48 protein-coding genes and 1 tRNA gene (2 of these 49 running past the window's edge) are annotated in these 57,671 nt (G+C 36.8%); 6 read left to right on the top strand and 43 right to left on the bottom strand.

Annotated features, from left to right (window positions below; all coding sequences use genetic code 11):
• On the bottom strand, positions 1-2,015 hold the 5' portion of the coding sequence (gene dnaE / locus LACPOB_RS0107055; RefSeq protein ID WP_017868129.1) for a DNA polymerase III subunit alpha. The gene continues 1,324 nt to the left of window position 1, outside the view; the window shows 2,015 of its 3,339 coding nt (coding positions 1-2,015); the start codon lies at positions 2,013-2,015; its stop codon lies beyond the left edge, outside the window.
• 174 nt (positions 2,016-2,189) lie between these two features.
• Between dnaE and LACPOB_RS0107050 the strand changes: the two genes are divergently transcribed.
• Positions 2,190-2,378 (top strand): YjzD family protein, encoded by a 189-nt coding sequence (locus LACPOB_RS0107050; RefSeq protein ID WP_017868128.1) that lies wholly within the window; start codon positions 2,190-2,192, stop codon positions 2,376-2,378.
• Between the two features lie 36 nt (positions 2,379-2,414).
• Here LACPOB_RS0107050 and clpB read toward each other — a convergent pair whose 3' ends face one another.
• The 15 genes from clpB to rpsU form a co-directional block, all read right to left on the bottom strand.
• Positions 2,415-5,024 (bottom strand): ATP-dependent chaperone ClpB, encoded by a 2,610-nt coding sequence (gene clpB / locus LACPOB_RS0107045; protein ID WP_017868127.1) that lies wholly within the window; start codon positions 5,022-5,024, stop codon positions 2,415-2,417.
• A 548-nt stretch (positions 5,025-5,572) separates the two neighbouring features.
• On the bottom strand, positions 5,573-6,814 hold the full coding sequence (gene pepT, locus LACPOB_RS0107040; protein ID WP_017868126.1) for a peptidase T: 1,242 nt from the start codon (positions 6,812-6,814) through the stop codon (positions 5,573-5,575).
• Between the two features lie 33 nt (positions 6,815-6,847).
• Complete coding sequence (locus LACPOB_RS0107035; RefSeq protein WP_017868125.1) at positions 6,848-7,963, bottom strand: Nif3-like dinuclear metal center hexameric protein; 1,116 nt, start codon at positions 7,961-7,963, stop codon at positions 6,848-6,850.
• Between the two features lies 1 nt (position 7,964).
• Positions 7,965-8,657, bottom strand: a complete 693-nt coding sequence (locus tag LACPOB_RS0107030; RefSeq protein WP_017868124.1) for a tRNA (adenine(22)-N(1))-methyltransferase — start codon at positions 8,655-8,657, stop codon at positions 7,965-7,967.
• Positions 8,658-8,821: 164 nt separating this feature from the next.
• Entirely contained in the window at positions 8,822-9,922 is a 1,101-nt protein-coding gene (gene rpoD / locus LACPOB_RS0107025; RefSeq protein ID WP_146983651.1) for an RNA polymerase sigma factor RpoD, read from the bottom strand.
• A gap of 34 nt (positions 9,923-9,956) precedes the next feature.
• The gene (dnaG, locus tag LACPOB_RS0107020; RefSeq protein ID WP_017868122.1) at positions 9,957-11,825 is read right to left on the bottom strand and encodes a DNA primase; all 1,869 of its coding nucleotides are present in this window, start codon (positions 11,823-11,825) and stop codon (positions 9,957-9,959) included.
• Positions 11,826-12,155: 330 nt separating this feature from the next.
• A complete protein-coding gene (glyS, locus tag LACPOB_RS0107015; protein WP_017868121.1) occupies positions 12,156-14,234 on the bottom strand; it encodes a glycine--tRNA ligase subunit beta in 2,079 nt (692 codons plus the stop codon).
• 1 nt (position 14,235) lies between these two features.
• Entirely contained in the window at positions 14,236-15,153 is a 918-nt protein-coding gene (gene glyQ, locus LACPOB_RS0107010) for a glycine--tRNA ligase subunit alpha (protein WP_017868120.1), read from the bottom strand.
• A 428-nt stretch (positions 15,154-15,581) separates the two neighbouring features.
• Positions 15,582-16,370 carry a DNA repair protein RecO gene (gene recO / locus LACPOB_RS0107005; RefSeq protein ID WP_017868119.1) on the bottom strand — a complete coding sequence of 263 codons (789 nt, stop codon included), beginning with the start codon at positions 16,368-16,370 and terminating at the stop codon, positions 15,582-15,584.
• A gap of 242 nt (positions 16,371-16,612) precedes the next feature.
• Positions 16,613-17,515, bottom strand: a complete 903-nt coding sequence (gene era, locus LACPOB_RS0107000; protein WP_017868118.1) for a GTPase Era — start codon at positions 17,513-17,515, stop codon at positions 16,613-16,615.
• 40 nt (positions 17,516-17,555) lie between these two features.
• Complete coding sequence (locus tag LACPOB_RS0106995) at positions 17,556-17,993, bottom strand: diacylglycerol kinase family protein (RefSeq protein WP_307724312.1); 438 nt, start codon at positions 17,991-17,993, stop codon at positions 17,556-17,558.
• A complete protein-coding gene (ybeY, locus tag LACPOB_RS0106990) occupies positions 17,947-18,426 on the bottom strand; it encodes an rRNA maturation RNase YbeY (RefSeq protein ID WP_017868116.1) in 480 nt (159 codons plus the stop codon). The genes LACPOB_RS0106995 and ybeY overlap by 47 nt, the downstream gene beginning before the upstream one ends.
• Before the next feature lie 38 nt (positions 18,427-18,464).
• Positions 18,465-19,436: a PhoH family protein gene (locus LACPOB_RS0106985; protein WP_017868115.1), complete on the bottom strand. Its 972-nt coding sequence runs from the start codon at positions 19,434-19,436 to the stop codon at positions 18,465-18,467.
• Positions 19,437-19,578: 142 nt separating this feature from the next.
• Entirely contained in the window at positions 19,579-20,025 is a 447-nt protein-coding gene (locus tag LACPOB_RS0106980; RefSeq protein ID WP_017868114.1) for a GatB/YqeY domain-containing protein, read from the bottom strand.
• A 21-nt stretch (positions 20,026-20,046) separates the two neighbouring features.
• Positions 20,047-20,232 carry a 30S ribosomal protein S21 gene (gene rpsU / locus LACPOB_RS0106975; RefSeq protein WP_003690207.1) on the bottom strand — a complete coding sequence of 62 codons (186 nt, stop codon included), beginning with the start codon at positions 20,230-20,232 and terminating at the stop codon, positions 20,047-20,049.
• A 356-nt stretch (positions 20,233-20,588) separates the two neighbouring features.
• On the opposite strand from rpsU, the gene LACPOB_RS0106970 reads away from it, so the two are divergent.
• Entirely contained in the window at positions 20,589-21,416 is an 828-nt protein-coding gene (locus tag LACPOB_RS0106970) for a pyruvate, water dikinase regulatory protein (RefSeq protein ID WP_017868113.1), read from the top strand.
• Between the two features lie 60 nt (positions 21,417-21,476).
• On the opposite strand, the gene LACPOB_RS0106965 is transcribed toward LACPOB_RS0106970, so the two are convergent.
• From LACPOB_RS0106965 to hisS, 5 genes are all read right to left on the bottom strand, one after another.
• The gene (locus tag LACPOB_RS0106965; protein WP_026142782.1) at positions 21,477-22,379 is read right to left on the bottom strand and encodes a deoxyribonuclease IV; all 903 of its coding nucleotides are present in this window, start codon (positions 22,377-22,379) and stop codon (positions 21,477-21,479) included.
• Between the two features lie 44 nt (positions 22,380-22,423).
• Positions 22,424-23,512, bottom strand: coding sequence for a CDP-glycerol glycerophosphotransferase family protein (locus LACPOB_RS0106960; protein WP_017868111.1), 1,089 nt, complete (start codon positions 23,510-23,512; stop codon positions 22,424-22,426).
• Positions 23,513-23,620: 108 nt separating this feature from the next.
• A complete protein-coding gene (locus LACPOB_RS0106955) occupies positions 23,621-24,493 on the bottom strand; it encodes a YitT family protein (RefSeq protein ID WP_017868110.1) in 873 nt (290 codons plus the stop codon).
• Between the two features lie 174 nt (positions 24,494-24,667).
• Positions 24,668-26,458 carry an aspartate--tRNA ligase gene (gene aspS, locus LACPOB_RS0106950; RefSeq protein ID WP_017868109.1) on the bottom strand — a complete coding sequence of 597 codons (1,791 nt, stop codon included), beginning with the start codon at positions 26,456-26,458 and terminating at the stop codon, positions 24,668-24,670.
• A 6-nt stretch (positions 26,459-26,464) separates the two neighbouring features.
• Entirely contained in the window at positions 26,465-27,763 is a 1,299-nt protein-coding gene (gene hisS / locus LACPOB_RS0106945) for a histidine--tRNA ligase (protein WP_017868108.1), read from the bottom strand.
• A gap of 561 nt (positions 27,764-28,324) precedes the next feature.
• Between hisS and LACPOB_RS0106940 the strand changes: the two genes are divergently transcribed.
• Positions 28,325-29,188, top strand: coding sequence for an N-acetylmuramoyl-L-alanine amidase (locus LACPOB_RS0106940; RefSeq protein ID WP_017868107.1), 864 nt, complete (start codon positions 28,325-28,327; stop codon positions 29,186-29,188).
• 226 nt (positions 29,189-29,414) lie between these two features.
• Here the strand turns inward: LACPOB_RS0106940 and LACPOB_RS0106935 are convergent, their stop codons facing one another.
• The 7 genes from LACPOB_RS0106935 to prmA form a co-directional block, all read right to left on the bottom strand.
• Entirely contained in the window at positions 29,415-30,056 is a 642-nt protein-coding gene (locus LACPOB_RS0106935; protein ID WP_017868106.1) for an HAD-IA family hydrolase, read from the bottom strand.
• Positions 30,057-30,085: 29 nt separating this feature from the next.
• Positions 30,086-31,033 (bottom strand): alpha/beta hydrolase fold domain-containing protein, encoded by a 948-nt coding sequence (locus LACPOB_RS0106930; RefSeq protein ID WP_017868105.1) that lies wholly within the window; start codon positions 31,031-31,033, stop codon positions 30,086-30,088.
• Between the two features lie 62 nt (positions 31,034-31,095).
• Positions 31,096-31,542, bottom strand: coding sequence for a D-aminoacyl-tRNA deacylase (gene dtd / locus LACPOB_RS0106925; RefSeq protein WP_017868104.1), 447 nt, complete (start codon positions 31,540-31,542; stop codon positions 31,096-31,098).
• 26 nt (positions 31,543-31,568) lie between these two features.
• Positions 31,569-33,803 (bottom strand): RelA/SpoT family protein, encoded by a 2,235-nt coding sequence (locus LACPOB_RS0106920; protein ID WP_017868103.1) that lies wholly within the window; start codon positions 33,801-33,803, stop codon positions 31,569-31,571.
• Between the two features lie 180 nt (positions 33,804-33,983).
• A complete protein-coding gene (locus LACPOB_RS0106915) occupies positions 33,984-34,310 on the bottom strand; it encodes a hypothetical protein (protein ID WP_017868102.1) in 327 nt (108 codons plus the stop codon).
• Between the two features lie 35 nt (positions 34,311-34,345).
• Positions 34,346-35,113, bottom strand: coding sequence for a 16S rRNA (uracil(1498)-N(3))-methyltransferase (locus LACPOB_RS0106910; protein WP_017868101.1), 768 nt, complete (start codon positions 35,111-35,113; stop codon positions 34,346-34,348).
• A gap of 19 nt (positions 35,114-35,132) precedes the next feature.
• The gene (prmA, locus tag LACPOB_RS0106905; protein WP_017868100.1) at positions 35,133-36,014 is read right to left on the bottom strand and encodes a 50S ribosomal protein L11 methyltransferase; all 882 of its coding nucleotides are present in this window, start codon (positions 36,012-36,014) and stop codon (positions 35,133-35,135) included.
• Between the two features lie 240 nt (positions 36,015-36,254).
• Between prmA and LACPOB_RS0106900 the strand changes: the two genes are divergently transcribed.
• Positions 36,255-37,214 carry a nucleoside hydrolase gene (locus LACPOB_RS0106900; RefSeq protein ID WP_017868099.1) on the top strand — a complete coding sequence of 320 codons (960 nt, stop codon included), beginning with the start codon at positions 36,255-36,257 and terminating at the stop codon, positions 37,212-37,214.
• Positions 37,215-37,827: 613 nt separating this feature from the next.
• Here LACPOB_RS0106900 and LACPOB_RS0106890 read toward each other — a convergent pair.
• The 13 genes from LACPOB_RS0106890 to LACPOB_RS12280 form a co-directional block, all read right to left on the bottom strand.
• A complete protein-coding gene (locus LACPOB_RS0106890) occupies positions 37,828-38,586 on the bottom strand; it encodes an NADPH-dependent oxidoreductase (protein WP_017868097.1) in 759 nt (252 codons plus the stop codon).
• Positions 38,587-38,681: 95 nt separating this feature from the next.
• A complete protein-coding gene (gene greA, locus LACPOB_RS0106885; protein WP_017868096.1) occupies positions 38,682-39,155 on the bottom strand; it encodes a transcription elongation factor GreA in 474 nt (157 codons plus the stop codon).
• 250 nt (positions 39,156-39,405) lie between these two features.
• The gene (gene udk, locus LACPOB_RS0106880) at positions 39,406-40,053 is read right to left on the bottom strand and encodes a uridine kinase (RefSeq protein ID WP_017868095.1); all 648 of its coding nucleotides are present in this window, start codon (positions 40,051-40,053) and stop codon (positions 39,406-39,408) included.
• A gap of 18 nt (positions 40,054-40,071) precedes the next feature.
• Positions 40,072-41,172, bottom strand: coding sequence for an endolytic transglycosylase MltG (mltG, locus tag LACPOB_RS0106875; RefSeq protein ID WP_026142779.1), 1,101 nt, complete (start codon positions 41,170-41,172; stop codon positions 40,072-40,074).
• A 228-nt stretch (positions 41,173-41,400) separates the two neighbouring features.
• Positions 41,401-43,815 carry a phenylalanine--tRNA ligase subunit beta gene (gene pheT / locus LACPOB_RS0106870; protein ID WP_017868093.1) on the bottom strand — a complete coding sequence of 805 codons (2,415 nt, stop codon included), beginning with the start codon at positions 43,813-43,815 and terminating at the stop codon, positions 41,401-41,403.
• A gap of 11 nt (positions 43,816-43,826) precedes the next feature.
• Complete coding sequence (pheS, locus tag LACPOB_RS0106865; protein WP_017868092.1) at positions 43,827-44,873, bottom strand: phenylalanine--tRNA ligase subunit alpha; 1,047 nt, start codon at positions 44,871-44,873, stop codon at positions 43,827-43,829.
• 391 nt (positions 44,874-45,264) lie between these two features.
• Positions 45,265-45,615: a winged helix-turn-helix transcriptional regulator gene (locus LACPOB_RS0106860; protein ID WP_017868091.1), complete on the bottom strand. Its 351-nt coding sequence runs from the start codon at positions 45,613-45,615 to the stop codon at positions 45,265-45,267.
• A gap of 102 nt (positions 45,616-45,717) precedes the next feature.
• A complete protein-coding gene (locus LACPOB_RS0106855; protein ID WP_017868090.1) occupies positions 45,718-46,230 on the bottom strand; it encodes an HD domain-containing protein in 513 nt (170 codons plus the stop codon).
• A gap of 121 nt (positions 46,231-46,351) precedes the next feature.
• Positions 46,352-47,125: a TrmH family RNA methyltransferase gene (locus tag LACPOB_RS0106850; RefSeq protein WP_017868089.1), complete on the bottom strand. Its 774-nt coding sequence runs from the start codon at positions 47,123-47,125 to the stop codon at positions 46,352-46,354.
• Positions 47,126-47,154: 29 nt separating this feature from the next.
• The gene (locus LACPOB_RS0106845; protein WP_017868088.1) at positions 47,155-47,802 is read right to left on the bottom strand and encodes a hypothetical protein; all 648 of its coding nucleotides are present in this window, start codon (positions 47,800-47,802) and stop codon (positions 47,155-47,157) included.
• Positions 47,803-48,293: 491 nt separating this feature from the next.
• Positions 48,294-49,592 (bottom strand): Y-family DNA polymerase, encoded by a 1,299-nt coding sequence (locus LACPOB_RS0106840; RefSeq protein ID WP_017868087.1) that lies wholly within the window; start codon positions 49,590-49,592, stop codon positions 48,294-48,296.
• A gap of 151 nt (positions 49,593-49,743) precedes the next feature.
• The gene (locus tag LACPOB_RS12285) at positions 49,744-50,922 is read right to left on the bottom strand and encodes a DNA/RNA non-specific endonuclease (RefSeq protein WP_017868086.1); all 1,179 of its coding nucleotides are present in this window, start codon (positions 50,920-50,922) and stop codon (positions 49,744-49,746) included.
• 459 nt (positions 50,923-51,381) lie between these two features.
• Positions 51,382-52,323, bottom strand: coding sequence for a hypothetical protein (locus LACPOB_RS12280; protein WP_017868084.1), 942 nt, complete (start codon positions 52,321-52,323; stop codon positions 51,382-51,384).
• 460 nt (positions 52,324-52,783) lie between these two features.
• On the opposite strand from LACPOB_RS12280, the gene LACPOB_RS0106815 reads away from it, so the two are divergent.
• Positions 52,784-52,871 (top strand) — tRNA-Ser (locus LACPOB_RS0106815).
• A 1,236-nt stretch (positions 52,872-54,107) separates the two neighbouring features.
• Here LACPOB_RS0106815 and LACPOB_RS0106810 read toward each other — a convergent pair.
• Both LACPOB_RS0106810 and lepA read right to left on the bottom strand, forming a co-directional pair.
• Positions 54,108-54,557, bottom strand: coding sequence for a hypothetical protein (locus LACPOB_RS0106810; RefSeq protein WP_017868082.1), 450 nt, complete (start codon positions 54,555-54,557; stop codon positions 54,108-54,110).
• 257 nt (positions 54,558-54,814) lie between these two features.
• Positions 54,815-56,644 carry a translation elongation factor 4 gene (gene lepA / locus LACPOB_RS0106805; RefSeq protein WP_017868081.1) on the bottom strand — a complete coding sequence of 610 codons (1,830 nt, stop codon included), beginning with the start codon at positions 56,642-56,644 and terminating at the stop codon, positions 54,815-54,817.
• A gap of 393 nt (positions 56,645-57,037) precedes the next feature.
• Here lepA and spxB point away from each other — a divergent pair, with 393 nt between their 5' ends.
• Positions 57,038-57,671, top strand: partial view of a pyruvate oxidase gene (gene spxB / locus LACPOB_RS0106800; protein WP_040532959.1) — the start only. It continues 1,142 nt past the right edge of the window; the window shows 634 of its 1,776 coding nt (coding positions 1-634); its start codon is at positions 57,038-57,040; its stop codon lies beyond the right edge, outside the window.

The raw sequence follows: 57,671 nt of genomic DNA, 5'->3' as shown, positions 1-57,671 counted from the left end.
TGCATAACTTGTTCTTGGTAAACCATAATACCATATGTCGATGCTAAGATATTTTTCAATGAAGGTTCAGGATAAGTTATGCGACTCTTGCCATGTTTACGTGCGATAAACTCATCAATGTTGTGCATTGGTCCTGGCCGATATAAGGCATTAACAGCTGCCACATCCTCAAAAGAAGTTGGCTGTAACTTTCTTAAAACATTTTTGATACCGTCTGATTCAAATTGAAACACACCATTAGTATCAGCAACTTGAAATAACTTCAATGTCTTTTGATCTGAGAGGTCTATTTGATGTACATCTAACTTTTCATGATAACCAAATGAAATAAAGCGCGCCGCATTTTCCAAAATAGTCAGATTACGTAACCCTAGAAAATCCATCTTTAAAAGCCCAACTTCTTCAACTTGATCTTTAGCGAATTGAGTCACTAACATTTCATCAGGTCCTAACTGGACTGGTACCAAATCAGATAATCTTTCCTCACTTAAAATAACTCCGGCGGCATGAAGTGAATAATGACGTGGCAAACCTTCTAAATGTAATGCCGTTTGAAAAATCAGTGAATTTTTCTGGCTATCAGCGACTAAATTTTGTAATAGTTGAGACTGTTGGTAAGCTTCCTGCAAAGTAATGTGCAAAACTGACGGTATCGCCTTACTCCACTGATCCATTTCATAAGTAGTTGCTCCCATCACACGTCCTACATCCCGTAACGCTTGTTTAGCTGCTAATGTACCAAAAGTAATGATCTGTGCCATTTGCTCATGGCCATATTTTTGATGAACATATTTGATCACTTGATCACGTTTTAAATCAGGAATATCTAGGTCAATATCCGGCATTTGTGCACGTTCCTCATTCAAAAAACGTTCAAACAATAGATTATATCGTATGGGATCCACGTCAGTGATCATCAACGTATAGGCAACTAATGAACCTGCAGCAGATCCTCTACCAGGGCCGATCATGATCTGATGTTCATGGGCAAAATGGGTCACATCCCAAACAATCAAAAAATAATCATTGAATCCCATTCTTCCGATAACTTTAAGTTCATGATCTAACCGTGCTTGATATGGCTGTGCATTGCTGATTTGATTCATTTGTAGCCTTTTTTTTAACCCCGTTTCACATAAACTGCGCAGATATTCTTCTGATGAGGTCCCGTCGGGTGCTTTAAACCGTGGCAAACGTGTTGGCGGAAAGCTCAATTCAATTTCGATCTTGTCAATAATTTGAGTTACATTTTGAAAGGCGTCCTCTAAACCAGATCTTCCATATTCTGCAGCAGATTCTGATGGAGAACGCAAAAAATAATGCCCATCTCGTTGTTTTGTCAATTCCTTACTCGTCAACTTATTACCTGATCGAATCGAGTTTAAAACGGTCACCTCAAAATTTTGTTCCGGTGTTAAATATTTAAGTGGCGCAGCTGCAACAATTTTTAAATCTAAAGCAGCCCCAAGTTGACGTAAATCAACTATAGTTTGATCTTGCATATATGGGCTGACTCCCAAAAACAAACTCTGATCATCTATTACATCAACTAATCTTGCCAACTGTTTTTGTGCATCCGCTAGTTTATGAGTAGCCAACGCATCTAATATAAAAGAATTCTGTGTTGGTGTAATAACAAACATTTCATGTAAAAAAGGGGAAACTTCACTCAAAGATAGCCGATCTCCACTAGAATCTTCAGTACTCTTAGTCATTTTTAAACTCGAGATTTTGATTAAATTGTGATACCCGTTATTATTTTTAGCCAATAAAATTAGTTCATTTTTAGCTGTATCTTGATTCGTATCTTGTAACTCAAGTGTTAAACCTAATAACGGCTTGATATGGTACTTTTGACAAGCCTTATAAAAGTCCAAAATACCATACATAACATTAATATCAGTTAAAGCTAACGCCTGATAGCCTAACTCACTCGCTTTTTTAACTAGGTCGTTAATTTTTAATGGACTCTGTAATAAACTGTAACAACTGATAACTTGTAATGGACTGAACATTTACTTCCCCCCTTTTTTGCTAGTCATTTATTTTAATTATACTCAAATTTCAAAATTCCTTCAAAAATAATTCTGTTCTTTTTCTAAATACTGATCACCTTAATAAGGATTTAAAAAATTATGTTTATTTTTTTGTTTTTGTGCTAAACTACTAATTAATAAGAGGTGAATGGAATGCTAAAACAGCTTACTTTGCTTTTTTGGAGTGCAATTTATGGACTCGTATTAGGCTATATCGTTTCCGCTTTAACTGGTGGAGCATTTGATGTCGCTACGAGTGCTGTAGTTGCCATGATCGGTGGCTTTATCGCTATCAATCTAATTGCACCTATGGTAAAAACACCAAAAACCCAGACTAAATAAAAAGCGTTGTTAAACAACGCTTTTTATTATGCACTTTTAGTCAACTTGCTCAGTTTTTTCTTTGGCTGTGAAAATTAAATTATCTTGTTCTCCCAAACGAATTTCAACAACTGATTTAGGCATGATCTTACCCGCAATAATTTGCTTAGCTAAAGGAGTTTCAACTTGATTGGTGATGAACCTTTGCAATGGGCGTGCACCATATGCAGGCTCATAGCCTTTTTGAGCTAGCCATTCTTTAGCCGGATCATCGATCGTTAAAGTGATTTCCTGATCAGACAAACGGTCAGACAATAACCCAATGAATTTATCCACGATTTGCTTAATAGCATTCATCGATAATGGAGTAAACATAATGATATCATCGATCCGGTTTAAGAATTCCGGTTTAAAATGTGACTGAGCTAATTTCATAACTGCTGAGTGTGTCTCATCAGAAATCTTACCATCGTCAGATACCTGATCTAACAAAAGGTCTGATCCAAGGTTAGAAGTCATGATCATGATCGTGTTTTTAAAATCAACGGTCCGACCCTGACTATCAGTTAAACGCCCGTCGTCTAAAACTTGGAGTAAAATGTTAAAGACGTCAGGATGTGCCTTTTCCACCTCATCAAGTAAAATGATCGTGTAAGGGTTACGTCGCACGGCTTCAGTCAATTGACCGCCTTCTTCATAACCAACATAACCAGGAGCAGCCCCGACTAAACGACTAACAGAGATCTTATCCATATATTCACTCATGTCTAAACGCACCATGTGTTTTTCAGAATCAAACAAGTTTTCGGCTAATGCCTTAGCTAACTCTGTTTTCCCCACACCCGTTGGACCTAAAAACATAAACGACCCTAATGGTTTTGATGGATCTTGCAGTCCAGCACGTGAACGTAAAACGGCATCCGAAACAGCATCAACTGCTTCATCTTGTCCAATGACCCTCTGGTGTAAACTGTCAGATAAGTGTAATAATTTTTGCCGTTCACCTTCAACTAATTTAGAAACTGGAACACCAGTTGAACGGCTAACAACTTCCGCTATTTCATTTTCTGTCACTGACTCCTCAACTAACCAGTCATCAGGACGATCACTTTTTTCAAGGTCAGCCAATTCTTTTTCCAATTTCGGGATCGTACCATGTTGTAATTTGGCAGCTTTTTCCAAATTATACTGGCTTTCAGCGTCTTCAAGCTGGTGTTTAGCCTGATCGATCTCTGATTTCTTGTCACTCACACGCTGGATATCTTCTTTTTCACTTTCCCAACGCATTTTTAACTGATTGTTTTTTTCATGTTCATTTGCGAGTTCTTGTTGTACATCTGCTAAACGTTTCTTTGACGCATCATCAGTTTCTTTTTTCAGAGCAGCCTCTTCAATTTCTAAACGCATCACCGAACGGTTAACTTGGTCTAATTCAGTTGGTACAGAATTCATTTCCACCCTGATCTCAGCACAAGCTTCGTCTACTAAATCTATTGCTTTATCTGGTAAGAAACGGTCAGTAATATACCGGTCCGATAGTGTGGCGGCTGCAACTAACGCATTATCATGAATTCTTACACCATGGTGAATTTCATACCTTTCGCGTAGGCCCCGCAAAATGGCGATCGTATCTTCAACAGTAGGTTCTTGAACCAAAACCTTTTGAAAACGTCGCTCTAAAGCTTTATCTTTTTCCAAATTTTCACGATATTCATCTAGAGTAGTGGCACCGATCAAATGCAGCTCGCCACGAGCCAACATTGGTTTTAATAAATTACCAGCATCCATACTACCTTCAGTTTTACCTGCACCGACAATATTATGGATCTCATCGATGAATAAAATGATCTGACCTTCACTTTTCTTAACTTCTTTTAAGACAGACTTTAAGCGTTCTTCAAATTCGCCCCGATACTTAGCGCCTGCGATCAATGAACCCATGTCCAATGAAAAAATAGTTTTATCTTGTAAATTAGCCGGCACATCATTTTTAACGATACGCTGGGCTAATCCTTCGATGATCGCTGTTTTACCAACACCGGGTTCGCCGATCAAGACCGGATTATTCTTAGTTTTACGCGACAAGATCCGAATGACGTCCCTAACTTCTTCGTCTCGTCCAATGATTGGATCTTGTTTGCCAGAACGAGCTTCCTTCACCAGGTCTGTCCCATACTTTTCTAAAGCCTTGTATTGTGCTTCTTGGTCTTTAGATGTCACATGTTCTCCTCCTCTTAAATCTTCTACTACACCCTGTAATTTTTTTTCTGTTATACCATTCTGTTTTAAATATTCAGTTAAAGGATGATATTTTAATTTCATTAAAGCAAGTGTGATCGTATCTAATGCAATATACTCATCACCCATTTTTTGCTTTAATTGATCAGCGTTTTGTAATAACTGGGATAAATTTTGACTGATTGCTTGCCCGTAAGCAACATTTCCGGAAACAACTGAAATTTTGTCTAGCTGTCGGTCGATTTCTTTTTCAAATCCCTTAACATTCACTCCAGCTCGCTGATATAAATCAACTACAAATTCCCCCGGCTGAATCAAAAATTTGAATAAATGCGCAACATCTATTTCTTGGTGTTTACGTGTCATTGCGATTTGTTGTGCTTGGCCAATTGCCTCTTGCACAGCATTTGTTAAACTATCATTATTCATACATGCTCCCCTTTCAGTTGTTCTATGAAAATTTATTTTATTATTTTTGAAATTTGCAATTTAGTTTGCTATTTATATTATACAGGATATATTTCCAGATGCTAACAAAAAGTCTTACCTTCTTTGACCAAACTGTTATATCAAGGCTTAAAGAAAACAATGAACAATAAATCAAAAACTAAAATAATTAATTTATCCATCACAATTTCCCGACCATTGCCTTCAAACGGCTCAACTTCTTAAATATTTATAGCAGTCATAAACATTATTTGAGCTATCTTACTGACTTCCTTACACCAGCTAGCTATCTTTTCAATGTTGATAGAATACACAAAGTTTTGTAGTAACTATCTTTTTATATCGTAGACTATTCATTTTTATATTTCATTTTATTGATCAACTTAGTTACTTTCTTTAATTAGCGCACCAAAAAAGACCTCGATCATTTAGATCGAAGTCCCTTAGAATATACCCCAGTATAAATTTAGAAATTGGTTTTTGTTTTCCATTTCATTTCGAGAACAAATCCCAAAAATATATCTTCCAACTTATTTATCACTAACTAATTTCACGATCTGCAAAATAACATCCGTTGCTTTTTCCATCGTTTGTTCTGACACATATTCAAAACGTGCATGCATATTTTCTGGACCTGCAAACAAGTTCGGTGTGGGTAAACCCATGAATGAAATTTTAGAACCATCAGTACCGCCACGTACAGGTGCGATCAGTGGTTCAATGTTGAGATCTTCCATTGCTTTTTTTGCCAAGTCAACAACCGTCATATCTTTTTCAATGATCTCACGCATATTGTAATACTGATCTTTCATATCCAAAATTACGCGATCTTCATCGAATTGTTCATTCATTTTACCAACGATATTTTTAACTAATTGTTTTCTTTCTTCAAATTTAGCACGGTCGTGATCACGAATAATGTATGTCATCTTTGCTTCATCAACAGTACCATTGATCCCTAACAAATGGAAAAATCCTTGACGGCCTTCAGTCTTTTCTGGAACTTCAGCACTTGGAAGATGATTTTCAAATTCAACTGCTAATTTTAATGCATTGATCATAATGTCCTTGGCTTCTGATGGATGAACATCTTTACCAACGAATTTGATCGTAGCTTGTGCTGCATTAAATGTTTCATATTCCAACTGTCCTAATGGTCCACCGTCAACTGTATAAGCAAGGTCGGCTCCGAATTCATCAACTTCAAAACGATCCGCACCCGTCCCAATCTCTTCGTCGGGACCGAAAGCAACTTCTATTTCACCATGTTTAACTTCTGGATGCTTGCTCAAATATTCCACAGCAGTCATAATTTCAGTCACACCTGCTTTGTCGTCAGCACCTAAAAGTGTCGTTCCGTCGGTTGTGATCAAATTGTCACCACGATAATTTTTTAAATTAGGAAATTCATCTGGTGTCAAGGAATAGCCACTCGTGCCCAGCTTGATCTCAGATTCACCATCATAATTTTCTACTACTTGCGGAGACACGTTTTTAGCATTAAAATCAGCCGTATCAATATGTGAAATAAAGCCAACTTTTTTAGCTGATGTACCTGCGGGTAAATTACTTGGTAATGTTGCAAAAACATAGCTGCTTCCTTGTGCGATACGTACGTTAGATAAACCAATCTCGTTTAATTCCAGTACTAATTCATTGGCGAATTCAACCTGATTTTGCGTTGAAGGAACTGTAGTCGACTCTTCATCAGACCGGGTTTCTTTGCGGACATATTTTAAAAATCGTGGTACTAAATTATCATATTTTGCCATGAAAAACTCTCCTTTTTAATTTAATTCATTGATTTACATAAATAAAAACGGATCTGTATTGATTTTTGTTGTGATCACATCGACCGACCAATTTTCTGTTTGTGCCCACTGGCTAAACAAACGCTTGAGCTCAGGTTGACAGATCCATTCAAAATGATGTCCAGGATCGATCACATTCAAACCACTTGCTAACATATCATGTGCCGTATGGTAGCTAACGTCGCCAGTTACATAAACATCTGCTTTTTTAGCTAAAGCATTCGTATAAAACTGTGACCCACTGCCACCTAACACGGCTACGCGCTTAATTTTTCGTGTAACATCTGGACTGATAAGGCGTAGAGTAGGAATTTGAAAAGCTTCTTTGCATTGTGCAACAAACTCTTCTACAGACATTGTATCTGACAGTTCACCGATCCGTCCCATCCCACATTTTTCACCGACATCCTCAATTTGATAAAGGTCATAAACGACCCTCTCATACGGATGGTTAGCATACATTGCAGATAACACTTGATTTTTATTTTCGGCTGGAAAAGTAACTTCTACTTTTTCTTCTGCCACTGTTTCTTCCTGTCCTAGTGTTCCCAGATATGGTTGCGCGCCTTCTTGTGGGATGAATCGGCCTTGTCCCTGAATCGAAAAGGAACAACCAGAATAATTACCGATATTTCCAGCACCTGCTGTAATTAAGCCTTGTCGTAATTTGTCAGCTGCTTTTACTGGCACAAACACAGCCAATTTATACATTTTTTCTGTCTTTGGTCCCAATAATGGTTCCGTATGTTTTAAGCCCAATTTGTCAGCTAACCAGTCATTCATCCCCCCATTAGCATTATCCAGATTAGTATGTGCAGCATAAACAGAAATATTATGTTTGATCAGTTTTGCGTACATTTGGTTTTGTGGAACACTCAGATCAAAACTATGGATCGGATGAAACATTGCTGGATGATGGGCAAAAATAAAATCGACATTATTTTTGATCGCTTCTTGCACTGTTTCAGGACGAACGTCTAAGGAAACCATCATTTTATGGACTGTTTGGGTTAAATCTCCAAGTTGTAAACCAACCGGGTCACCTTTTTCAGCTAACCACTTAGGGGCAAATTTTTCAAATTTATTGACGATATCATTGACCGTGGTCATTTCATAACACTCCCTTGATTTGTTTGATCTTAGCTTGAACCTCACGATATTTCGGCGTGTTTTCTTTATTGGCAGCTGTGAGTGCATCGTTTATTTTTTCTTCTCGTTTTAATTCCCGTGTCCACTTTTCAATGAACGCTGGGTCTTTTTGCTTTAATAAACACGGACCAAAAAAAATCTCATCAGTTGTCAATTGTTGCTCTTTCGTAACTGGTTTTGCGACCATCATCTCATACACATGACCTAAATCCCGCAAGATATCTTCAGCAACAATTTGGTAGTAATTTTTTGCTAACCAACTCCGAACAAGTTCCATGCCAATATTCGGTTGCAAGATCAGTAAGGGGCGAGTCGCTAGCTTAGCGGGGGATGCATTTAAAATATCAACCATCAAAGCTCCACCCATTCCACAAATGCTGATAGTATCGATTTTATCAGCTTCAGTAAACGCCGCCAAACCGTCTCCTAAACGTGATTGAACGATGTTGCCTACGTTTGCTTGTTGAATGACCCGCGAAGCATTCATATGTGGACCTTGAGCAACTTCACCTGCAACCGCATATGAGATAAGACCTCTTTTTGCCAAATAAACTGGTAAATAAGCATGATCAGAACCAATATCGGCCAAACGTGCTCCTTTTGGAACATGCTGTGCGACATGTAATAGTCGCTGTGACAATCTATTTGAATCCATTTCTTACTCCTTAATCAATTATCTACTCTTAAGTTTATTTTACACCAAATGAAAAGCATTTCTCTTATCTTTACTAAATTTAATATTATGTATAGAAAAAAGGCCGGATTGTATTCGACCTTTCAACTTCTCTTTGTTATTAAAATCATAGAAGATAATTTAGCTTAATCTAAAAAATCTTTCAATTGTTTTGATCTAGAAGGATGACGTAGCTTACGTAACGCCTTTGCTTCGATCTGACGTATCCGTTCACGAGTTACACCGAAAACACGACCAACTTCTTCTAAAGTACGTGTTCGACCATCGTCTAGGCCGAAACGTAAACGTAAAACATTTTCTTCTCTGTCAGTTAAAGTATCAAGTACACTTTCTAATTGTTCCTTTAACAATTCATAAGCAGCATGGTCTGCCGGACTCGTTGCTTCAGCATCTTCAATAAAATCACCTAAATGAGAATCATCTTCTTCACCAATCGGTGTTTCAAGTGAAACTGGTTCCTGCGCAATTTTTAAGATCTCACGTACTTTTTCAGTTGGCATATCCATCTCTGCACCAATTTCTTCAGGGATCGGTTCACGTCCAAGATCTTGTAATAATTGACGCTGGATCCGGATCAACTTGTTGATCGTTTCAACCATATGAACTGGGATACGGATCGTCCGTGCTTGGTCAGCAATAGCACGCGTAATTGCTTGGCGGATCCACCAAGTAGCATACGTTGAAAACTTAAATCCCTTACGGTAATCAAACTTTTCAACAGCCTTCATTAATCCCATGTTACCTTCTTGAATCAAATCAAGAAATGACATGCCTCGCCCTACATACCGTTTAGCAATTGAAACGACTAAGCGTAAGTTAGCTTCGGCTAGACGTTGTTTAGAATATTCGTCACCTTGTTCGATCCGCAGTGCCAAAGCAATTTCTTCATCAGCAGTTAACAAATCGACTCGGCCTATCTCTTTCAAATACATTCTAACCGGATCATTGATCTTAATACCAGATGGTGCTGAAACATCTCTTTTAGCATTTTCGGCCTGTTTGGTTGCCGCATGTAAAGCGTGCTCACTTGGTTCACCTTTTTCATCAACAACAGCGATCCCGGCATCTTCAACAGATTCGATCAATTTATCCATCGCGTCTGCATTCAATTGATATGGTTCTACTAATTTCTTAGATAATACCGAATATTTGATCTGTTTTTTCGGTTTAAATTCATGGATCAAACTCCGTAGTTCTTTTTTATATTGTTTTTCTTCATCATTTATTGCTTTTTTCTCTTTTGCCAAGGCGAGGTCCTCCTTATATTGCTGAAATTTCAGCTTGTTTACGTTGTAATAATTCAATCAATTTGACAGTTAATTCTACTACATTGTCTTGGTCATTCATCCTTTTAGCTCGTGCGAGTTGTTTTTTTAGATCTTCGATCTGCTCTTCTAAGGGGGAAGCTTGCAAGATCAACTTTAAACAATCATTTATTTCCTGTTCACTAGCTTGGCCCACATAGCTGCTCATTTCAAGCGATACAATAGTTTCTTGTAATGAACTTTCCTGGACAAAATCCAAAAAAGCAGCACTATCATAAGCCTGGTGTTCATTGAAAAAGCCTTGCGCTAATAAATATATCGTCTGATAGTTTTCATGTACAAAACTGAATTCAGGTATATTAGCGACCTTCAGCCAAGCACTATGATCATGTAAGATCCGATATAACAAAAGTCTTTCTGCCAACTCGATCCGTGAATAATGCAACGGAGCCTGTGAACTTGGTTTGATCACAGCAGCTTGTTTTGGTTGAACTTTATTTTGTTGTTGAAAATTACTTCGCTTTTGCAATGCTGAACGTAGGTCTGTAAGTTGTGTTTCTAACATCGCTTTATCTAAGTTGAATCTTTGTGCTAATCGATTCAAATACAAGTCTCTTTCAATTGGATCATTACTTTGAGCCAATTTCTTTAACACGTCATCGATATACGCTAATTGGTCATGCTCATTGTCTAAATTACGCCCTTGTTCATAATAACGTAAATAAAAAGCCAACTCACTTTCTAAATTACTATGAACTCGCTCATAAAATTTTTCTTCACCATATTTACCCACATATTCATCTGGATCAAGTTTTTCAGGTAAAGAGATCACACTTAGTTCAAAACGATTTAATGAGCCTAACAATTCTAAAGCCCTTTTAGTTGCATCTTGACCTGGTTGATCACCATCATAGCAAATACTCAACTTCTTGGAAACACGGGCCAAAGAATAAACCTGTTGTTCCGTCAAACTAGTCCCCATAGAAGCAACACCGTTTTTTACACCAGAACGATAAGCCGCCAAAACATCCATAAAACCTTCAAACAAAATAATACTTTTCTCATTACGAACTGCATTTTTTGCTTTATCAAAGTTAAATAAAATATCACGTTTATTAAATAATTCCGTTTCTGGGGAGTTCAGATACTTAGGCTGTGTCTCATTTTTGTGCAATAAACGTCCAGAAAAAGCAATCACTTGACCAGCAGCATTACAAATTGGAAACATGACTCTTTCCCTAAAGCGATCACTTAACTGGCCATCTTTTAATTCAACAAATAAACCAGATTTACGTAACTTCTGATAATCAGGTTGATGTTCATCAAAAAAAGGTAAGAGTAATTTTTTAGCTGGCGCATAACCTAACTGAAATTCTTCAATCAAATCATCGGTTAACCCACGGCCGTGTAAATAATCTAAAGCCTCTTCACCTAGCTGCGTATTGACCAAAATATGATGATATAATTCAGCTGCTTCACGGTGATAATCCTTGTAAATATTCAGATCAGAATTATTATCATTACTATCCTGCCAGTCATCATTCTCGCTGACGCCATCAATATAAGCTTGATCGATAGACACACTGCCTATATCAGCTACACGTATTACTGCTTCGGGAAAACTAAGGTTCTCAACATCCATGATAAACTTAAACACATTCCCACCACGATGGCAAGAAAAACAATTAAAAATTTGTTTTTGTTCATTCACGGAAAACGACGCAGTTTTTTCGGTATGGAACGGACATAGACCAAACCAGTTTTTACCTGAGCGATGCATTTGAACATACTGTTCAACAATATCTAAAATATTGACCTGAGAACGAACATCGTCGATCACCTCTTCAGGGATCCTTCTGCTCACACGACCACCTCAAAATAGCTTTGCCTTCAGCGGTTAAAAGCCGCACAGTCATTGTGCGACTTTTCCACTTATATTTTTACATAATCAATAATAATCATATAATGAAATAATATGTTATGCAAGGATAAAGCTCACTAAATTCAACTATGCTTTGTAAGCTTTTCATAGAAAAACTAAAATAAATCAACATAAATTTGCAAAAAATTTATTCAAATTATGTGACTATAATTCTTAATTAAAAATGTCCAAAGAACACAACCGCTCTCTGGACATTTTTAGTCTTGATGTTTAAGTTCTGTAACCAACAACAGCTTAAAATTATCAGACTAGTTACTTAACATTTAAATTATCTAAAGCACCAAATGAATAAGTCAAACGTGCGATGGCATCTAATTGAGTCAAACGATTGTTCTTGACTGACTCATCATCGACCATGACCATCGTTTCATCAAAGTAATTACTGATTGGTTGACGTAAACTTGTAAGTGCAACATATTTTTCTTCCAGGTCCTTGTCACCATAGCCTTTAGATACAGCAACAACAGCCGTATGCAACGCTTTTTCCGAATTGTTCTCAAATAAATCAACTTTGACTTCGGGTTGAACATCTGCTTGACCCTTACGTGCCAAACGCACTGTTCTTGTTAGAGCCTCAATATTTTGTTTAAATTCCAAATCAGATTGATGCTTGGTCAAAACGTTAGCTGCAGCAAAGATTTGCTGGAAAGTATTGTCCTTAGTTGCTACCACTGTGTTTACGATATCATAAGCATAGCCTTGATCAACGAGTAACTGATGCACCCTGCCCATGATAAATTCTTGCCATTCAACCTGATTTTGGTCAGGCTGCGTATTTTCATATAAGTTTTGCTCAGTCTGATATGCACTGTCGATCGCATTTGCAAGATCGATCACTGATAATTTCCATTTTTTAGCTAGAGCGATCCGAACAATACCCAAAGCTTGTCTTCTTAATGCATAGGGATCATTTGAACCACTTGGTAACATACTTGCCGCAAAAAATGATTGAATACTATCAATTTTGTCTGCGATCGAAAGAACAGCACCTACATTAGTTTGTGGTAATTCACTTTCAGATCCTAACGGCATATAAGATTCTTTGATCGCAGCCGCAGTGTTTTCATTTTCGCCAAACAAGCGTGCATAAATTTCACCCATGACACCCTGTAATTCGGCAAATTCACCAACCATTTCAGTCACAATATCAAATTTATAAATTTGTGCTGCTCGTTTTAGATCTTGCAATTCGTCAGCAGATAGACCAACTTTCTTACCTAAGAAAGTTGAGATCTCAGTAACTCGTTGCATCTTAGCATAAATTGTTCCGATCTTATCATGGAACATTACGTTCTTTAAGCGTTCAACACTAGCTGAAATTGGTGTTTTTTGATCCTCTTCATAAAAGAAGCGTGCATCTTCTAACCGAGCAGTTAAAACTTTCTCATTTCCTACAACGACATTTTTCAAATATTGGTCATTACCGTTTCTCACAGAGACAAAATATGGTAACATTTTTCCGTTTGAATCAAGCACATAAAAGAAACGTTGATGATCCTTCATTGAAGTGATCAAGACTTCATCTGGCAAAGACAGATACTGTTCATCAAATGATCCAGCAAAAACAGTTGGATATTCAACTAAGTTATTAACTTCTTCTAGCAGATCTTCGTCGATCACGATCTGCCACTCATTTTTGTGTGCGATCTCGTGGATCTGAGAACGAATCATTTTCTTACGCTTACAAGCATCTGCGACCACCATCTGGTCAAGCAAGCTAGCAGGATAACCATTTGCATTAGCTAGTGATACATCTTGTCCTAAGAAACGATGTCCGGCAGAAATACGGTCAGCTTTGATTTTTAAAATCTGTACAGGTATCACTTCATCATCTAATAAGCAAGCTATCCAACGAATTGGGCGAACGAATTCAAATTCATTGGTACTCCAACGCATCATAGTAGGAAAACGCATCGCAATAATAACCTGATCAACATCTTTAAGTACTTCCGTCGCTGATTTCCCTAAAATCGATTTTTCAACATAAGCATATTCCGTCCCCTTAAATTCTTTGAAATAAATTTGGTCTGGATCAACACCCTGTCCACGACTAAAACCTTGTGCTGCTTTGGACCAGTTACCTTGATCATCGACCGCAATTTTTTTCGCCGGGCCCTTCGCTTCTTCTTTAATATCCGGCTGTTTATCGGCTAACCCTAAAACTTTAACCGCCAATCGGCGTGGTGTTGAAAATGTTTGTATTTCGTCAAAGGAGAGCCTCGACTCGTTCAAAAAATCTTCCATCCGTGAAGCTAGTTGTTTAACACTTGGAGTAACAACGTGTGCAGGTATCTCTTCTAAACCAATTTCTAGTAAGAAAGTATGTTTCATCTTAATTGTCCTCCTCTAATAATTTTGCACGTAATTTTTCATCTTTGATCAAAGGATAACCAAGTTTCTTACGTTCAGCCACGAACACCTTAGCAACTGACTTAGCCATATTACGGATCCGTGCTAAATAACCGGCCCTTTCAGTCACTGAAACTGCTCCTCTGGCGTCTAGCAAGTTAAACGTGTGACTACATTTTAAAATGTAATCATACGCTGGATGAACTAAGCCATTTGCGATTTGTTTTTTAGCTTCAGCTTCATATTCGTCAAATGCCTTTAATAACATATCTTGGTTACTCTCTTCAAAAGAATATTTTGATTGTTCATATTCGGGTTGCAAGAAAATATCACCATATTTAACTCCATCAGCCCATTCCAGGTCAAAAACTGATTGAACATCTTGGATATACGAGGACAGACGCTCGAGCCCATATGTGACTTCAGCTGCAACTGGCCAAACTTCTAAACCACCAACTTGTTGGAAATACGTAAATTGGGTAATTTCCATACCATCAAGCCAAACTTCCCAACCAACACCGGCACAACCCATTGATGGATTTTCCCAATTATCTTCAACAAAACGGATATCATGTTCTTTAGAATCGATCCCCAATGCAGCTAAACTATCTAAATACAGGTCTTGAATGTTTGCTGGAGAAGGCTTCATAATCACTTGAAATTGATGGTGTTGGTATAAACGATTTGGATTTTTCCCATAACGACCATCAGCAGGACGACGTGATGGTTCAACGTATGCAACATTCCACGGCTCGGGTCCAATAGCACGCAAAAATGTATATGGACTCATTGTTCCCGCTCCTTTTTCGGTATCATAGGATTGCATTAACATACATCCTTGTTTTGACCAAAATTGCTGTAACGTTAAGATTATTTCTTGAATACTTAACTTTTTAGACATGATGTCTTCCTCCTTGAAAATATCCAGAGCGATCAGAGACTGCATTACTGCAGTTTTATAAGAGCTCTGCTTAACTGGCGTTGTGTGAATGTCGATAGCTGCTAAAAAGATGGAGTTTTCCAATCATCGATTGCCTTAGGAAATAAAAAAAGTCCCTATGTAACATCTCGATGTTACATAGGGACGATCAAGTAATCGCGGTTCCACCCTACTTCCGGTTTATTCAACCGACTTCTTTTAAATCAGACTAAAGATTGCCACTCGATCAGTTGATGACCTGCTTTCACTCTCCAGACTCGCTAAAATCAACTTGGACCGATCAAATCTTATTCTCGCCAACGCTATTTGAATAGTTTAACAATAAGTCACAAACTTCGCTTTGTCAATATAAAGTGATCTTTGAGTGAAAATTTATTAACATAACTATATCAGCGATCACCGTCTTTTTTTAAGAGTTGGTCCCAACTACCCATTTGATCGATGAATTTCTTTGCTTTGATATAAACACCAACTTCATCACTATATAAAGTATCGATCGTGTGGCGTAAATGTTGTTTAGTTTCTGGCTTAACTTTGATCGAATGTAATTGTTTCAAGTCTACTACCGAAAATAATCTTAAATAATAAATTGTTCGTTGATCTAAATGCATCCGATGAATATCTAAATACCAATGCTGCTGACATAAAATTCCACCATAGCTTTCAGAAAAATCAAATGGTCCCTGGGTACTACCACAGATCACACAACTTTCTAGAAAAGGTTTAACCCCGAAACGCTCTAGTAATTGTATTTCAATAATGTTTGTAATAATTGCAGGATCCAGTTCTTCATTGATCAGACCGATCGCGGTGGCAAATTTGTCAAACCAAACTTTTGGCAGAGGTTCATCGTTACCAAAAGCAGCGCCTGCTAGTCCTAGAATATATGAAGCATAGGAATTTAATTTAATATCTGCATATATTTGTTGATACTGTTCTAATTCTCGCGTGCCATTAATAAAAGAAAGCCCCTGATCGTTAATATTACCAAAATACACACCATGTGAAAATGGCAAGATAGCCGAGGCCAATTTAAAACCTCTTTTGCGTGCACCTCTAACAAAGAAAGTTTTGATGCCAAATTTATCTGTTAAAATTTTGACTAACATATCGCGTTCTTTATAGTCATTACGCGAAATCACGATACCTTGAAAATCCACTCCCTGATGTGTAGCCACCTTATCACTTCTTTCACTTTTCGATTGAGAATCAAGATATTAAACTATGAGATTTAACACCCTTAGATAGAAAGGGACAGGGACTAAACTAGTTGTCCAATCCTAAAAGGGCTGTCGATTTGACCCATTTAATGGGATAAATCGACGGCCCTTAAATGTGCTTCAAAAGATTGAAGCCTTACTGCAACAACGATTGCGTTACAAACCGACTTCAAAGCATCTTTTGTCTCACTCTCCAGAATTTAATAATCGTCTTGTTTATACCCCAAAGATTGCAGGTCAGTTTTGCGATCCTTCCAATTTTCTTGAACTTTGACCCACAATTCCAAATAAACTTTGTCACCTAGCAACGTTTCAATATCTTTACGAGCTAAAGTGCCGATCCGCTTCAACATTTTGCCGCCTTTGCCAATAATAATTCCTTTTTGGCTATTGCGTTCAACAATAATAGATGCAGAAACCCGAATTTTTTCTTCATCTTGTCGTTTGACACGTTCGGTCACGACAGCCACAGAATGTGGAACTTCTTCACGCGTCAGCTGATTAACTTTTTCACGAACCAATTCTGAAATAATAAAACGCTCTGGATGGTCAGTTATTTCATCTTCAGGATAAAATTGTGGGCCTTCAGGAAGATCAGTTACCAAATTATTGACTAATTCGGACACATTGTTCCCCTTTAGTGCAGAAATTGGATAAACTTCTTGAAATTCTAGCGTCTGACGGTAATCATCCACGATCGGTAACAGGTCATCTGGATGAACCTGATCGATTTTATTGATGACCAAATAAATTGGCTTTTTAACATTTTGGAGACGTTTAATAATAAAGTCATCTCCTTTACCGCGTTTTTGAGTAGCATTGACCATAAACAACACTGCATCCACTTCATTAAGAGTAGAAAGTGCCGAATCAACCATGAAATCTCCTAATTTACTTTGTGGTTTATGAATCCCTGGTGTATCAATAAAAATGATTTGCGACTCATCTGTTGTATAGATCCCCTGGATTTTGTTCCTAGTTGTCTGTGGTTTGTCACTCATGATAGCGATTTTTTGACCGATCACATGATTAATAAATGTTGATTTCCCGACGTTTGGGCGACCGATAATTGCCACAAATCCGGAATGAAAAGCATTTGTCATTGTAAATTCCTTTCTTTAACTCAATAAATAAAAGCTCTAGTTAATTAAAAAATATGTGCCAAATTTTAGGCAATAGGATCATAGCAGCTGTAAATACAGCATAAAGAGAAGACAGCAAAACTGCTCCCGCTGCAATATCTTTAGCTTTCTTAGCAGGTACTTGGTGTTTGGTCCCACAAACTAAATCAACTATGTTTTCAATAACTGTATTCCAAGCCTCGCTTGCTAAAACTAAAAAGACCGCTAATAATAAACTTCGCCATTCGTTATTACTTACATTTAATATAAAACCAGAAAGTACCACTAATAAGCCTGCCCAACAATCAAAACGAAAATTCCGCTCATCATGATAAACAGTGCGTAAACCCTCATTGGCATGTTTAAATGCTTGTAAAAAGCTACGATTTTTCCATTTGGTACTATATTTTTTTTTATCTTTTAAGACCATAAGCATCCAAAATCTTTCTTTGTAAGTCAAACATCTCTTTTTCATCTTCGGCTTTCATATGATCATAACTGTTCAAATGTAAAAAACCATGAACGACTAAAAAACCCAATTCTCTTTCTTCAGAATGTCCTAAATATTCAGCTTGTTCCTTGACTTTTTCTAAAGAAACAAAAATATCACCAATATTTTTAGGGATATCGATATCAAGATCATCACTAAAAATAATTGGTTCTTCTTCACCATCATCTTCTTCAATTGCAAAACTGATTACATCAGTTGCCTTATCGACTCCGCGGTATTCTTTATTGATCGCATGTATCCTGTCATTATTAACAAGCGTCACAGACATTTCAGTATTATCAGGTAAATCAATATAATCGCCGGCATGGTTTAACAATTGCGTGATCATGTTCAACCATTCTTTTGAAGCCTTTTTTGTTTCATCGAAAATTTCTAGATCCATCAGTTTAATAGTCCTCTTTTTCTGTTAAATATAAATAGTTACTGGTTATCAACCTTATCATAGGCTGCAATTATTTCTGAAACCACTGGGTGACGCACTACTTCAGTTCCAGAAAATTGAATAAACTTAATGTGTGGCAAACCTTGTAAAATTTTACGTGCATCGATCAGACCACTTTGTTGGTGTCCTTTAGGCAAATCAATTTGACTTATATCACCGTTCACGATCATTTTCGAACCAAATCCTAAACGCGTCAAGAACATCTTCATCTGTGCACGAGTTGAGTTTTGCGCTTCGTCTAAGATCACAAAAGCATTATCTAATGTCCTTCCTCGCATATAGGCTAAGGGCGCAATTTCGATCACACCACGCTCGATCAATCTTTCAGTATGTTCTGAACCTAAGATCGCGTACAAAGCATCATAAATCGGCCGTAAATAAGGATCGACCTTTTCCTTCAGATCGCCTGGTAAGAAACCTAAAGATTCCCCAGCCTCGACTGCTGGCCTGGTCAAGATCAGCCTTTCGACCTCTTTTTTCTTCAATGCCGCTACCGCCATAACAACAGCCAAGAAGGTTTTACCAGTCCCAGCAGGCCCGATCCCAAAAACCAGGTCATTATTCTTTATCGCCTGTACATAATTACGTTGTCCAAAATTTTTGACCCGTACGGGACGTCCATTATTGTCTTTGATCAAGGTTTCCTTATACAGATCCTGAAAGTAAGTTAGTGTCCCATTTTGGGCCATTTTGAGTGCCGAAAGAACATCACTTTCAGAAATACCAACCCCTTGTTCAACTAAGGTGGTCAATTTTTTGATGACCTCAGTTGCCTTTGAAGCTGCATCCTGATCACCTTCGATCTTGATCACATCTCCAAAAGGCCGAATAGTAACATTCAGTCCTTCTTCGATCAATTTCAAATAATTATCATTTACACCAAATAAAACAGCTTGCACTTCGGGTTTAGCAACGTGCAGCTCTTTTTCAATTACTTGTTTTTCTGACAATTGAACGTCTCCTTTAAAATCGTAACTTAAGATACTTTAAATATAGCTTATCCCTTATTTTTTTACAAGTCTCCCATATTGAAATACTAATTTCAACATACACAAAAAGAGTCCGACAAAATTAAGCCGAACTCTCTCATAATTAATTTGAAAGTAACTCTTTAACAGTTGAGTTAACTAGTTTACCATCAGCTTGGCCTTTTACCTTTGGCATTACAGCACCCATAACCTTACCAAAATCACTAGGTCCTTTTGCATGGACGTCTGTAATCGTTTCGGCAACGATTTGTTTGACCTCATCGCTACTAAGCTGAGTAGGCATATAGCTTTCAACAACCTTGATCTCATTTTGGAGCTGTGCAACTGTATCAGGACGATCCGCTGCTTCATACTCAACCAATGAATCTTTGCGTTGTTTAAGCTCACGCGACAAAACGGCAACTTCTTCATCCGAGGTCAAATCATGCCCCAGATTAATTTGCTCATTTGTTGCTGCAGATTTCAGCATCCGGACAGTACTTAATTTTTCCTTATCCTTAGCCTTCATAGCTGCGATCATATCTTTTTGCAGTGTTTCTAACAAACTCACTACATCTGCCCCCTTAGGACTTTAGAAACGACGTTTGTTTTTACGTTTTCTAGCTGCTTCAGATTTTTTCTTACGCTTAACACTTGGCTTCTCGTAGAATTCACGTTTCCGGTATTCTTGTAACGTACCTGTTTTGGAAACGGTACGTTTGAAGCGACGAAGAGCGTCATCAAGAGATTCGTTTTTACGAACGACTGTCTTTGACATGATGTTTTCCCTCCCTCCGAGCTTAAAGTGTAACCGTATAAAATTGCATAATGTATCAATACAAACTTAACAGTTCCTTATCATTATACATAAACATAAAATAGGCGTCAATATCTATTAAAGTCTAATTACAAATTTTCCACTTATTTAGCTAATTAAGAGACCTTTTTAGTAAATCTTTGTTCTCATCTATATCTCTGGTCAATTTTTATCAATATTGTTATTTTACTAATACACTCCTGTACAGCTCAAAATCAATCAATGGTTTTATTCATTTAATTTAACAGGTATAATTGAAATAAAGATAATGGTGATCGTCCAGCTTCAGCCGCCTAATTATACGAGGAGGAATTTAGATGCCAGAAAAGAAAAAAACAATTATATTTGTCATTTCGGATTCAATCGGTGAAACTGCTTATAATTTAGTACAAGCCACTGTCGCTCAGTTTCCAGAAGTTGATTTTGAGATTCAACAATACCCCTTAGTCAGGACATCTTCTTTATTAAGTGGGATCTTAAAACGTGCTAAACGGGTCAACGCAATTATCGTACACACTTTGGTGTTAAAAAACTTATCTGAACAAATCGATAAATTCTGCCAGGAAAATTCACTCCAATGTCTAGGAGCACTAGAACAACTATTAGACATGCTTGAGCAACAAACTAAAGTTGCACCACGACTGGAAGCTGGAATGAATCATCATACTGACAAAGATTACTTTAAACGGATAGAATGCATGGAATTCGCGGTTACTTACGATGATGGTAAAGACCCCAGTGGGTTTACGCAAGCAGACATCGTTTTATTGGGAGTTTCACGGACTTCAAAAACCCCGCTTTCATTATATTTAGCTAATAAAGGATATAAAGTCGCCAATTTGCCGCTCGTCCCTAAAACCAAAATACCAGATGAACTTTATGAGATAGATCAACGTAAAATTTTTGGCTTAACTAATGATCCGGCGATTTTAAATTCGATCCGCCGCCAACGGATGGTCGCCTACGGTTTGGATCCTGATTCACACTATTCCAACTTAGGTAATATTAATAATGAATTGAACTTCGCACAAGAATTATATCGTAAACTTGGCTGTTTAGTGATCAATACTGCAAACAAATCGATTGAAGAAACAGCCACCTTAATTATTGAAAGTTTAAATGAACAGCAAAATTCAACTGAATAAAAACCTTAAAAGCGCCGCAGATACACGTAATTTTCGTGTTTGTGCGACGCTTTTAATAATTCACAATTTTCCTTGAGCGGTATAAATTAAATCTTTCAAATTTGGCTCAAATTTTTGGCTTTTAAACATTTCGATCTCATATGCATACGGAGCAAACTTATCATTTTTCTGTGGACCAACATAAGGAGTTTCCATTATTTTTGGAATATCTACTAACTGCGGGTGATGAACTACCTGGTTCAAAGCAGCAAATCCGACCGTACCACAACCGATATTTTCATGGCGGTCTTTGTGGGTGCCACGCTCATTTTTAGAATCATTAATGTGCAAAACTTTCAAGCGGTTCAAACCAATAATATGGTCAAATTCATTCAAAACACCATCAAAATCATTTTTTATATTATAACCAGCATCATTAGTATGGCACGTATCTAGGGTAATCGAAATATGCTCATTTTTTTGACTTCGCTCAATGATTTGTGCTAATTGCTCAAAAGTTTTGCCCACTTCAGTCCCCTTGCCTGCCATTGTTTCTAATGAAATTTGAACATCACTACTAGGATCTATTGCTTCATCTAGCCCTCGTGCAATATTTTTAATAGCAACATCAGTACCTAAACCAACGTGACTGCCTGGGTGTAAAGTAATTTGTTTTGCACCTAAAGCCTGTGCCCTTTTGATTTCAGCACGCAAAAAGTCAACGGCAAATTCAAAGTTTTGTGGCTTTTTTGTATTACCTAAATTAACAATATATGGAGCATGGATCACGATGTCTTTTATATCTTGTTCTTGCATATACTGATGCGCAGCCGGAATATTCATTTGAGAAACATCTTTTCTCTTCGTATTTTGCGGTGCACCTGTATAAACCATAAACGTATTGGCACCATAACTAGCTGCCTGATTGGCTGAACCTAACAACATTTCTTTTCCACGCATATTAACATGACATCCTAATCGCATCATACATCGCTCCCTTAAATCAAGATACTTTCAGTAATTCAATTTTAGTTACCATAAAAATAATTTTCTAAAACTCTTTGGACAGAATTTCCATCATTTTCCTTATTCCACAAATGGTTAAAGGCAGTAAAATCTGTTGGCTGTAACGGGGCTAATAAAAGCTGCTGAAGTTCTTTTGCACTGTAAACTAACTCGCCGGGGATCCATTCATTAAAATCTTTTTGTAAACCCACTATCTGTGCATACTTTTCAAAATCATAACAATAAAAAATAATTTCTTGAGCATTTTCTAAAAGTGTATAGTCAAAAATCACTGAAGAATAATCAGTGATCAAACGTTGAGTAACTAATAATAACTCATCAGTGGTAAAATCATCGACCCAGACAACATGTGCTAAATTTTGCTGTTTCAGTCTTTTTACTTCATCATTATTCTGCGGATGTAATTTCATGACTACTACTTGATCATCATTTAATTGGTCCAGCATCGTTGTGAAATCTTGTGGTAATTCAAAATATATTTCACCTGTCAATGTTTCACGATACGTTGGTGCATATAAAATGACTTCCGCATCCCGCAATTCAGGATGTTGACTATAAATTTGTTTACGTTTTTGTGCTTTTTTTTCATTAGAAAAAAGAAGATCTGTACGCGGATAGCCTAGAATATTAATTTTTTCAGTTGGTTGATGATAACTATTACAAAAAACCTCACCCATTTTTGCAGAACCCACTACAAAATCATCAAATTGGTCATAAACTTTTTGAAAACGTTTTTTGTCACTCAGTGACCTATCCTTAGTCCGCGGCTCTTCCCAACCAAAAGTTTTAACTGCGCCGTTAGCGTGCCATAATTGTACAATACGTGTCTGCTCATGATCCAGTACACAGCCACCCAGAAAGGCGTAATAGTTATCAGCAAAAATCAAACGCGCTTGCACCACACTTTTTAACTGATGAATTAAAAAGGAAAAACCGTCTGAAAATTCGACACATTTAATACCATGCTCTTGCAATTCTACAACGCTTCGCTGACAATTTGGACGATAAAGCACCGTTAAATGCCCGCCTGGCTCCTGTTTGACACGTTGTGCTAGACGAATAATAAAATTTTCATTACCAACAAAACTCATCAAATAAACTACACTGCCGTCGACATTATGCCAAAATAGTCTGGCAAGACAAGATATTAGCCATAAATAAATAGTTTTGAACATTTGTTAAAGATACATCTCCGATCATTAAAGGTCTGGTTCATAAAAATGCCCCATGATATGAACGTCTTCGGCAATACTGACAAAAGCATGAGGGTCAGCTTCTTGCATTGCACGCTGGAGTTCTGGTTGTTCATAACGCGAGATAACTGTAAACAAGATTGTTTTAGCATCATGCTTATACGCACCCTCTGCTCCGTGTACGATCGTAACCCCCCGTCTCAACCGAGTTTGTAATGACTCGATCACGCTATTAGGCGAAGATGTTACGATCATGACTTGCATTTTTTTCTGGCGTGTATAAACCATATCCATAACTTTAGCGTTAACAACTAAACCTAAGGCTGAATAAAAAGCATAAGGCCAACCAAACATAAAACCAGCAGCGAGCACTATAAATCCGTTAAAAATAATATTGATCGTACCGATTGATTTACCAGTGTGCTTTTTGATCACTAAACCTAAAATGTCTAAACCACCAGTCGAAATTCCGTTTTTTAATGCCATACCTGTCCCAAAACCATTAACTGCACCACCAAAGATGGCACAAATAATAGGATCGCTAGTCAAATTTATTGGATGCATGACTTTGATCATAATACTGGAAAAAATAACCGCAAGGAAAGTAAAGATACTAAAGCGATGGCCAATTTGTTTCCAAGCAACACCGAATAAGGGCAAATTCAAAGCAAATAACCAAAAAGCAGTTGTTAAAGAGAGCGAATTGTTTTTACTAATAGTTGCAAGTAACTGTGCTAAGCCTGTTATCCCTGAAGAATATATATGTCCCGGAGTCCAAAAAAAGTTCATTGCGACCGAAACGATTATTCCGTACATAAATGCGCTCGAAGCTCTCATCACATACGCATGTCTTTTCCATATCTGCTGCAGCTCATCCATTTTATATAAATTTCTCCTTTTTGTTTACTGGTAATGACCAGTAGGATCAATATTTCTTAAATTAAGTACTTTTATTATAACAATCTATATCAAGAATTACCAAAGGCTTAATTAGACTAAATTTGCAACGCAAAAAGATCTGCTTTGAACCAATCACAAGCAGATCTTAAAAAATTATTCTTCTGATTTATTTGCCTTGGCATCAGCTGGAATCTCAGGTTTGAGATATAATTCGTCCAGTTGCTTACCTGAAACAAAGCTAGGAGCATTGGTTAGCGGTTCGGATGCCTTAGAATTTTTCGGATATGCAATGACTTCACGTATGTTATCTTTACCTGACAGCAGCATCGCGAAACGATCCAAGCCTAAAGCCAAGCCGCCATGAGGTGGAAAGCCATAATCTAAGGCTTCCATGAACCAGCCAAACTGTTCTTCAGCTTTTTCTTTAGTAAAGTCTAAAGCTGTAAACATCTGCTCTTGAATATCACGACGATGAATACGGATCGAGCCTCCACCAAGTTCATATCCATTTAAGACAATATCATAACTTTGTGCGTGGCACTTATGCGGATCCGTTTTAAGTAATTCAAGGTCTTCTTCATTTGGCATTGTAAACGGATGATGTGCAGCAATATAACGACCAAAATCTTCACTATATTCAAATAACGGCCAATCAACGACCCAGATAAAGGCAAATGCTGATTTGTCGATCATATCCATTTCTTTAGCGATCGAAGTTCTTAAATATCCTAATGCATCTGCGACAACTTGGCGCTTATCGGCAACAAACAAGATAAGATCCCCTACATTTGCTTTTACTGCACTAGTAATACTATCTGCCTTATCATTAAAGAATTTAGCGATTGGACCTTGCAAGCCATCTGCAGTTACTTTGACCCAAGCTAAACCTTTGGCACCAAAACGTTTGATATAATCTTGTTTAGCATCGATCTGTTTACGCGAATAGGCTTTAGCGCCACCAGGAACAGCAATCGCTTTAACCTGACCATCATTTTCCAAAACAGAATCAAACACTTTAAAACCAGCACCCTTAACAACAGCGGACATATCGTGTAACTCCATGTCAAAACGAATATCTGGTTTATCTGAACCAAAACGATCCATAGCTTCATTCCAAGTGATACGAGGGATCGGTGTTGTAAGTTCAAAATCGACCGCTTCTTTCATAACTGCTTTCAATAGACCTTCAGTCATTTCTTGAATCTCTTGTGCCGTCATAAAGGACATTTCTAAGTCGATCTGTGTAAATTCAGGTTGACGATCACCACGCAGATCTTCGTCACGGAAACAACGAGCGATTTGATAATAACGGTCAAAACCCGCACCCATTAACAATTGCTTGAATAATTGAGGCGATTGTGGCAGAGCATAAAAATGTCCGGGATACACACGCGATGGTACCAAATAATCACGTGCTCCTTCAGGAGTAGATTTAGTTAAATAAGGCGTTTCAATATCGACAAATTCATTGCTATCTAAATAACGATGCACAGCTTGAGTGATCTTGTTTCTGATCAATAATCCACGTTGCATTTCTGGCCGTCGTAAGTCTAAATACCGGTATTTGAGACGTAGATCGTCAGAAGCATTAGTATTATCTTGGATATAAAATGGTGGAGTCTTTGATTTATTTAAGACGTTGATTTCGTGAACTTCGACTTCGATTTTACCAGTCTTCATGTCCGAGTTGATCGCACCATCAGCACGTGCAACCACTTTACCTGAGATTTCGATCACGAATTCGCCACGTAAAGTATCGGCAACTGCTAATGCATCTGCATTAAATTCTTGACTAAACACTAATTGAACGATACCTTTACGGTCTCTAAGGTCTATAAAAATTAAGTTTCCTAGGTCGCGTCTTTTTTGAACCCACCCCTTTAAAACAACTTCTTTACCTAAATACGACTCATCAACTGATCCCGCATATGTTGTCCTTTTCATATCTAATTAATTCTCCTTTTCGTCTAAAACTGATTTAGCTTGAGCAAAATCAGTATATATTTGCGACAACCCAACTGACTCTTGTTGACTAGTACGCATGTCTTTCAAATTTACTTTTTGTTGATCTAATTCTTCTTGGCCGATCGTCAACGTATAATTAGCATTAGCTTTATTAGCCGCTTTAAATTGGCCTTTCGGTTTTTTATTCAAATAATCACGTTCAGCACTAAACCCTTGTTGTCTTAACGCTTGAACTATTTTTAGACTTTCAATGTCTGCTTTTTCGCCAATGCCAACGACATAAACGTCTAGATCTTGTTGTTCGCTTAATTCAATGTCTTCAGCATCTAAAATCAACAACAAACGTTCAACTCCCAGGCCAAATCCAACTCCTGGCGTTTCTGGTCCGCCTAATTGTTCGACTAAACCATTATAACGACCACCAGCACAAACGGTTGTCCATTTACCGCCAAAAGCCTTGGAATCAGACATAACTTCAAATATTGTATGATTATAATAATCTAAACCACGAACCATATTTGAATCGATTTCGTATGGAATTTCAAGTGCATCTAAATACTGTTTAACTAATGTAAAATGCTTTGTTGCATCTGAAGTTAAATAATCTAAGATCGAAGGTGCTTCTGCCACAATTTTTTGGTCATTTGCATCCTTACTATCTAAAACACGTAGAGGATTCTTATGCAATCTTTCTTTTGAATCTTTGGAAAGTTCTGCTTCGTGCGGTTCCAAAAAGTCTATCAAAGCCTGTCGATAATTTTGGCGCGATTCATTGTCACCTAAGGTATTTAAACTGAGTTTTAAACTATGCAAACCCACACTATTCAATAAGGCCATCGCAAGTGAAATGACTTCAACGTCAAGTGCTGGTGAATCAGCCCCGAAGGCTTCAACACCGATTTGATGAAATTGACGTAATCTCCCGGATTGTGGACGTTCATATCTAAACATTGGTCCCATATAAAAAGTTTTAAAAGGTTTTTGAACTTCCGGACCGTATAATTTATTTTCTACGTAAGCTCTAACAATACCTGCCGTTCCTTCTGGACGTAATGTAATGTGACGATCACCTTTATCATAAAAATCGTACATTTCTTTGGTCACGATATCTGATGTTTCCCCTGATGTTCTTGAAAAGACATCAAAGCTTTCAAACATTGGTGTTCTCATTTCTTGATATCTATATTTTTCGAACACCTCACGTGCCCGACTTTCAACCGCAGACCATTGTTTTGCTTCTTTTGGCAAAATATCCGCAGTACCCTTTGGACGTTGATATCTCATAATATTCCTCCTATGATTTAAAACTCAATTTAATGGATATTTAACCTTTGATTTACCCACCATTATATTACTATGTGAAATTTTATTTTCACAGCATGTATTCGATCTAATTACAACACTATATAAAATAATATTTATATACCTTTAGAACAACACATACAAAAAGCCCCTGCCAAGTAAAAAACTTGTACAAGGGCGCAGGTATGCACGGTACCACCTTAATTTATCACTTTGCGATAACGCTGCATGCGGTATGTTACCATACACCTTAAAAGTGTCTTCATTTATTGAACTTGACGGGCTTTACAGCAAATACGTCCGCTCTCTAACAAGTTCATTCAAAATTACTATTCTTCATCAACGGCTATTTTTTAGTATACAAACAATAAAAGTTAAAATCAAGCCGTTTTCTAGATTTTTCACTAAAAGCAAATACAAATACTTGTTTGTTTTTCACAATAATAGTAAAAAAATGCTTACTTTATCTGTAAAAAAAAACAAAGTCTTGTATAATTGAATTTGTGTAAAAAAGTATAGCTAATTAAGTGGATGGTGGAATTAATGTATGAAGTCAAACATGGGAAACGTGTCCCATTAAACAAAATCATTTTAATCGGAATTATTTTAGCTTTATCTGGGATCTTAGTTTATCGTACCTTTTCTTACTTCAAACAAGTTGAGATACAAACAACACAAGCAGTGATCAAAAAAGGGCCAGGAATTGAATACAAAGATAAAAAACCTTTAAGCCAAGGTGAGCGTTTAAAAGTTATTAAAACAAAATATCATTGGATGTACGTTAAAACTGATAAAAATAATTTTGGCTGGGTGGCTGATTGGATGGTTGATCCTTCCTACAAAAACCCAATTAATTCTTTAGCAGATGCAACTATCGTCCTTGACCCCGGACATGGTGGTGGCGATTCTGGTGCGGTTTCAAACTCTAATAAAGATGAAAAAAAATATACTTTACGTTACGCACGTCAAACAGCTAAGCAACTACGAGCAAAAGGTGCCAAAGTTTATCTCACACGCGATGACGATTCAACGGTCAGTTTAGCAGACCGATCAAAATTAGCTGAACAAGTCCATGCAGATGTTTTTATTAGTTTTCATTTTGATTCTGCACCTGAGAAAAATGTAGCTTCTGGATATACAACCTATTACTATAACAAGGGCCCTTCTGTCAGACTGGCCAATACGATCAATCAACAATTTAATCAGCTTGGTTTAGATAATCGTGGAGTTGATATCGGTGACTTCCTAGTTATTCGTGATAATCCACAACCAGCAGTCCTGCTAGAAATGGGCTACATTAATTCCGAACGAGATTTCGAACAGATCACCTCACGCAATTATCAGAGAAAAGCAACCAGTCAGATAGTTTCTGGTTTAACACAATATTTTAAGCGAGAAGAAAAATAAGTACATGAAACAAAAGATGCTTTGAAGCCGATTTGTAACGATGATTACTTTATTTTGGGTCGTAGCAAAGCGGAGAACCAGAATAAAGCAATCGTTGTTACAGTAAGGCTTCAATCCTTTTGGAACACGTTTAAGGGCCGCCAATCTACCCCAATTTAATGGGATAGATCGACGGCCCTTTTAGGATCGCACAACTAATTATATCTCAGATTCTTTCACAGCAAAACTATTTAACATGATCTAATAATTCTGCCAATGAACTGAGCTGAATTTCTGCTTCAATATGTTGTTCAGCCATTAGATCATCTGGATCAAGCAATGCTCCAGCAATGCCCGCATTGTGTGCGGCTTCGACATCTAAGCTGCGGTCACCGACCATTAAAGCAGACGAATGTAAAACAGAATTTTTTTCAATTAAATAATTCAAAGAATCCGGCGCTGGTTTTCGAGCAAAAGTATCTTTACCAGTGACTTTTCCAGCAATAAATTTATCTAAGCCATCACGTTGCAATAATTCTAGTGCTCCCTGTTTTCGATGCGTTAATAAAAAATTTTTACCACCGTGCGCTACAATTTTTTCAAATAGTTCTGACAGGCCATTAAAAGCCTGAACTTGTCCAAAATATTTCTGTTCTTGCACACGATAATCCTCACGAATTTTAGCTAATTTTTGAGGCGAAATGTTGAATTTTCGCTGATGATACTTGAAAGCTTGCCCTAATGAAGCTAACCGCATCAGTCGATAAGCTTCTGAGAGAGTAATTTGATAATCAGCTATCGACCATGCTTGACAATAGGCTTTGGGCATGATCTGATAAGTATCATATAAAGTCCCATCAAAGTCCCAGAAAAAATTATGATATTTCATTCGTAAAATCCTTTCATGCTAGACATATATTATGCATGGATCCAATCAACAGCAACGTTCATTGCTAAACGACACGAATCTGTTTTATCTAATTCGTTTTTTAAAACAAAGTCATGGATCGTCCCTTGCATCCTAATTTGGGCAGTTTTGACATGAGCATCGCGAATCTTTCTGGCTAGAGCCTCTCCTTCATCTCGAACCACATCGGCCTCTGCAGTAATAATTAAAGTTTCGGGCAAAACTGACATTTCTTCTTGAGTGGCCAATAAAGGTGAAAAAAGTGCTTGCTTACCATCTGTATCTATACCTAAATAATGATCCCAGGCCCATTTCATTTGCTCACGGGTCAAATAATATCCCCCCGCAAAACTAATGTAAGAAAATGTGTCAAAATTGTAATTTACTACCGGATAAAATAAGAGCATTTTATAGACTTTAATTTGTCGTGCCTCTGCTTGTAGTTCTAGGGACACCGCTAAGCCCCCTCCAACATCATCGCCACCTAAAATCAAACGATCAAGGTCTAAGTTATATTTGACTGCCATGTTAGGTAAATTCCTAAAAACAGCTAATAATTGTTGTAATTGCTTGGGCGCCTGTCTTTCTGGCGCCAGGCTATACTCTGGAAAAACCAAACAGACACGACTACGTACAGTTAATTCACTGACCAATTTATGATAACTTTGTTCATCTCCGGAAATAAACTGGCCTCCATGAACGTAAAAAACGACTGGCAATTTTTCATCTTCTTTCACATCTGACGGAAAAAGAAAATGCACATTGATTTGGCCCAAATCTGCACCTAGATCAAAGGACTCACACTTCATTTTTACATCATGCAAAAAAACTGGTGATTTTTGTTCGAGTGCTAGTCTTTCGCGGATAACATTGATCGTGATCATAGTTGGGACAAAACCTCTAGTATTAGCATTTTCACAAACATGTCTTGCTGAAGGTTCTAAAGAAATTAAAGACATAACATTACTCCTTGCTGCTGTTTGAAAAAGACAAATTTAAACTAGAACCGTTTTTTAGTTATTTAAAGTTCAGCCGTATCATAGATAATTGTGACCGGTCCGTCATTTTGGAGACTAACTTGCATATCTGCACCAAATTCCCCGGTCTCAACATTCAAACCAAAGTTGCGTAACTGTTGATTGAATTGCTGATAATTTTCTTCGGCCAACTGCGGTGTTTGTGCCTTTGAAAAGCCTGGTCTATTGCCCTTTCTCGTATCTGCATACAAAGTGAATTGAGAAATCGACAAAATACTGCCACCAACTTGTGCTAGACTTTGATTCATTTTACCATCTGAATCACTAAAGACCCTTAATTTGGCAATTTTATTCGCACAATAATTAATTTCTTTTTCGCCATCGCCTTCAGTGAAACCCACTAACAAAACAAAACCATGGCTGATTTGACCAACCACTTTTTGCTTGATCACGACCTGAGCTTCTTTACTTCTTTGTACGACTACTCGCAAAAAACAACATTCCCTTCAAGTAATATTTAATGAATAACTCTTTTTACTACATATACATCTGCTACACGTTTAATATTATCGATTAGGCGTTGCAACTCGACTATATTACGTACCCCAACCGTAATATTCATAATGGCCATTTTATTATTATCAACACGTCCATTGACTGAATTCAAATTCTTAGTTGAATTATTGACCATTTGTAAAATATCATTCAAAAGACCTGAACGGTTATATCCCTCGATCTCTAAGTCAGTGTCATAATATGGATGTTCTTCAGGGATATTATTCCAGGAAACATCAATCAAACGTGTGCCATTTTTTTCTTCGTTCTTAACATTCGGACAGTCTACACGATGAACGGACACTCCACGCCCTTTAGTAATATAACCGACAATTTCATCACCAGGGACAGGATTACAACAGTGACTCAGACGTACCAACATATTATCTATGCCTTCTATAACCACACTGTCGTCTTTTCCAGTTTTCTTTTTTTTCTTGGGATTGCTTTTATTGTCATTGTTAATTTCTTTATGTTCTTGTAGCAGCTCTTTTTCTTGTTGCTGACGCCTTTTTTTCTCTTGTTCTTGCCTAATATTTTCAACCAAAACATTGACAACACCGATCGGCGTTAATTCTCCGAAACCAATTGCCGCATATAGATCATCCGCTGTTTTAAAATGCTTCTTTTCTAAAACACGTGTAATATTTTGTTCATTCAAAACTTCGTGGGGATCAAATCCTGCATCGGTCAGTGCATCTTGTAAAATGTTTTGGCCAGTATCAATATTTTCATTGCGGTCACGTTGTTTAAAGAAACGGCGAATCTTGTTGCGGGCTTTATTAGTGTGCACTAGGTCAAGCCAGTCTTGACTTGGACCAGCGGAATTTTGCGATGTCAATATATCAACGATATCACCATTTTTGATTTGATAATTTAAAGGAACGATCTTGCCATTAACTTTTGCTCCTGTTGTATGATGACCGATCTCAGTATGGATCGAATAAGCCATATCCAAAGGAACCGAGCCCTTAGGCAGTTCAAAGACATCACCTTTTGGCGTAAAAACATAAACTCTATCAGAAAATAAGTCGCCCTTAACACTTTCCATAAAGTCATTTGCATTTTCTGACTCATTTTGAAATTCCAAAATTTCCTTGAAGAAATTTAATTTTTCCCCTGTGTCGGTTGAATTTACGGCATCTTTTTTACCTTCTTTATAGGCCCAGTGAGCCGCAATACCATATTCAGCAACTTGGTGCATTTCTTCTGTCCGGATCTGAACTTCAAATGGCCGGCCACTTGGTCCAAGAACAGTTGTATGCAAGGATTGATACATATTTGCTTTAGGCATCGCAATATAATCTTTGAATCGCCCTGGCATTGGTTTCCATCTAGTATGGATCGCACCTAAGACTGCGTAACAATCTTTGATCGATTTAACGACCACACGGATCGCTATCAAATCATAAATCTGTTCAAACTGTTTATGCTGATCACGCATCTTACGATAAATCGAATAAATATGCTTAGGACGACCATAAATTTCGCAATCCAAATCTAAATCTGCAATTGCCTTTTTTATTTGTTCGATCACCTGATCAATATACTGTAAACGTTCGGTACGCTTAGAATTCATTAAATGAACGATCCGATAATATTGTTGCGGATTTAAATAACGTAATGAAGTATCTTCAAGCTCCCATTTGATCGTACTAATACCTAAACGATCAGCTAATGGAGCATAAATTTCAAGTGTTTCATTAGCTATCCGCCGCTGTTTATCAGGCCGTAAATGACTCAACGTCCGCATATTATGCAGGCGGTCAGCTAGCTTCACAATGATGACACGTAAATCTTGTGACATTGCTAATAATAACTTACGATGATTTTCTGCCTGTGCTTCTTGATGGGAAATATACTTTATCTTACTTAATTTAGTAACACCATCAACAATAATTTGTACGTCTTTACCAAATAATTCACCCACATCACCTAAAGTAACTGGTGTGTCTTCCACTACATCATGTAAAAATCCAGCACATACAGTAGCAGGATCCATCTTTAAATCAGCTAGGATACCTGCAACTTGAATTGGATGAATAATATATGGTTCCCCTGACTTTCTGACCTGTTCTTTATGAACATAGGTCGCAAAATCACATGCTTTTCGAACCAAAGCAACATGATCTTTATTCATATAACCTTGGCACATTTTGAGCACATCTTCTGCACTCCAAATCGTTTCTTTTTCCATAAGCATTCACCCCAAAATAAACTTAATAAGATACCCTGGCAAAATAATAGGTCAATTTTAAATCTATCTATAATAGACACTCCATATTTGCTACGGCTTAAATTTTTATAAGTTATTGATACTTTTGTTTAAAATAAAAGCACGTATGTCTATTATTAAACAAACGTGCAACTACTACTCTTAATCTTTAGTGATCCCATAAGAAAGATAGGTCAAGACTAGATAAACTAACGTAAAATATAACGCATAGTTAGCGAAAAAGTACCTATAACCGATCAGAAATAACACTGGAAAAATTAATAGTATGATCCATGGCATCCGTTTAGCTCCGGCATACAAGCCCAACACGATCGAATAGATCACATTAGCACCTAACAAAATAAAGCCTACTTTCATAATATCATTCAAATCCAGTGTTGCGCCAATAATTGGGACAATAAATGCAAATAACGCCCCAAATGCTACATACCACAGTGTATTTATGGTAAAAAGTCCTTTGAACTTCATAAAAGACCTCACTTTTCAAATTTCTTAGTTGTATTCTACTCCAGTTCAAGAGTAAAAGAAAGTGCAGCCAACAGATACAAAGGCGCCGTTTCTGCACGCATGATCCTTGGACCCAATCCAACTGAAACAACCTGTTGTTGATTCAAAGCCTGAATCTCGTCTGGAGCAAAACCACCTTCAGGACCAAAAAAGCCAGTGAGACTAACAGATGAAGCTTGGACATTTACATTACATTTAGTCTTCTGTAAGACTTGTGCTAACTGACCTGTTTCTCCTTGTTTGGCAGATTCTTCATAAGCCACTATCCGGCGATCAGATCCTGCGGTTAGCTCCAAGACATCCGATAATTTTTGACAAAACAATACTTCGGGGATCACTGTCCGGTGAGACTGTTCAGCTGCTCCCTTGGCAATTTTTTGTAGTCTACTCAATTTTTTTGGTGCTTTTTTTTCATCCCACTTAGCTACACTACGAGCTGCATTATATAGAACAAAACGTTTTGCACCAAGTTCAGTTCCTTTTTGGACGATTTTTTCGACCTTATCTCCCTTTGAGATCCCACAAACGATCGTTACTTCTACTGGCAATTCAGGGTCTTGCGTAGAGATATCGATGACTTTTCCTTCTGCACTTTTTGACTCAACTGCTATCAATTCAACTAGCTTGATTTTTTGATCAGGTCCTACAATTTCAATTTTATCACTGACCTTACCACGCATAACATCGATCGCATGGTGAAAAATTTCTGGTGGTAAGGTAAATGTTGACCCGTCGATATTTTCTTTAACAAAATAACGTTGCATATTTATCTCCTACTAAAAATTACTCTTGTGGCATAGTAGTGACTATACCATACCAATCTTTCATCTTTAAAGTTTCATCGATCACAAAACCATTTTCTTTTAAAGTTTTCTCGATCAATGGTAATTTATCTTCAATGATCCCCGATAAGATCAGCTTACCGTTTGCTTTCAAATGTGTTGCTGCCTGTGGGATCAAAGGTACAATGATCTCGGCTAAGATATTAGCTACTATCAGATCCGTTTGAGTTTCAACGCCATCAAGTAAATTATTTTTAGCCAAATGAATATTTGTTGCAACTGGATTTAAAGCAAAATTCTCTCGTGCAGCTTTCATTGACTCATCATCAACATCAAAAGCATCGATATGTTTGGCACCTAGATATTTAGCAGCAATACTTAAAACACCTGACCCTGTACCAACATCGATCATATCCTCTTGACCATTGATCGTTGATTCCAAAGCATGTAACGCCAAAATAGTAGTTGGATGAGTACCCGTCCCGAAAGATTTGCCAGGGTCCAAGCGGATCACTGCCGTTTTTTCATCCCAATTACTATCATCTTCCCAACTGGGAACAATCGCTAGATAGCGACTGATCTGACGGCCATGATAATATTTTTTCCATTCATTTGACCATTGTCCATCATCTAAAACTTCACTGGCGATTTTATAATGACCTGCGTCTAACCCATACTTAGGCAGTTGATCGATTGCTTCGCTCATCTTTTGTTTCAAAGACTCAAGCTTAACTTGTCCTTCAAAATATGTTGATAAAGTCACTGTTCCTTGGCTCGGGTCATCATCGATCTGTAAACCACCTGCTCCATTTTCCATCATCAATTCACTGATCGCATCCTGTGCTTGTGCATTACATTCTATGTAAAATCTTGTCCATTTCAATCTAAACTTCTCCTCATCTCATCAATTCGGTCCAACTGAATTTTAAATTCTGTCTTTTATTCTACAGTAATCACATTATTTTTGCACCAAACATCCTTTTTACTATTGGATAAATCTCGAACATTGCACAACTAGCAGGAATATTCCACCAAATTATGCCAAAAATAATTGCAAGGTCAGTTTTTTTTGCTACACTTGTTATAGGCAATAATTATTCTAATAATATAAGGAGCGGATCAAATGGCAAAATATAAAATGATCCTTGATTTAGATACAGGAATAGACGATGCTTTAGCCATCGCTTATGCTTTAGCTACACCAAAAGCAGATCTGATCGGTATCATCGGTTCATATGGTAATGTGGTTACTTCTCGTGGAGTTCAAAATAGTCTTGACCTTTTGGAGTTACTGGGTCATCCAGAAGTACCGGTATACATGGGTGCAAAACACTCATCCACTACTGACCATTTTGATGTAATGCCTGTTAGTGCACAAATTCACGGTGTCAACGGTGTTGGAGAAGTTGAATTAAAGAAAGCTGACCAACAAGTTGCTACAGAAGATGGCGTTGATTTTTTGATCTCAGCTGCACACAAATACCAAAAAGATCTTTTATTAGTCCCAACTGGTCCTTTAACTAATTTAGCTGCCGCACTTGATAAAGACCCGGAAATAGCAGATTTGATCGGTAGTGTGTCGCTTATGGGCGGTGCATTAACTGTTCCTGGAAATGTCACGCCGGTTACTGAAGCTAATATCAATCAAGACCCCAAAGCTGCTGACCGTGTTTTTCGTAGTTCGCTTCCATTGACAATGGTCGGCCTCGATGTAACGACACGTACTTTATTAACGATCAAAGAAACACAACAATGGCGTGATTTAGGCACTACTGCAGGTCAGAAATACGCAGACATTGTTGACTTTTATATTGATGCGTATAAGGTTACTAGTCCACATTTGGGTGGGTGTGCTTTACATGATCCATTAGCTGTCGCTGTGGCAGTTGAACCTGATTTAGTATCAACAATTTTCTTAAATATGAAAGTTGATACTAAAGCCCCATTTGCCGGGCGTACGATCGGTGATGAAACGCGCATCAATGAACCAGCAACTCAAACACAGGTTGCAGTAAATGTTGATAAGGATCGTTTCGTTTCTGAATTTATGACAAAATTAACTGATCTTTTCAAGAATAACTAGTTAAAATTGACAAAGTAGGTGGACAAATGAACTGGTGGAAATATATTGGGATCTTCTTATTTGTATTATGGTTATTATTAACCACTAACAAATTCATAAACTTAGGAAAACAGGGACATTTTTCATATAAGCGTGCCTTTTTTGGCCAAATAGAATGGTACAAAAATTTTCGTAATTGGTTATTGATCATTGCTCTTGCATTGGTTGAGATCAATGTATCACTTAACACAATTTTTTTATTGTTCCTGTTAAGTTCGATAGTATTTTTGGTCCTTTGTATCCGTAATTTAAAATTCCGGATTGGTATTCCTTCTAGCTCCGTTTGGCTGTCTGGCTTGAATCTCTTATTAGCAATTTTATCTAGCATTTTTGTTTTTTTTCTTTAAGTCCAAAATAAAGAGAGTGATATAAAAAATGTTTTGAAGCCGCTTTGTAACAACGATTGCATTATTTTGGGTCGTAGCAAGCGGAAAAACAGAATGACGCAATCATCGTTACATTAAGGCTTCAATCTTTTAGAACACGTTTAAGGACCATCGATCAAATCCCATTAAATTGGGATAGATCGATGGCCCTTTTATAATTGCACAGCTAGTTATGTCCCATCTCATTTTTAATGCAAACAAAGCTCCTGACGATGTAATGTATTCAATATCTCATCACGCTTTGTTTTTTTATGATTTAACTTAGCAGAATTGATTTGAGCAGTAAAAGAATCTATCCTCTGATTACTATTTCGCAGATCATAATAGGTCTGTACGTTTTTATCGTAATCAGCCAGATCTGATAAGGTATGATCATAATTATATTCGTTTTCAAATGTTCTAAAGTCCAGGGGTAACCTCGGTTTTAATTGTGGTTGTTGGTCTGGAATGCCAACCTGAAGTCCTAGTACAGGGAAAGTTAATACTGGTAAATTCAAAATTTTAACCATTTTAGCAGAATCATTTACGATACTGCCTAAAAATACAGTTCCCAAACCAAGACTTTCTGCCATATTAGCAACATTTTGTATTGCAAGTACCGTATCATCATACGCTTGAAAAAAAACATCTGTATTATGCAAACGTCCATCATCATTTCCACTTTGTTTCCTGATTTGCTGGTTTCTATATAAATCAACGATAAAAATGAATAGATCTCCATTTGCACCAACGTAATCTTGCTGACAAATTTTCCTGATAGTCTTTCTTTTATCAAAATCAGTTACATGAATTACCGAAGATTGTTGTAGAAACGATGAGGTGGCTGTTTGACGAGCAGATTCCATTAATAAATCAAGCTGTTCTTGCGATAATGCTCGATTTTTAAAAGCTCTAATAGTCCGTCTATTTAATAGCAGATCTTTGACCTGATTATTCTCACTAGTCACTTTAACCACACTTCCTCAAAAAAATTATCGTAAAAAAACAAATCATCTTAATTATATAAAATGATTTGTTAGTTACTATATTAAAGCATATTAATCTATTTAACTTCAACGATCTTAACTGACATTTTACCGGCAGGTGTCTCTATCTCAACCTGATCCCCTAATTTATGACCAATTAAACCCTTAGCAATTGGTGATTCATTGGAAATCTTACCAGAAAAAGGATCTGCTTCAGCAGCACCCACTATTTGGTAAGTTTCAGGATCATCATCATCTTCTTGGAAAGTAACACTCTTACCCACAGCAACTTCATTCTTATCGATTGCATCACTATCAATAATTTCAGCATAGTTTAGCATATGATCGATTTCTTTGATTCTGCCTTCCACAAATGATTGCTCATCTTTAGCAGATTCATATTCAGAGTTTTCAGATAAGTCACCAAAAGAACGCGCAACTTTGATCCGGTCGATCACTTCAGAACGTTTATTCGTTTTTAGATCCTCTAATTCTGTTTCAAGTTTTTCTTTACCTTCCAATGTCATTGGAAATGTTTTTTCTTCAGCCATTCAAAAAATCCCTTCACTTCATCATAATTTTATATCTAATTGTTTTAAACTAAAAAATATAGTAAACATTATATCACTCGACCAAAATCATCAATACGTAACCTGATATAACAAGAGATATGCTAATTCAAATTTAACTAATTTGCAAGTTTATCCTATTTTATCAACAGAAGATCAATTGATCGTCACCTTAGAACAAAGGCACAAATTGCAAATTCATGCCATCTGTGCACTCAAGTTAATTTTTTATTTATTTTTGTGCTTCACGAATTATATCCCTGATTTTAGTGACCAATAAATCGATAGCGACCTTGTTTTCTCCACCTTCTGGTACGATTACATCAGCATAACGCTTTGTTGGCTCAATAAACTGGTGATACATTGGTTTAACTGTCTTTAAATACTGGTCGATAACTGACTGTAATGTACGGCCACGTTCTTTCATATCACGCTGAATACGACGAATGATCCGAATATCATCATCAGTATCAACAAATACCTTAATGTCTAACAAATCACGCAATCTAGGATCACTTAAAACGAAGATCCCTTCTAAAATAATTACTTCCCTAGGCTCAACTTGCACAATTTTGTTACTTCGAGTAAAAATCGAATAATCATAAATAGGCTTCTCGACCGATTTCCAAGCTGATAGATCAGATAATTGGGACACCAATAAGTCAGTATCAAAAGCATCAGGATGATCATAATTCACTGCTTTTCTTTGCTCGATACTCATATCACTTTGATCACGGTAATAAGAGTCCTGTTCTAACATTAAAATCGAATGTCCATGTAGTTGATTAAAAATAGCATGTGAAACAGAGGTTTTTCCACTACCCGAACCGCCTGTAACGCCAATAATGATCGGTCTTTTTTTCTCACTTAGTTCTGCCATCAAATATAATCCCCTGTTCTATTTATCTTTATCTTCTACTTTAGAAATAATCTGTTGATGTTCTTGGTAAGTTTGTGAGTAATAAACCTTACCTGTCTTGGTATCAGCAAAGAAATACAAATAGTCCTTATCTTTTTCTTGTGGTGATAAAACAGCCTTGATTGAAGCTAGACTTGGACTATTGAATGGACCAGGTCCGATCCCTTTGTGCTTGTATAAATTGTAAGGAGAATCCACCTTCAGATCCTTATATGTCACTGTCTCTTTATGCTTATTCAAAGCGTAAAGTACAGAAATATCTGTTTGAAGTTTCATATCTTGATCGATACGATTCTCAAATACACCAGCAATTTTCGCGCGATCTTTATCACTATCACCTTCACGCTCAACTAAAGAGGCCAAAGTCATGATTTTTTGAACACTTTGCTTTTGTTTTTTAATTTTTGAATAGTAAGGTTTCATTACTTGATCTGTTTTGAAAACCATTTCTTCAACCAATTGTTTTAAAGTTGTCTTCTTAGTAACTGTATAAGTTGCTGGGTAAAGATAACCTTCTAGATGATAACGTACATTTTTAGCATTAGTTGCAGAAGAAAGTAAGTCAGGATACTTCTTTTTCAACTCAGCTAAAAACTCTTTGTCATTTAATAACTCCAAAAAGTCTTTCTTTGAAAAACGAGTGCTTTGTTGAACAGCCTTACCGATCGTTTCAGCTGTAACACCTTCCCTGATCAAAACACGTCCAGAATTCAGTGGCTCACTCGCGCCACCTTTTTGCAAATCATGTGCGATTTCATTTAAGGTCATCGATGGTTTTAATTCGTAGTACCCCGCCTTAAAATTAGCTATTTTTTTTGATTTAACGTAATAATCAAAAACAAAGCCACTTTTGACGACCTTTTTTTCCTCTAAAATTGAGCCGATCTGTTTACTTGTACTTCCAACTGGTACCTTAACTTCTACTCGTTTATTTGAATTTGGTGCTAATGGTTTCAATCCTGATTTGAAGTAACTGTAACCTGAAATCGCAACAACCACTAATAAAACAACAATAATAGAGACCACAGTCCAAATTACACGCGAAGCCACTTTATTTTTTTTACCTTCTGAATCCAACATTTACCCTCCTAGAAAAACTCTCCAAATCAGTATACCAAACCAGATGCAAAATGTATATAGTCCTTGATTTAGCACTATTTTGATTTTTTGTTTTCTATTTCAGTCTATGTAAAAAAGCCACAGTAATTTCTAATGAACATCGATCAAAGATTTACTCTTTAATTCGGTGAACGGCAAAAACTGTGGCTTTTTCTTTAAACATCAAAATCAAAGAACTTACGATTTCACTTAACGTACGGTAACTTCTAATTCTTCTTGTAATTTTGTAATAGCTTTATTAAATTCATCACTAACTACCTCATCTTTTAACGTTGCATTTTTATCTTGATAAACAAGCGTATACGCTAATGATTTGAAGCCCTTAGTAATATGTTCACCTTGATAATGATCAAATAAATGGATATCCACTAAATGTTGTCCACTATTTGTCCAAAGTGAACTTAAAATTTGCTGGTTGGTAATTTCATTAGGCACGGCTAATGCCACGTCACGCGTAATAATTGGGTACCTAGAAATTTCTTGATATACTAACTCGTCTTTTGGAGCAGCAATGATTTTTTCAAGATCGAGTTCAAAAACATAAGTCCGTTTTAATTTATATTCTTTAGCTAAGGATGGATGGACCTCACCAATAAAGCCTAACAATTGTTCGTTCAGATAAATATCAGCCGTCCGTCCAGGGTGCATCTCTTCATGTTGCGCAGTGGCTTCAAAACGGGCCCCGTTTTTGATACCTAGAGATGACAATAAGAAGGTTACGATCCCCTTTGTCAAATAAAAATCAACTTTCTTTTTATCTCCATGCCAAGTTGCTTCGTGGAAAAGGCCAGTCAAAGCGCCAGCCACATGTTCCACTTCACGTGGTTTTTCAGTACTATCATCTCTAAAAAAGACACGTCCCTGCTCATATAAAGCAATATTTTCAACTTTACGAGCACTGTTATATGCTAGGTCATCTAACAAACCACTTAATAAATTCATACGTAACGTTGTATGATCTGAACTCATTGGAAAATCAAGGTTTGTCTGCAATGCCGGTTCTAGTGCAAAACGTTGTGCCTTTTTAGGTGTTGTTAAACCATAAGAAATGGCTTGATCCAGTCCAGCACTCTCTAATAAATAACGCGTATCTCTGATTGCTTTTTGTGTCTTAGTATACCTACCCGGCGTTGCTTGTCCGGCTGGTAGAGTTGCGGGTAGCTTATCATATCCATACAAACGAGCAACCTCTTCAATCAGATCTGCGTCAATTTCAATATCCCACCGTCTAACTGGAACTTTAATAGTGTACATTCCTTCATTTTCACTAACTCCAAAATCAAGTCTTGCAAAAATTTCTTTAACTTCTTTTGAACTAAGATCAGTTCCCAAAACATGGTTGATACGCGCAAGTGAGACCTTAACTTCTTTATCACTTTGATTTGCACGTTGATCTCCGGCAACACCAGCAACCACTTGTCCATCACCTAATTGAGCGATCATTTGCGCTGCACTATCTAACGCTTCTTTAACAGTAGCCACGTTGATCCCACGTTCAAAACGAACTGAAGCTTCTGAATGTAATTTCTCTTTACGGGCTGTTTTACGGATCCGATGACCATCAAATACAGCAGATTCTAAAGCGACTGTTTGTGAATCATCATCGATCTGTGTATTTGCACCACCCATTGTACCGGCCAAAGCAACCGGTTCACTACCATTAGTGATCACAATATCTTCTGCGCTTAATTCACGTTTTTCGCCATCTAAAGTTGTCATCTTTTCGCCTTCATTGGCTAGACGAACGACAACATCTTTAGTTCCTAATTTGTCATAATCAAATGAATGTAGTGGTTGTCCGTAATCCATCAAAATATAGTTAGTAACATCAACGATGTTATTAATTGGACGTACACCGGCATTCCATAGACGCTTTTGTAACCATAAAGGACTTTGTTTGACCTTAACATTTTTAATGATACGCATTAAATAGGTCGGAGCAAGGTCAATTGGTGCTTCTGCCTTTAAGTAATCAGAAATATTACTACTATCGTCTTCTTTTACTTCCGGACGTGGCAAATTAACCTTTTTATCATATAAAGCAGCTACTTCATTGGCCACTCCTCTTACACTTAAAAGATCAGCCCGATTTGGTGTTATATCAATGTCGATCACATCTTCATCCATACCAAGATATGGGAAAATTGATTGGCCAGGAATAGCATCTGTTGGTAAAACATAGATTCCATCGGTATATTCTTTAGGAACCACGCTTTCTGAGAAACCAATTTCTTGTAATGAGCAGATCATCCCTAAAGAAACTTCGCCACGCATCTTTGATTTCTTGATTTTATTGTGACCTGCGATCCAAGAATTAGGCAAAGCCACGATCACATTTTGTCCGCTAGCGACATTGGGAGCACCACAAACGATCTGATAAAGTTCTTTTTCTCCAACATCAACTTGGCAGATTTTCAAATGATCTGAATTGGGGTGTGGTACCAAACTATTGATATGTCCGACCACGATTTTCTTTTGTCCTTCTTCCAACCGTGAAACGTCATCAATTTCTACCGCACTTAATTCTATTTTATTCGCTAGCGAATCTGCATCAATACTTGCAACAGGAACATATTCATCCAGCCATTTTTTTGAAACTTTCATTTAGAGACGACCTAACCTTTCTGAGAAAATTGTTCTAGGAAACGAACATCATTTAAGTAAAACTCACGAATGTCATTGACCCCATACTTCAACATAGCAAATCTATCTGGGCCAAGGCCAAAAGCAAAACCACCATAAATTTCAGGATCGATCCCAGCCATTTTCAAAACATTAGGGTGTACCATACCGGCACCAAGCGTTTCGATCCAACCAGTATATTTGCATACAGCACAACCCTTACCACCACATTTAAAACATGATACATCGACTTCGGCCGATGGCTCGGTAAATGGGAAATAACTTGGGCGCATTCTGATCTCGCGTTCTTCGCCAAATAAATTTTTAGCTAATTGTTGCAGCGTCCCTTTTAGGTCAGCCATTGTTATATGTTTATCGATCACTAAGCCTTCTACCTGATGAAATTGATGTGAATGAGTCGCATCGTCGGTATCCCGACGGTAAACTTTTCCAGGAGAGATCATTTTTAATGGGCCCTGAGAAAAATCATGCTTTTCCATCGTTCTCGCCTGTACAGGTGAAGTCTGCGTCCGCATTAAAATCGAATTTGTAATATAAAATGTATCTTGCATATCTCTTGCAGGGTGATCTTTCGGGAGGTTTAGCATTTCAAAATTATAATGATCTTCTTCAACTTCTGGACCGTCGACTACCTGATAGCCCATACCCAAGAATAATTTTTCAATTTGATCGATAACTTGTTCGAGTACATGCGGTTGTCCCTGTTTAACTGGTACTCCTGGCAAAGTTACATCAATTTTTTCTTGCTCAAGTTTATCTGCTGTTTTAGCAATTTCTAATTCATCGCGGCGTTGTGTAATAGCCTCACTGATTTCATCACGGACTTTATTGGCGAAACTACCAACTTTAGGCCTTTCATCAGCTGGTAAATCACGCATTCCTCGTAAAACCTCAGTGATCGGCCCTTTTTTACCTAAAACATGGACTCTAATATCATTAATTTTTTTAGTGTCAGATGCAGATTTAATTTCTGACAAACTGTTTTCCTTGAGCTGCTCAAGTTTATCTTTTAGATTCATTGTTTTTCCTTCCTTAAAAAGTTATTGGATTATCGAACTAAATTAAATAATCACTATAAAAATAATTTTACAGCTTTTTCCTTGATATTTGTCTGAAAAAAGAAAAAAGCCCCATCCCTAAAAAGGGACGAGGCTTCGCGGTACCACCCTTGTTTTATCGCTAGTTAACCTAACAATAACACTTAGATCTTGATAACGATCAGTACAGACCGTAACGCTTTTCACTAGCAATCAGGCTCCCAGCGTTAACTCGGGAAGTGAACTTCAACTATTTTCCAACAAAACGTTCTCAGTCATACGTTTCTTCCTGTGATGGTCTACCAGTTTACTCTTTTCCGTCTTCGTTTCAAATATTAACATCAGTTTACCTTGATTAAAAATGATAGTCAAGTCAGTCTTTACAATCGGCTAAAGTGTACCATTTTTCTGCCCAATCATGAACTTGACCAATAATACCAGCCAAATCTTCACCTTGCTCAGTTAACTGATAGACGTCACGACAACTGTCGACTAAAGGCGTTTTAGTGATCAAACGCTCATTTTCTAACTCTTTTAGGCGTTCAACTAAAACACGATCACTACATTTATCTACTTTATTAGCAATGTCTTTGAAACGTTGTGGGCCCTCAGATAGTAAAACATCGATAATTAGCCCATTCCATTTTTTACCAAGGATACCAAAAGTTTTTTCGAAACGAGGACATAGTTCATAATCGCTATTTTTCTTAACTTCTACTGCCATAACAACTCACCTCCGGACGAAATAAGTCCATTTATAGTAAACAAAAAGCCCGTGCTATGACATTCGAGCTTTCTGGACTTCAAGTCAATTATAATTTTACTCTCATTTACTTACTTTTGCAAAGCTTAAATGCTCTTTCAAATCCACTTTGACTTCTCCAGCTAAATGCCCACTATACTCAGCCGTTGCGGAATATTTGTCAACAGCTGTCACAATAAAACCTTCTGGATATTTAGGTGGGCATACAGTCGCACCCCACATGTGTTTAATAATAATATCTTTTTCCAATGGGCTAAGATCAGTAATTTTTTCTGCATTTCTTAAAGCAATACGTGGATGGATCCAAGCATGTGTACCACGGTCAAATTTAGTCGTACGCCAATCATAATAAAACAAATCGTGTAACAAACCTGCACGAGCTGTAGCCTTAGCATTTAAACGCATTTTTTTAGCGATACAATAACTGGTATAAGACACATGAATACAGTGATCTAAACGTGTTGTTGCATGGTGTTGTTCATATTCTGCCAATTTTTGTACTGCTGGTTCTTGTAATAAGTCACCAACATAACTCATATATTCAGGATCTTGTTTCCATTTGACATTTGTTGTCATATTCGTCAAATTACCTCACTTGATTGATTTATTAGCTTTCATATCCCTAATAGTAAACTGCCCATAACAAACTTGCAAATAATAGCTATTAAACCCAAAGATGTTAATATATTCTTAACAATCAGGCCCTTAGCTTAAACATTAAAATTCCTGCCGCTATTGCAACATTTAAGGACTCTGCTTGTCCTGTAAGTGGAATATATAGATTCATTGAAGTCTCTGATAACATCTCTTGGCTTAAACCATTACCTTCATTTCCCATTACCAAAGCAAAATCTTCATGTCGGCCAACCTGATCATACCTTCTTGCTTGTTCATTTAGTTCACTGCCAAATACTGGAAAATGATTCTTTTTGAAAGCTGCCGTCCACTCACGCAGATCCCCTTCTACCAGTTGAATGTGAAATTGACTGCCTTGCATTGAGCGGACAAGCTTAGGCTGATACATATCAACTGAACCCTGGCTTAAAACAACGCCAGAAAAGCCAGCCGCATCAGCCGTCCTAACCATCGTTCCTACATTACCTGGGTCTTGGATCGTATCTAAAAATAACCAAGCACCCGTTGCGCTTGTAGGAGAAATTTTGAGCTCGTCATCCAGTGAAACTGTCGCAAATACCCCTTGCGGACTAGGAGTTGCACTCAATTGGTGTGCAACCTCGTCTGAAATTTCAAAACGTTCGATTTCTTCGGGCCACAAGTTTTGTGTACTAGTTTGTTCAAAAACAGTAGTCGTTGCCATGATTTCCAAGATATTTTTGTTTGCTTTAATAGCTTCGTTTACTAAATGCCAACCTTCCAGCAAATATTTATTTTGGCGGCTTCTTCCTTTTTTTGTTTGTAATTTTTTCCAATTTTTTACGGACTGATTCCCAGTCGATTGAATGTATTTCATTTTAACTTCCCATTCCTAATAACATTATATTATGCTAATTTTTTTGTCAGACGTAAAACTGCCTGTTGTTTGCCGTTTAAATCTTTTTGCGTTCCGCTAACTATTTGGAGGTGATAGGAACTAGCAATTTTTCTTGTTAATTTCGTATCCATTGCCATTTGCTCATCAGCTAATAAAATTGCCGTCACAGTATTATCTTCTGCTGTATAAAACGCCTGATAAACATTAACTTGAATCTGACTTAAACCTAAATCACCACTAAAAAAGTGGGCGCTGATCCTTGCAGCCGCTTGGGCAGTACTGGTTGCAGTCTTAAATAAATCTTTTTCACTATTAAACTCTAAACCAGGGTTATGAAAAATAAAAGTCAAGCCCTGTTCTGAAAAAGGCGCACAGTCCAGTAAACGAATTTTTTCTGTTGCAGAACCTTCTGAATATAACAATAAGTACAAACAATTCATTTCAAATTCACGCCCACGCATATTTAACAATGGCTCAATATCGTGTAATAAACTTAGTCTTCCTTCTTGCTTTAACTGTCGATAAGAAATCACTTCTATCCTTAGCGACAAGTCTTGTAACTTATCTTTTATCGCTTGAACTATATACTTTTGTATATTTTCACTCATATAAATTTCATACACTGTATTACCCACAGCTTGATATTTAATATCCACAACAACCCACCTCTCGATCTCTTCTTTGTTAATTATACAACGCACAAGGTACCACGTACATGATCCCTGTTTTTAGTTTACTTTAAATTAGCTCACAAAAAAACCCTACTCCAAAATTGGAGCAAGGCCTTAGGGGTTGTATTAATTTGTTTAGGGGGACAAATTAAATAGTTGTCAATAAAAGCAATTGCTTTTAATGTCAACGAGGTAATTATAGCATAGTGAAAATTCATCGACAACCCTTTTCAAAAATGAATCTTTAAAATTGAAAGTAATTATTGCAAAAAAATCCTGTCACAACGGCGACAGGAAGAACAGATATATATAATATGTGCATAGCCACTAGAACAACCGAAATATGTGATAGTTAGTTATAAATTGCTATAAAAGTTTGTGTTCCTTTAAATGACTATGAGGGTAGTATATACCTTTTATTTCAAAAAATCTATTACAAAATCTTTACAATTTATTAACTAAAAGATTTCTTTTTACTAACTATAGGAATTACCACCATTATGCCCGCCGATCAAGCCAGCTCGGTCTAACATCGTCCCTCCTTGTTTCAAACTATGACCAAAAAATAAGGCCTTTGTGCCAAAACCAGCCCTGATATTATCCAGCGTCTTTTCTAGTATTACATGCTTTTCCTGTTTTTTGACCGAAGTAAATAAATTTAACTGCAAGTCTTGCGTAGTAATTAATTTTCCAAAACTAACTGCAATATTTCTAACAGTTTCTTGCTGCCAGTTTTGTCTAAATAACTGAATTAAGTAATGATTTAGTTTATATCCATCACTCGTCGGTTCAATTTTCATTTGTTGTGAAAAGCGGCTCTTACCAGTCTTTTGTGTTGAAGCATAAGAAAAACCAATGCTTAAACTTACACACATAGTTTGTTTATTCCTTTTTCGCAATCTTGCTGCCACTTGCTCCCCGATCTCTTGGATCACAACTTCGATCTCTTCTTGTTTATGATAATCTCGTGGTAGAACCTGTGAATTTCCTAAACTATCATTTTTAACCCGCACTGGTTTTTCCAAATTAGTCCGGTCAATGCCCCAAGCTAAAGCTAATAATTGTGTTCCAATGATCCCCATTTCCTCTTTTAAAAGATAAGGTGTTGTATGTGCAAGATCTTTCATTGAATAGATACCCATCTGATGTAAATGCTTTTCTGTTCGCTGTCCAATACTCCAAACATTCGTCAATTCAGTTATGGGCCAAATTTTATCGGTAAAGTTACCATAATCTAATTCACCCACTAAATCAGATGCATGTTTGGCAAAAAGATCTAGTGCTAATTTAGCCTGTAATGGATTTGAACCGATCCCAACTGTTGTGTATAAACCCAAACGTTCACGCACAGTCCTTTGGATCTGCTGAGCTACTTTTTTAGGACTATTACCAAATAATCGCCACGAATAAGTTAGGTCAAGGATCGTTTCATCAATAGAATATGGGACACAGTCGATCTCTTTGGTATAATGCCAAAAGATCTCGTTAATTTCTAAGTTTTTTTCAATATACAAATTCATCCGCGGCGGTACAATCAATAACTCATCGTTTTTTGGTAAATCACGTTGACGACTCACATTACTGATTCCATAAAGCTTTTTCGCCATCGGAGATGTGGCCAAAATTAACCCCCCATTAGTATTTTCTTGTTCTGACAATACAACTAGCGGTGTTTCCAAAGGATCCAGCCCTCTTTGAGAACATTCTACACTAGCATAAAAAGATTTATTATCTATCAAGAAAAAAACTCCATGTGGCTCCTTTGAATAGTCCATCGCAATCCTCCCCCAAACGTTTTATCCAACATAATTATACGAACATTAGTTCGAATTGTAAATAAAAAAATCATTCAACAACTTTTACACTACAATATAAAAAGCCTATAACAACCTGTGTTACAAGCTTCTATCATTTAGATATTAAATTTTATACTGGTGGATCACATATTTTACATGGCTGTAATCCTTGGGCTTTTGCTTCTTTTAAAGTAGTTGCCTTAAAATTTCCACGTCCATGTGGATGGTTATGATACTTATCACCCGTTGGAGTAACATATACTTTTACATTCTGATCATTACTTTGTTGCTGCGGTTCTACTTGTTGTTGATCATTTCGTCTATTCTCTTGGCCTTGGCCATCAGACGAACCATCAGCATATGTAGCACCAGAAATATTACTTGACCCATCCGCATAGTTTAGCTTCACTCCATCTTGTACATTAAAAATGAATACATTAAATGAAATACTATTGTCTCCGACTGACTTAGACATCAGATGTACCCCACGCGCTAAAAGTTCATTTCCACGGAAAATAGGAGTTACCGAATATCTAACATAATTACTACTACTTTGTTCCAAATATGTTTTTATATCCATTTCAAAGCGTAACATTTCGGGACTATTTAATTGACGTGTACCAGTGATCAAATTTTTCCAATTGTTATTTTCTGCAGATAAAGCCCAACCAATTAAATGTGAACGATTATAAAGATATCCTCCTGATATTGTTTTGTTTTTCCAGCCTGTTGGTGTAACATCCGAAATACTACCACGCTTTTCACCTTGTTTTGGCATAGTGGCTTGACTTAGCATCGCTTCCGCAGATGTAGCGCGGTTTAAACTATCAAGTTCTCCGTATCTTTCCCAAGAACCATTTTTAGTAGACATACCTGCTTTACTAAACGTTGGAACACCATTATTGACGCTAATTGTTTGTGTCCCTTGATATTTTAAATCAGCTAATTCTTTATTTGTGGCTCGTTGTTGTTGGTCAGTTCGATTTGCAGCCTTCTTTTCATCTGATTTTGTTTTCTGAACAGACTCCTGTTTTTCTGATCCCTGAGCTCTATCTTTCTTGAAATCAGCTCCCTTAGTAGTACTTTCTTTTGACGACTCGTCTTTACTAGACGTTACCTGTTCAGTTTTTTTATTACTACTTGTTTGTTTAGAGTCATTAGCTGAACATGCTCCAACCAGCAAAATAGTCATTATCATGGCAAAGAATACGAACGACTTTTTCTGAATCCTATGACTTTTTTTGTTTTCTAAGCAAAAAATAAGGTAAGCAAAAACTACTAACCATGTAACTACAAAAAAACTTTCCATTAATTCTCCCCCTCTTTTAACCAGCACAATAAATAGTCATCACTAATATACCATGTTTGATTTGATAAAGGGAAAAACACAGGAATTTTAAATAGTAGACAATATCAGATTTATACTGTCTACTAACTAATTTTTGTAAAAATATGAATTATTAGAAGACTAAAATTCAATCACTCCTGTTAAAATGAATACGACCAGTACAACTAACCCACCAATAACTGCATGTTTTAAAGCAGGGATAACGATCTTGTTTTCCATAGTTACTCCTCCAAAAGACAATGCGTCTTATATACTCCTTGCACTTCACACTTATAATGTACAACTGGAATTTATTTATTGAATATCGATCAAGTAAAGATTATGTAATTTTTCTAATAATTCATAAAAAATACCGCCCAATTTCAAAAAACATAATTAGGTGGTATTTTTTGGTTGAAGGATACTTTATCTTCTTCATACCTATTTCTTTCTATTCTTTTTTGAATAGTCTTCTATTTTGTATTTTCGACTATCTTGTATTTCACCATAGAGTGTATATATCAAGATGATCACAAATACCGCTGCAAAATATAAAAAAGAGTTCAAAGTAAAGTGAGAATCATCTTTTAATACCGTTGAAGACGGCGGTGCATAAGCAGTTGTTGCATTTGTAAAATCAACAACATTAGTATTAGCTTGATCGTTACCTTTTATATTATCTCCAGAACTTGAATCGTTACTAGAACGAACATTCCTTGCAGCTAAAACTTGAGCTTTACTATAAGTATCAGTTATTTTTCGAACTTCATCTTTTTGAGAAACTGACGAAGCTTGATCACTATTTGATGATACTTTACTTGAGCTTGCTTGCGACTTTTGCTCGTCATTATCATCAGAACGTGTCGATGCATCTACAATGGAGTCAGCACTGGAACTCGGACTACCATCGCCTGAACTCGAATTGGCAGGAGGTGTTATATTATCACTTTCTGTCGAAGAATTATCCTCAGATGAAGCTGGTGACGAGGAACTAGATTGTGAACTACTTGAACTACTTGACTCAGAGGACGATGAACTTGACGAAGACTCCTCGGATGAAGCACTCGAAGATGATGATTCTGAACTAGAGTCAGAGCTGGTACTTGAATCAGAACTCGACGATGGCATATCACTGTCTTGATCATCACTACTGGACTTTGTTTCTTCGAACTTTGAAGATATAGTTTCAAGAGAAGATGAATCATGGTCACTTGCTTCATTTTCTTGTTTTGTTTGCGCTCTGGCTACTTTTTCACTAGTAACATTGCTTGCATTGCTCTGAGATGCATCGACTTTCGGTGCAACTACCGTTAATCCAATTAGTATCCCGATACAACTCAGGCAAGTGTAAAATTTAATGGAGGCTGGTTTATATTTAACCAAAATTTCACTTCCTATAAAAACATGCTTTTTATTAATTACACTAATCTTATCAAATATATGAGGTACATCTTAGCATATTTCAACTAATTTCTAAAGCAGCCATTTATATTAAAGGTAAATTTATTTAGGATTTCTAATATGTCTATTCGTTACGATATATCTATTCCTGATTAGACTGGGAATATTCTACGAAAGTATCGATAAAAATAACTTATTTTTAAAAAAGTTAATTTTTTCTTACATAGTTAGTTGACTACAATCATAATTTAACTTATCATTAGGTTGGACATAAGGTCACGCGCCTGAAGATTAATCTTCATTGCTGCTTCGGTAGTGCACATAGATAATTTAACCCATTCTTGCTGGAGAATGGGCATTTTTAATATCTTGTCTCCTATGAGGATAAAACAAAATTTATATTGTCATAACTACTAATATTTGCTATAATAACTTTTGTTGTGGAGAGTTGGCAGAGTGGTAATGCACCGGACTCGAAATCCGGCGAACCGGCTAATACCGGCGCGCAGGTTCAAATCCTGTACTCTCCTTATTGTACCAAAATAGAACCATTTAAAAAGCCTTGGAATGCCTATTCTAAAGGCTTTTTATTTTTGAGTTCCCATTAAAAATGTCGGGCAAATTATTATGTAATTACTGAAAAATAAAAGAGCTGAGGCATAACTAACTGCGCGATCTCAAAAGATTGAAGCCTTACTGTAACAACGATTGCGTTATTTTAGCCTTTCGCTTTGCTACGACCCAAAATAACGCAATCATCATTACAAGCTTCAAAACATCTTTTGTCTCACTCTCTTTTTGTGTGGAGTAATCAACTCCAGAATGGAATGAAATTCTGATAGTTACAACTAGATTATAGCATAAAAATAAACTCACCTCCGAAAAAGTGAGCTCATTTCATTCAGTCGTGTGTTTCTAAGAATATGTCGGCTATAGGGAATTCCGACAAAAGGTAATATAACATAAATTTATTTAGATGAATAATTGTGCAAAATAAAAATCCTCCGATTTCTCGGAGGTTATTGTTTTAAACTATTCGCTTGCTAATCTACACATAACGTTTAACTTTATTTTGTTTTTAAAAAGATTTCCTCTGCTTATTAAATCAAAACAGAACCATTTAAAATGTATTGAAACACTTATTCTAAAGGCTTTTTATTTTCCAAGCAAAATAGCACCTAGCTTTTCACTAGATGCCTATATATCCATTTTCCTATGCCGTTCTTTTTATAAGGTAGCAATAGCCTAAAACATTTTTACAGTTCTTAAAGTTTTACCTGAATTCTTCCTTATATGACCGTAGTTTAATATCTCAACCTTAAAGCTACCTTAAATGTGCCAATTATTCATTAGCATAATGATATATATAAAGTGCTGCAAGTAGAGTACTGATAGCTTCTATCATCTTACTCGCCTCCTTGACCTGTACTATATAAAATCATCCTTAAAAGAAGCTTAACTGTCATTAGTAATTTAATTATTAGTGACTTTGGGTATTAATTAAGTTTAGTCGTCTAGGCATTGTGGCTTTCATAAGGCAACTGATATACTTTGGTAATTTTCGCATACCCCTTAAAAAATAGCCACTATGGCATACCCTCTTATTATCTTTACAAACTATTTTTCCACGTACTACTGCTTTTGCCCCAGCTCTTTTTTCCATTTTAAATAAAAAAGATCAAAAGGATCCATACGCCAAATATAAATGCATACGTATCCTTTCAATCTATACCTATACCATAATGCTCAAAACAATATCCTAGATGTTACTGATTCCTTACTCCCGTGTACTGGTATTGTGCTCCAACAAACAAATTAATTTCCTGAAACTGTTCGAAATCTCTTTCTAAGTCATCTAAAGAAATATTATCGTCTTGCGGTGTTGTTTCAATGTAAAACTGTTGTCCAACATGTAACCTATATTTCCGGATTTCCATCAACTCAGGATGAAACATTAAATTAACTGAAAAATCAGATTGACTGTCGTTATTGTCAGAAAAATTTAGCCACAACTTAAAACGTGTAAATTTGCCTTCATGAAATTTAATATCCAATAACTCAATATCATTCAAATTCTGGAAGGTACCCTCTATTTTTTCTTTTAATCCATCATTAACTTTTATAAAGACCGGTAGTTTAACTTTTAGAACATACAAAAAACTGTTAGATTTATCTATACCTAAAAAATTATTTGCACTTAATTGATATACTGCCATAAAAAAACCTCTCTCAAATATGCTGAAAGACATCATACCAATCCTATTTCAGGAATTCAAATAAAAATTACTTTTTGTAAGTGTATACATTATTCAAATAAAAAAAAGAGAAAGCAATTGTAAAAAAATTACTTTCCCCTAAACAGTTGTAAAAATCAGGTGGTCCTTACCACCCACTGCTATTCTAATATGTCTCAAAGACTGATGAAATGGTTTTGATAATTCTTAACCTTAATTTAGAAGGCAAAGAAAAACCTTTATTTACTTTCATCTTCTGACTGTAACACAGCCATAAACGCCTCTTGAGGTATTTGAACAGTCCCTACATCTTTCATCCGTTTTTTACCACGTTTTTGCTTTTCAAGTAACTTAGCACGACGATCTGGATCACCTGTATGGATCCGTGAAGTAACGTCCTTACGATAAGCCTTAATGTTAGTCCGAGCAATAATCTTCGAACCGGTTGCAGCCTGGATCGGAATTTCAAAGTTTTGTCGTGGGATAATTTCTTTAAGCTTTTTAGTGATCACACGAGCTCTCTCATCAGCAAACTGTTTATGCGAAATAAAACTCAAAGCATCAACTTTTTCACCGTTCAATAAAATATCGATCTTAACTAGGTCGCTCGGTTGCTCTTTATCAAATTCATAATCTAACGAAGCGTAGCCACGAGTGTTTGATTTTAATTTATCAAAGAAATCAAAAATAATTTCTGCCAATGGCATCTTGTAGATCACATTAACACGCGTGTCATCCAGATAATCCATTGTAACGAATTGTCCACGTTTACGCTGACACAATTCCATTACAGCGCCTACATACTCGCTTGGCACCATAATTTCAGCTCTAACAAACGGTTCGTTGATTTCAGCAATATTAGAGACCTCTGGCATATCTGAAGGATTAGATACCTTAACGTACGAACCATCAGTCAATTCAACGTTATAAGTAACAGCTGGAGCTGTCGTGATCAGATCCATATCGAATTCACGTTCTAAACGTTCTTGAATAACGTCCATATGAAGTAAACCTAAAAAGCCACACCGAAAGCCAAAACCTAAAGCTTGAGAAGTTTCTGGCTCAAATTCCAAAGCAGCATCATTCAACTGCAGCTTTTCCAGTGCTTCACGCAAATCGTTATACTTGCCATTATCCGTTGGATAGAGTCCTGAGTATACCATCGGATGCATCTCACGGTAGCCAGGTAATGGTCTGGCAGCCGGATCATCAGCATTAGTGACTGTATCACCAACACGTGTGTTCTTAATATTTTTGATACTAGCAGTCAAATAACCCACATCGCCTGCCATTAAAAAATCACGTTTTAACGGTTTAGGCGAGTTGACCCCAACTTCAGCAACGTCGTATTCCATACCACTATTCATCATTTTGATCTTATCGCCAGGCTTAACACACCCTTGGGTGATCCTAATACTTAAAACAACTCCACGATAGTCATCATAAACAGAGTCAAATACTAAGGCTTTAAGTGGCGCTTGAATGTCACCCGACGGAGCCGGAACTTTATTCACGATTTGTTCTAACATTTCCGGTATCCCTAAACCAGTTTTACCTGAAGTTAATACCGCATCAGAAGCATCTAAACCGATCAGGTCCTCAATATCTTTACGCACCAGTTCGGGCTCAGCTGATGGAAGATCCACTTTATTAATAACTGGAATAATTTCTAGGTCATCGTCGATAGCCAAATAAACATTTGCTAAAGTCTGTGCTTCGATCCCTTGAGCTGCATCAACGACCAAAACTGCTCCTTCACAAGCCGCTAACGAGCGAGAAACTTCATAAGAGAAGTCAACATGACCTGGTGTATCAATCAAATGAAAAATATAATCTTCACCATCATTTGCGTGATACTTTAACTCAACCGCATTCAACTTGATCGTGATCCCACGTTCTCGTTCAAGATCCATCGAATCCAAAAGTTGTGCTTTCATTTCACGATGAGAAACAGTATCCGTCAACTCAAGAATTCGATCCGCAATCGTGGACTTTCCATGATCAATATGCGCAACGATCGAAAAATTGCGAATATGTTTCTGACGCTCCTTCATTTCTTCTATATTCATTCAGCAAATTCCTGCTTTCTTTTCTGTTATGTTCCTAACAGTACATTATAGCCTGCCAAAGAGTTAACAGTCAATTTATCAATCAGCGTAATAACTTTTTATTCACCATACTTTTCCGGCATAATTAAATCATATTTCAATACTTAAATAAGCTGTTTATATTTATTTAATATGAAATTCCTACTAAAATTAACTAAAGTTCTATTTTGACGAAAGTAATCGCTGTTTTTAAAGAAATTTTTTAGTTTTTTTGAAAAAATTAAAAAAATGTTGCGTACAACCTTGTAAGCGATTTTCTTTTAAGGTAGAATGAATAGTGTTGGTTTTTAGCTTATCAGAGAGAAAGGATGTATTATTTTGCAAAAACAACAAACCGTTGAAGCCGGCGTTGCGATGATGAAAGTTTTAGAATCTTGGGGGGTCAAACATGTTTATGGGTATCCTGGTGGTTCGATCAGTTCCACATTACATGGTCTAGAAGTTGAACAAGAAAACATTAAATACGTACAAGTACGTCATGAACAAGTTGGTGCCTTAGCCGCTGCTGGTCATGCTAAAGCTACTGGTGAAATTGGTGTAGCCTTTGGTTCAGCTGGTCCTGGTGCAGTTAACTTATTGAATGGTTTATACGATGCTAAAGAAGATAATGTTCCTGTATTAGCTATCGTAGGACAGGTGCCTCGTTCAAATGTGAACTATGACTACTTCCAAGAATTTCCAGAAGTTCCTATGTTTACTGATGTTGCAGACTATAACCGTGTTGTTTTGACTCCAGAAAGCTTGCCATATGTAATCGACAAAGCTATCCGTGAAGCATACAAAAATAACGGTGTTTCTGTTGTTGTTATTCCTAACGACATTGGTTTCGAGGAAATTGAAGATGTTCCATTCTCTTCCGCACAATTAACAGACCAAAAAGCAGCTCCACAACCTGAAGCGACTGACGAAGAAGTTAATCATTTACTTGATATGATCAAAAAGGCTAAACGCCCTGTTTTCCACGTTGGTTCAGGTATCAAAGATAACC

It is taken from the genome of Ligilactobacillus pobuzihii E100301 = KCTC 13174, assembly GCF_000349725.1.
Lineage (GTDB): Bacteria > Bacillota > Bacilli > Lactobacillales > Lactobacillaceae > Ligilactobacillus > Ligilactobacillus pobuzihii.
The sequence above is the reverse complement of the archived record's forward strand: the minus strand, read 5'-3'. Positions and strand labels throughout refer to the sequence as shown.

What these genes read in the sequence shown, in the direction of transcription:
- LACPOB_RS0106915 (WP_017868102.1), bottom strand. Translation starts at nt 34,310, where the DNA reads ATGAAGTTCAAAGGACTTTTTACCATAAATACACTGTGGTATGTAGCA.
- aspS (WP_017868109.1), bottom strand. Translation starts at nt 26,458, where the DNA reads ATGAAAAGGACAACATATGCGGGATCAGTTGATGAGTCGTATTTAGGT.
- LACPOB_RS0107035 (WP_017868125.1), bottom strand. Translation starts at nt 7,963, where the DNA reads ATGACCACGGTCAATGATATCGTCAATAAATTTGAAAAATTTGCCCCT.
- clpB (WP_017868127.1), bottom strand. Translation starts at nt 5,024, where the DNA reads ATGAATAATGATAGTTTAACAAATGCTGTGCAAGAGGCAATTGGCCAA.
- lepA (WP_017868081.1), bottom strand. Translation starts at nt 56,644, where the DNA reads ATGAATATAGAAGAAATGAAGGAGCGTCAGAAACATATTCGCAATTTT.
- LACPOB_RS0106900 (WP_017868099.1), top strand. Translation starts at nt 36,255, where the DNA reads ATGGCAAAATATAAAATGATCCTTGATTTAGATACAGGAATAGACGAT.
- ybeY (WP_017868116.1), bottom strand. Translation starts at nt 18,426, where the DNA reads ATGGATCTAGAAATTTTCGATGAAACAAAAAAGGCTTCAAAAGAATGG.
- LACPOB_RS0106960 (WP_017868111.1), bottom strand. Translation starts at nt 23,512, where the DNA reads ATGAGTTTTGTTGGTAATGAAAATTTTATTATTCGTCTAGCACAACGT.
- pheS (WP_017868092.1), bottom strand. Translation starts at nt 44,873, where the DNA reads ATGAATCTAAAAGATAAACTTGAGCAGCTCAAGGAAAACAGTTTGTCA.
- LACPOB_RS0107050 (WP_017868128.1), top strand. Translation starts at nt 2,190, where the DNA reads ATGCTAAAACAGCTTACTTTGCTTTTTTGGAGTGCAATTTATGGACTC.
- LACPOB_RS0106860 (WP_017868091.1), bottom strand. Translation starts at nt 45,615, where the DNA reads ATGGCAGTAGAAGTTAAGAAAAATAGCGATTATGAACTATGTCCTCGT.
- LACPOB_RS0106855 (WP_017868090.1), bottom strand. Translation starts at nt 46,230, where the DNA reads ATGACAACAAATGTCAAATGGAAACAAGATCCTGAATATATGAGTTAT.
- LACPOB_RS0106910 (WP_017868101.1), bottom strand. Translation starts at nt 35,113, where the DNA reads ATGCAACGTTATTTTGTTAAAGAAAATATCGACGGGTCAACATTTACC.
- LACPOB_RS0106935 (WP_017868106.1), bottom strand. Translation starts at nt 30,056, where the DNA reads ATGAAATATCATAATTTTTTCTGGGACTTTGATGGGACTTTATATGAT.
- era (WP_017868118.1), bottom strand. Translation starts at nt 17,515, where the DNA reads ATGACAAATGCTTTTCATTCCGGATTTGTGGCAATTATCGGTCGCCCA.
- rpsU (WP_003690207.1), bottom strand. Translation starts at nt 20,232, where the DNA reads ATGTCAAAGACAGTCGTTCGTAAAAACGAATCTCTTGATGACGCTCTT.
- LACPOB_RS0106810 (WP_017868082.1), bottom strand. Translation starts at nt 54,557, where the DNA reads ATGGCAGTATATCAATTAAGTGCAAATAATTTTTTAGGTATAGATAAA.
- udk (WP_017868095.1), bottom strand. Translation starts at nt 40,053, where the DNA reads ATGGCAGAACTAAGTGAGAAAAAAAGACCGATCATTATTGGCGTTACA.
- greA (WP_017868096.1), bottom strand. Translation starts at nt 39,155, where the DNA reads ATGGCTGAAGAAAAAACATTTCCAATGACATTGGAAGGTAAAGAAAAA.
- LACPOB_RS0106930 (WP_017868105.1), bottom strand. Translation starts at nt 31,033, where the DNA reads ATGTCTTTAATTTCTTTAGAACCTTCAGCAAGACATGTTTGTGAAAAT.
- LACPOB_RS0107030 (WP_017868124.1), bottom strand. Translation starts at nt 8,657, where the DNA reads ATGGATTCAAATAGATTGTCACAGCGACTATTACATGTCGCACAGCAT.
- hisS (WP_017868108.1), bottom strand. Translation starts at nt 27,763, where the DNA reads ATGAGATATCAACGTCCAAAGGGTACTGCGGATATTTTGCCAAAAGAA.
- LACPOB_RS12285 (WP_017868086.1), bottom strand. Translation starts at nt 50,922, where the DNA reads ATGGAAAGTTTTTTTGTAGTTACATGGTTAGTAGTTTTTGCTTACCTT.
- LACPOB_RS0106940 (WP_017868107.1), top strand. Translation starts at nt 28,325, where the DNA reads ATGTATGAAGTCAAACATGGGAAACGTGTCCCATTAAACAAAATCATT.
- mltG (WP_026142779.1), bottom strand. Translation starts at nt 41,172, where the DNA reads ATGTTGGATTCAGAAGGTAAAAAAAATAAAGTGGCTTCGCGTGTAATT.
- LACPOB_RS0106840 (WP_017868087.1), bottom strand. Translation starts at nt 49,592, where the DNA reads ATGGACTATTCAAAGGAGCCACATGGAGTTTTTTTCTTGATAGATAAT.
- glyQ (WP_017868120.1), bottom strand. Translation starts at nt 15,153, where the DNA reads ATGTCTAAAAAGTTAAGTATTCAAGAAATAATCTTAACGTTACAGCAA.
- LACPOB_RS0106920 (WP_017868103.1), bottom strand. Translation starts at nt 33,803, where the DNA reads ATGGAAAAAGAAACGATTTGGAGTGCAGAAGATGTGCTCAAAATGTGC.
- pepT (WP_017868126.1), bottom strand. Translation starts at nt 6,814, where the DNA reads ATGGCAAAATATGATAATTTAGTACCACGATTTTTAAAATATGTCCGC.
- LACPOB_RS0106970 (WP_017868113.1), top strand. Translation starts at nt 20,589, where the DNA reads ATGCCAGAAAAGAAAAAAACAATTATATTTGTCATTTCGGATTCAATC.
- LACPOB_RS0106850 (WP_017868089.1), bottom strand. Translation starts at nt 47,125, where the DNA reads ATGAAATACATTCAATCGACTGGGAATCAGTCCGTAAAAAATTGGAAA.
- pheT (WP_017868093.1), bottom strand. Translation starts at nt 43,815, where the DNA reads ATGAAAGTTTCAAAAAAATGGCTGGATGAATATGTTCCTGTTGCAAGT.
- LACPOB_RS0106955 (WP_017868110.1), bottom strand. Translation starts at nt 24,493, where the DNA reads ATGGATGAGCTGCAGCAGATATGGAAAAGACATGCGTATGTGATGAGA.
- glyS (WP_017868121.1), bottom strand. Translation starts at nt 14,234, where the DNA reads ATGAAACATACTTTCTTACTAGAAATTGGTTTAGAAGAGATACCTGCA.
- LACPOB_RS0106965 (WP_026142782.1), bottom strand. Translation starts at nt 22,379, where the DNA reads ATGCGATTAGGATGTCATGTTAATATGCGTGGAAAAGAAATGTTGTTA.